The 54,417-nt window shown below is 70.8% G+C and carries 56 protein-coding genes, 1 tRNA gene, 1 pseudogene and 1 riboswitch (1 of these 59 cut by a window edge); of the genes and pseudogenes, 26 read left to right on the top strand and 32 right to left on the bottom strand.

Features of this window, described 5'->3' with window-relative positions; all coding sequences use genetic code 11:
- Positions 1–41: 41 nt before the first annotated feature.
- A complete protein-coding gene (locus ACZ4V1_RS00720; protein WP_468327685.1) occupies positions 42–353 on the bottom strand; it encodes a DUF6412 domain-containing protein in 312 nt (103 codons plus the stop codon).
- A gap of 369 nt (positions 354–722) precedes the next feature.
- Between ACZ4V1_RS00720 and ACZ4V1_RS00715 the strand changes: the two genes are divergently transcribed.
- From ACZ4V1_RS00715 to ACZ4V1_RS00700, 4 genes are all read left to right on the top strand, one after another.
- A complete protein-coding gene (locus ACZ4V1_RS00715; protein WP_468327683.1) occupies positions 723–2,216 on the top strand; it encodes a glycoside hydrolase in 1,494 nt (497 codons plus the stop codon).
- Positions 2,217–2,331: 115 nt separating this feature from the next.
- The gene (locus ACZ4V1_RS00710; protein ID WP_468327681.1) at positions 2,332–3,372 is read left to right on the top strand and encodes an SEC-C domain-containing protein; all 1,041 of its coding nucleotides are present in this window, start codon (positions 2,332–2,334) and stop codon (positions 3,370–3,372) included.
- A 100-nt stretch (positions 3,373–3,472) separates the two neighbouring features.
- Positions 3,473–3,928, top strand: a complete 456-nt coding sequence (locus tag ACZ4V1_RS00705; RefSeq protein ID WP_468327679.1) for an SRPBCC family protein — start codon at positions 3,473–3,475, stop codon at positions 3,926–3,928.
- Between the two features lie 190 nt (positions 3,929–4,118).
- Positions 4,119–7,265 (top strand): DEAD/DEAH box helicase, encoded by a 3,147-nt coding sequence (locus ACZ4V1_RS00700; protein ID WP_468328882.1) that lies wholly within the window; start codon positions 4,119–4,121, stop codon positions 7,263–7,265.
- A gap of 31 nt (positions 7,266–7,296) precedes the next feature.
- On the opposite strand, the gene ACZ4V1_RS00695 is transcribed toward ACZ4V1_RS00700, so the two are convergent.
- A complete protein-coding gene (locus ACZ4V1_RS00695) occupies positions 7,297–7,992 on the bottom strand; it encodes an ATP-binding protein (protein ID WP_468327677.1) in 696 nt (231 codons plus the stop codon).
- A gap of 170 nt (positions 7,993–8,162) precedes the next feature.
- Here ACZ4V1_RS00695 and ACZ4V1_RS00690 point away from each other — a divergent pair, with 170 nt between their 5' ends.
- The 5 genes and pseudogenes from ACZ4V1_RS00690 to ACZ4V1_RS00670 form a co-directional block, all read left to right on the top strand.
- Positions 8,163–9,005, top strand: coding sequence for a helix-turn-helix domain-containing protein (locus ACZ4V1_RS00690; protein ID WP_468327675.1), 843 nt, complete (start codon positions 8,163–8,165; stop codon positions 9,003–9,005).
- A 6-nt stretch (positions 9,006–9,011) separates the two neighbouring features.
- Complete coding sequence (locus ACZ4V1_RS00685; RefSeq protein WP_468327673.1) at positions 9,012–9,194, top strand: DUF397 domain-containing protein; 183 nt, start codon at positions 9,012–9,014, stop codon at positions 9,192–9,194.
- A gap of 74 nt (positions 9,195–9,268) precedes the next feature.
- Positions 9,269–9,439 (top strand): hypothetical protein, encoded by a 171-nt coding sequence (locus tag ACZ4V1_RS00680; protein ID WP_468327671.1) that lies wholly within the window; start codon positions 9,269–9,271, stop codon positions 9,437–9,439.
- 43 nt (positions 9,440–9,482) lie between these two features.
- Positions 9,483–9,926, top strand: a complete 444-nt coding sequence (locus tag ACZ4V1_RS00675; RefSeq protein WP_468328879.1) for a DUF6879 family protein — start codon at positions 9,483–9,485, stop codon at positions 9,924–9,926.
- A gap of 113 nt (positions 9,927–10,039) precedes the next feature.
- A pseudogene (locus ACZ4V1_RS00670) lies at positions 10,040–10,372 on the top strand (Scr1 family TA system antitoxin-like transcriptional regulator); the annotation flags it as partial.
- A 180-nt stretch (positions 10,373–10,552) separates the two neighbouring features.
- Here ACZ4V1_RS00670 and ACZ4V1_RS00665 read toward each other — a convergent pair.
- Positions 10,553–11,041, bottom strand: a complete 489-nt coding sequence (locus ACZ4V1_RS00665; RefSeq protein WP_468327669.1) for a hypothetical protein — start codon at positions 11,039–11,041, stop codon at positions 10,553–10,555.
- Positions 11,042–11,352: 311 nt separating this feature from the next.
- Entirely contained in the window at positions 11,353–12,180 is an 828-nt protein-coding gene (locus ACZ4V1_RS00660; RefSeq protein WP_468327667.1) for an SAM-dependent methyltransferase, read from the bottom strand.
- Between the two features lie 209 nt (positions 12,181–12,389).
- On the opposite strand from ACZ4V1_RS00660, the gene ACZ4V1_RS00655 reads away from it, so the two are divergent.
- The 7 genes from ACZ4V1_RS00655 (at position 12,390) to ACZ4V1_RS00625 (ending at position 19,093) form a co-directional block, all read left to right on the top strand.
- Positions 12,390–13,076, top strand: coding sequence for a pentapeptide repeat-containing protein (locus tag ACZ4V1_RS00655; protein ID WP_468327665.1), 687 nt, complete (start codon positions 12,390–12,392; stop codon positions 13,074–13,076).
- Positions 13,077–13,564: 488 nt separating this feature from the next.
- Positions 13,565–15,238 (top strand): ATP-binding protein, encoded by a 1,674-nt coding sequence (locus ACZ4V1_RS00650; protein WP_468327663.1) that lies wholly within the window; start codon positions 13,565–13,567, stop codon positions 15,236–15,238.
- A gap of 2 nt (positions 15,239–15,240) precedes the next feature.
- Entirely contained in the window at positions 15,241–15,663 is a 423-nt protein-coding gene (locus tag ACZ4V1_RS00645) for a roadblock/LC7 domain-containing protein (protein WP_055417129.1), read from the top strand.
- Positions 15,660–16,013 (top strand): DUF742 domain-containing protein, encoded by a 354-nt coding sequence (locus ACZ4V1_RS00640; protein WP_468327660.1) that lies wholly within the window; start codon positions 15,660–15,662, stop codon positions 16,011–16,013. Before ACZ4V1_RS00645 ends, ACZ4V1_RS00640 begins: the two co-directional genes overlap by 4 nt.
- Positions 15,991–16,620, top strand: coding sequence for a GTP-binding protein (locus tag ACZ4V1_RS00635; protein ID WP_468327658.1), 630 nt, complete (start codon positions 15,991–15,993; stop codon positions 16,618–16,620). The genes ACZ4V1_RS00640 and ACZ4V1_RS00635 overlap by 23 nt, the downstream gene beginning before the upstream one ends.
- Positions 16,617–17,855 carry a cytochrome P450 gene (locus ACZ4V1_RS00630; protein WP_468327656.1) on the top strand — a complete coding sequence of 413 codons (1,239 nt, stop codon included), beginning with the start codon at positions 16,617–16,619 and terminating at the stop codon, positions 17,853–17,855. Before ACZ4V1_RS00635 ends, ACZ4V1_RS00630 begins: the two co-directional genes overlap by 4 nt.
- Before the next feature lie 11 nt (positions 17,856–17,866).
- Positions 17,867–19,093 carry a cytochrome P450 family protein gene (locus tag ACZ4V1_RS00625; protein WP_468327654.1) on the top strand — a complete coding sequence of 409 codons (1,227 nt, stop codon included), beginning with the start codon at positions 17,867–17,869 and terminating at the stop codon, positions 19,091–19,093.
- 58 nt (positions 19,094–19,151) lie between these two features.
- On the opposite strand, the gene ACZ4V1_RS00620 is transcribed toward ACZ4V1_RS00625, so the two are convergent.
- From ACZ4V1_RS00620 to ACZ4V1_RS00600, 5 genes are all read right to left on the bottom strand, one after another.
- Positions 19,152–19,625, bottom strand: a complete 474-nt coding sequence (locus ACZ4V1_RS00620) for a carboxymuconolactone decarboxylase family protein (protein ID WP_468327652.1) — start codon at positions 19,623–19,625, stop codon at positions 19,152–19,154.
- Positions 19,626–19,855: 230 nt separating this feature from the next.
- On the bottom strand, positions 19,856–20,743 hold the full coding sequence (locus tag ACZ4V1_RS00615; RefSeq protein WP_468327650.1) for an alpha/beta fold hydrolase: 888 nt from the start codon (positions 20,741–20,743) through the stop codon (positions 19,856–19,858).
- A 376-nt stretch (positions 20,744–21,119) separates the two neighbouring features.
- Positions 21,120–21,479, bottom strand: coding sequence for a VOC family protein (locus ACZ4V1_RS00610; protein WP_468327648.1), 360 nt, complete (start codon positions 21,477–21,479; stop codon positions 21,120–21,122).
- Positions 21,480–21,638: 159 nt separating this feature from the next.
- Positions 21,639–23,129, bottom strand: a complete 1,491-nt coding sequence (locus ACZ4V1_RS00605) for an MFS transporter (RefSeq protein ID WP_468327646.1) — start codon at positions 23,127–23,129, stop codon at positions 21,639–21,641.
- A 109-nt stretch (positions 23,130–23,238) separates the two neighbouring features.
- A complete protein-coding gene (locus ACZ4V1_RS00600) occupies positions 23,239–24,624 on the bottom strand; it encodes a DUF445 domain-containing protein (RefSeq protein ID WP_468327644.1) in 1,386 nt (461 codons plus the stop codon).
- A 196-nt stretch (positions 24,625–24,820) separates the two neighbouring features.
- On the opposite strand from ACZ4V1_RS00600, the gene ACZ4V1_RS00595 reads away from it, so the two are divergent.
- On the top strand, positions 24,821–26,185 hold the full coding sequence (locus ACZ4V1_RS00595) for an SGNH/GDSL hydrolase family protein (protein ID WP_468327642.1): 1,365 nt from the start codon (positions 24,821–24,823) through the stop codon (positions 26,183–26,185).
- 132 nt (positions 26,186–26,317) lie between these two features.
- Here ACZ4V1_RS00595 and ACZ4V1_RS00590 read toward each other — a convergent pair whose 3' ends face one another.
- From ACZ4V1_RS00590 to ACZ4V1_RS00575, 4 genes are read right to left on the bottom strand one after another with little or no spacing between them, the layout of a single operon-like run.
- Positions 26,318–27,175 (bottom strand): DUF1707 SHOCT-like domain-containing protein, encoded by an 858-nt coding sequence (locus ACZ4V1_RS00590; protein WP_468327640.1) that lies wholly within the window; start codon positions 27,173–27,175, stop codon positions 26,318–26,320.
- Between the two features lie 33 nt (positions 27,176–27,208).
- Complete coding sequence (locus ACZ4V1_RS00585; protein WP_468327638.1) at positions 27,209–28,186, bottom strand: ABC transporter ATP-binding protein; 978 nt, start codon at positions 28,184–28,186, stop codon at positions 27,209–27,211.
- 50 nt (positions 28,187–28,236) lie between these two features.
- Positions 28,237–29,088, bottom strand: a complete 852-nt coding sequence (locus tag ACZ4V1_RS00580) for an ABC transporter permease (protein WP_468327636.1) — start codon at positions 29,086–29,088, stop codon at positions 28,237–28,239.
- On the bottom strand, positions 29,081–29,887 hold the full coding sequence (locus tag ACZ4V1_RS00575) for an ABC transporter permease (protein ID WP_468327634.1): 807 nt from the start codon (positions 29,885–29,887) through the stop codon (positions 29,081–29,083). Before ACZ4V1_RS00575 ends, ACZ4V1_RS00580 begins: the two co-directional genes overlap by 8 nt.
- A gap of 223 nt (positions 29,888–30,110) precedes the next feature.
- Here ACZ4V1_RS00575 and ACZ4V1_RS00570 point away from each other — a divergent pair, with 223 nt between their 5' ends.
- On the top strand, positions 30,111–32,516 hold the full coding sequence (locus tag ACZ4V1_RS00570) for a transglycosylase domain-containing protein (RefSeq protein ID WP_468327632.1): 2,406 nt from the start codon (positions 30,111–30,113) through the stop codon (positions 32,514–32,516).
- A gap of 3 nt (positions 32,517–32,519) precedes the next feature.
- On the opposite strand, the gene ACZ4V1_RS00565 is transcribed toward ACZ4V1_RS00570, so the two are convergent.
- The 3 genes from ACZ4V1_RS00565 to ACZ4V1_RS00555 form a co-directional block, all read right to left on the bottom strand.
- Positions 32,520–32,840 carry a DMT family transporter gene (locus ACZ4V1_RS00565; protein ID WP_055417143.1) on the bottom strand — a complete coding sequence of 107 codons (321 nt, stop codon included), beginning with the start codon at positions 32,838–32,840 and terminating at the stop codon, positions 32,520–32,522.
- Between the two features lie 31 nt (positions 32,841–32,871).
- Positions 32,872–32,938, bottom strand: a riboswitch (guanidine-III (ykkC-III) riboswitch).
- Positions 32,939–33,008: 70 nt separating this feature from the next.
- Positions 33,009–33,365 (bottom strand): GroES family chaperonin, encoded by a 357-nt coding sequence (locus tag ACZ4V1_RS00560; protein ID WP_356196209.1) that lies wholly within the window; start codon positions 33,363–33,365, stop codon positions 33,009–33,011.
- Between the two features lie 23 nt (positions 33,366–33,388).
- Positions 33,389–33,721, bottom strand: a complete 333-nt coding sequence (locus tag ACZ4V1_RS00555; protein WP_468327630.1) for a DUF3618 domain-containing protein — start codon at positions 33,719–33,721, stop codon at positions 33,389–33,391.
- 93 nt (positions 33,722–33,814) lie between these two features.
- On the opposite strand from ACZ4V1_RS00555, the gene bcp reads away from it, so the two are divergent.
- Positions 33,815–34,282, top strand: coding sequence for a thioredoxin-dependent thiol peroxidase (gene bcp / locus ACZ4V1_RS00550; RefSeq protein ID WP_468327628.1), 468 nt, complete (start codon positions 33,815–33,817; stop codon positions 34,280–34,282).
- Positions 34,283–34,323: 41 nt separating this feature from the next.
- Positions 34,324–34,410: transfer RNA gene (locus ACZ4V1_RS00545), tRNA-Leu, on the top strand.
- A gap of 17 nt (positions 34,411–34,427) precedes the next feature.
- Here the strand turns inward: ACZ4V1_RS00545 and rdgB are convergent.
- The 4 genes from rdgB to ACZ4V1_RS00525 form a co-directional block, all read right to left on the bottom strand.
- Entirely contained in the window at positions 34,428–35,030 is a 603-nt protein-coding gene (gene rdgB, locus ACZ4V1_RS00540; protein ID WP_468327626.1) for an RdgB/HAM1 family non-canonical purine NTP pyrophosphatase, read from the bottom strand.
- Between the two features lie 44 nt (positions 35,031–35,074).
- On the bottom strand, positions 35,075–35,485 hold the full coding sequence (locus ACZ4V1_RS00535) for a hypothetical protein (RefSeq protein ID WP_468327624.1): 411 nt from the start codon (positions 35,483–35,485) through the stop codon (positions 35,075–35,077).
- 185 nt (positions 35,486–35,670) lie between these two features.
- On the bottom strand, positions 35,671–36,408 hold the full coding sequence (gene rph / locus ACZ4V1_RS00530; RefSeq protein ID WP_468327622.1) for a ribonuclease PH: 738 nt from the start codon (positions 36,406–36,408) through the stop codon (positions 35,671–35,673).
- A gap of 74 nt (positions 36,409–36,482) precedes the next feature.
- On the bottom strand, positions 36,483–36,716 hold the full coding sequence (locus tag ACZ4V1_RS00525) for a PTS sugar transporter subunit IIB (protein WP_077801219.1): 234 nt from the start codon (positions 36,714–36,716) through the stop codon (positions 36,483–36,485).
- Between the two features lie 203 nt (positions 36,717–36,919).
- Between ACZ4V1_RS00525 and ACZ4V1_RS00520 the strand changes: the two genes are divergently transcribed.
- Together ACZ4V1_RS00520 and ACZ4V1_RS00515 are read left to right on the top strand one after the other, a co-directional pair.
- Positions 36,920–38,215, top strand: a complete 1,296-nt coding sequence (locus tag ACZ4V1_RS00520) for a PTS transporter subunit EIIC (protein WP_468327619.1) — start codon at positions 36,920–36,922, stop codon at positions 38,213–38,215.
- Between the two features lie 224 nt (positions 38,216–38,439).
- Positions 38,440–39,744, top strand: coding sequence for a PTS transporter subunit EIIC (locus ACZ4V1_RS00515; RefSeq protein ID WP_468327617.1), 1,305 nt, complete (start codon positions 38,440–38,442; stop codon positions 39,742–39,744).
- 99 nt (positions 39,745–39,843) lie between these two features.
- Here the strand turns inward: ACZ4V1_RS00515 and ACZ4V1_RS00510 are convergent, their stop codons facing one another.
- Positions 39,844–40,596: an MBL fold metallo-hydrolase gene (locus ACZ4V1_RS00510; protein WP_468327615.1), complete on the bottom strand. Its 753-nt coding sequence runs from the start codon at positions 40,594–40,596 to the stop codon at positions 39,844–39,846.
- A 204-nt stretch (positions 40,597–40,800) separates the two neighbouring features.
- On the opposite strand from ACZ4V1_RS00510, the gene ACZ4V1_RS00505 reads away from it, so the two are divergent.
- A complete protein-coding gene (locus ACZ4V1_RS00505; RefSeq protein ID WP_468327613.1) occupies positions 40,801–41,265 on the top strand; it encodes a type II toxin-antitoxin system PemK/MazF family toxin in 465 nt (154 codons plus the stop codon).
- 19 nt (positions 41,266–41,284) lie between these two features.
- On the opposite strand, the gene ACZ4V1_RS00500 is transcribed toward ACZ4V1_RS00505, so the two are convergent.
- The 7 genes from ACZ4V1_RS00500 to clpS all read right to left on the bottom strand — a co-directional run bounded on the left by ACZ4V1_RS00500 (position 41,285) and on the right by clpS (position 46,174).
- On the bottom strand, positions 41,285–42,235 hold the full coding sequence (locus tag ACZ4V1_RS00500) for a PLP-dependent cysteine synthase family protein (protein ID WP_468327611.1): 951 nt from the start codon (positions 42,233–42,235) through the stop codon (positions 41,285–41,287).
- Between the two features lie 6 nt (positions 42,236–42,241).
- On the bottom strand, positions 42,242–42,529 hold the full coding sequence (locus ACZ4V1_RS00495; protein WP_468327609.1) for a MoaD/ThiS family protein: 288 nt from the start codon (positions 42,527–42,529) through the stop codon (positions 42,242–42,244).
- A gap of 101 nt (positions 42,530–42,630) precedes the next feature.
- Positions 42,631–42,726, bottom strand: a complete 96-nt coding sequence (locus tag ACZ4V1_RS00490) for a putative leader peptide (protein ID WP_310873142.1) — start codon at positions 42,724–42,726, stop codon at positions 42,631–42,633.
- Positions 42,727–42,816: 90 nt separating this feature from the next.
- Positions 42,817–43,239, bottom strand: a complete 423-nt coding sequence (locus tag ACZ4V1_RS00485) for a M67 family metallopeptidase (protein ID WP_468327606.1) — start codon at positions 43,237–43,239, stop codon at positions 42,817–42,819.
- 197 nt (positions 43,240–43,436) lie between these two features.
- Positions 43,437–44,864, bottom strand: a complete 1,428-nt coding sequence (locus tag ACZ4V1_RS00480) for an amino acid permease (RefSeq protein ID WP_468327604.1) — start codon at positions 44,862–44,864, stop codon at positions 43,437–43,439.
- 342 nt (positions 44,865–45,206) lie between these two features.
- The gene (locus ACZ4V1_RS00475) at positions 45,207–45,815 is read right to left on the bottom strand and encodes a DUF2017 domain-containing protein (RefSeq protein WP_468327602.1); all 609 of its coding nucleotides are present in this window, start codon (positions 45,813–45,815) and stop codon (positions 45,207–45,209) included.
- Between the two features lie 41 nt (positions 45,816–45,856).
- On the bottom strand, positions 45,857–46,174 hold the full coding sequence (clpS, locus tag ACZ4V1_RS00470; protein ID WP_073723603.1) for an ATP-dependent Clp protease adapter ClpS: 318 nt from the start codon (positions 46,172–46,174) through the stop codon (positions 45,857–45,859).
- Positions 46,175–46,352: 178 nt separating this feature from the next.
- On the opposite strand from clpS, the gene ACZ4V1_RS00465 reads away from it, so the two are divergent.
- Entirely contained in the window at positions 46,353–47,708 is a 1,356-nt protein-coding gene (locus tag ACZ4V1_RS00465; RefSeq protein WP_468327600.1) for a nicotinate phosphoribosyltransferase, read from the top strand.
- Between the two features lie 114 nt (positions 47,709–47,822).
- Positions 47,823–48,410, top strand: coding sequence for a nicotinamidase (locus tag ACZ4V1_RS00460; RefSeq protein WP_468327598.1), 588 nt, complete (start codon positions 47,823–47,825; stop codon positions 48,408–48,410).
- A gap of 13 nt (positions 48,411–48,423) precedes the next feature.
- Here ACZ4V1_RS00460 and ACZ4V1_RS00455 read toward each other — a convergent pair whose 3' ends face one another.
- Together ACZ4V1_RS00455 and ACZ4V1_RS00450 are read right to left on the bottom strand one after the other, a co-directional pair.
- Positions 48,424–48,783, bottom strand: coding sequence for a hypothetical protein (locus ACZ4V1_RS00455; RefSeq protein ID WP_468327596.1), 360 nt, complete (start codon positions 48,781–48,783; stop codon positions 48,424–48,426).
- Between the two features lie 146 nt (positions 48,784–48,929).
- Complete coding sequence (locus ACZ4V1_RS00450; protein WP_468327594.1) at positions 48,930–51,281, bottom strand: immune inhibitor A domain-containing protein; 2,352 nt, start codon at positions 51,279–51,281, stop codon at positions 48,930–48,932.
- A gap of 438 nt (positions 51,282–51,719) precedes the next feature.
- Here ACZ4V1_RS00450 and ACZ4V1_RS00445 point away from each other — a divergent pair, with 438 nt between their 5' ends.
- Positions 51,720–52,004 carry a hypothetical protein gene (locus ACZ4V1_RS00445; RefSeq protein ID WP_468327592.1) on the top strand — a complete coding sequence of 95 codons (285 nt, stop codon included), beginning with the start codon at positions 51,720–51,722 and terminating at the stop codon, positions 52,002–52,004.
- 18 nt (positions 52,005–52,022) lie between these two features.
- On the opposite strand, the gene ACZ4V1_RS00440 is transcribed toward ACZ4V1_RS00445, so the two are convergent.
- Both ACZ4V1_RS00440 and ACZ4V1_RS00435 read right to left on the bottom strand, forming a co-directional pair.
- A complete protein-coding gene (locus ACZ4V1_RS00440; RefSeq protein WP_468327590.1) occupies positions 52,023–52,793 on the bottom strand; it encodes an RDD family protein in 771 nt (256 codons plus the stop codon).
- 236 nt (positions 52,794–53,029) lie between these two features.
- A protein-coding gene (locus ACZ4V1_RS00435; RefSeq protein ID WP_468327588.1) for an RDD family protein crosses the window boundary here: on the bottom strand, positions 53,030–54,417 show its 3' portion. The gene runs 256 nt beyond the window's last position; only the last 1,388 of its 1,644 coding nucleotides appear in the window; its start codon lies off the right edge, out of view; it ends in the stop codon at positions 53,030–53,032.

The following is a 54,417-nucleotide window of genomic DNA, read 5'->3' as shown; positions in this document are numbered from 1 at the left end:
GACACGACCGGCGCGGGGCCGGGTACGGCGGGAGAACGGCCCTACGCGGTGGTCGCCGGAAGGGCGTACCCGGGCGCTCGGGGCCGGCGGCGTCCGGGGGCGTCGGGATCGCGTTGGGGCAGGAAGGCGGTACGGAGGTCCCGGTCCCTGATGGCCGTACGCACCCGGGTGGGCGGCACGGCGGGCGCGCAGCGCGCGGCGATCACGGCGCAGACGGCCAGCGCGGAGCCGGCCGCGGCGGTCGCGGCGAGCGCGACGGTGACGGAGAGGCTGCCGGCGTCGACGAGCGCGACGGGGATGAGCACGAGCAGCAGGACGAGAAGGGGGCGCAGGACGGCCCGTCCTCGGATCATCGGCCACTCCCCCTCTCGTACTCGTGTTTGCCCCAGTTATACAGGACTTGGCTGCCGGTGGGCCCGGCGCGGGGCTCACACCCGGGCGGGAGAGGCCGCCGACTGCTGTGCGGCCCGTGCCCGGGCGTGCTGCCGCGGGTGGGCACCGTGGCGGCGGTCCCGTTCCGCATGGCGACCCTCCTCCCCCTCCTCCCCCACCCCTTCTGATAACCCGGAGGAAAAGGGCCGGAAAGCGCTGTCACACCTCTCGACAACCTCAGCCGCCACACCCGATGCTGCCTGGAGAACGAGGAGGCACCCATCCCGGGAGGGCGGTCAACTCCCGTATCCCTCCCCCTGGTCACCGCGAGCGGAGAGGCGGAGACAGCCGTGATCCGACGCAGAACCCTGCTGACCGCAGCAGGCGGTACGTTCCTCGGCGGCACCCTGGCCACCGGCACCGCGCACGCGTCCGCGACCAAGGCGGCGGACGCCACGGTCACCGTGAACCCGGCGGCGACGTACGGCACATGGGAGGGCTGGGGGACGTCCCTGGCCTGGTGGGCCAACGTCTTCGGCGACCGCACCGACTTCGCGGACCTCTTCTTCACCACCGGGCAGGTGCCGTACGGCGGCCGCACCCTCCCGGGCCTCGGCCTGAACATCGCCCGCTACAACCTCGGCGCGTGCGGCTGGAACGCCGTGAACGGCGAGCGCATGGTGGAGTCACCGAACATCCCCCGCTTCAAGCAGATCGAGGGCTACTGGCAGGACTGGCGCGACGAGGACCCGTCCTCCCCGGCCTGGAACTGGTCGGCGGACGCGAAGCAGCGCGCCATGCTGCGGATGGCGGTGGCGCGGGGCGCGACCAGCGAGCTGTTCGCCAACTCCCCGATGTGGTGGATGTGCGCCAACCACAACCCGTCCGGCGCGGCCGGCGGCGGCAACAACCTCCAGTCCTGGAACCACCGCCAGCATGCCTCCCACCTGGCCACGGTGGCGGCGTACGCGCGGGCGAACTGGGGCGTGGCCTTCGCGACCGTCGACCCCTTCAACGAACCCAGCTCCAACTGGTGGACGGCGACGGGAAAGCAGGAGGGCTGCCACATCGACGCGGCCACACAGGCGTCGGTACTGGGGCACCTGCGCGCCGAACTGGACAAGCGGGGCCTGGCGGACACCGCGATATCGGCGTCCGACGAGACGAGCTACGACCTGGCCCGTACCACCTGGAACTCCTTCGGGCCGACGACGAAGGCCCTGGTCGACCAGGTCAACGTGCACGGCTACCAGGGCGCCGGAGGCCGCCGCGACCTCCTCTACACGGACGTGGTGACCACGTCCCGCAAGACCCTGTGGAACTCGGAGACCGGCGAGAACGACGCCACCGGCATGAGCATGGCGAGCAACCTGCTCTACGACTTCCGCTGGCTGCACCCCACCGCCTGGTGCTACTGGCAGGTCATGGACCCGTCGCCCGGCTGGGCGACGATCGCGTACGACCCGGACACCCTCCAGCCGGGCGCCGTGCAGACGAAGTACTACGTACTGGCCCAGTTCAGCCGCCACATCCGCCCCGGCATGACGATCCTCGACACCGGCGTGAGCTATGCGGCGGCGGCGCTGGACAGGGCGGCGGGACGCCTGGTCGTCGTGGCGGCGAACACGTCGGAGTCGTCCCAGACCCTGACCTTCGACCTCTCCCGCTTCTCCACCGCGACCGGCCAGCCCGGCGGCCTGGTCCCCCGCTGGAACACGGTGACGACGGGCGCCGGCGACCGGTACGCGGCGCATACGGACACCCGTCTCAGCGGGCGGACGGTGAGCGTGCCGTTCGCGGGACGGTCGGTGCAGACGCTGCAGATCGACGGGGTGACGGCGTAGGGACGAGGGGGCAGCACCCGCGGCGCCCCCGCCGGGCGCCGGTCCTGTGGCCTGCGACGGCCTCTGGCCTGCGGGTACCTCACCTTCGTCCCTTGTCGGCAGTACGGTGTCACCCATGCGCCCCGACACGCCCGCCGAAAACGTCGACCACACCGCCGAAGCGGCACGCCTGGAGCGGACCGCCGGCCTCTACCCCGAGGACGCCGAGGCCCTGCTCCTGCGCGCCGCGGCCCACCTGGAACTGTCCGGCGACCGCCCCGCCGCGACCAAGCTCTACGACCGCCTGCTGTCCTCCGACACCGCCGCCGCTCTGGAGAACCCGTCCCTGGTGCGTGCACTCAAGGCGTCGAACCTCTGGGAGTACGGCCACGAGGCGGAGGCCCGGGCGATCATCGACGGCGTGCGTACGGCGTCACCGCGCGACCCGGCCCCCTGGGTGATCGCCGCCGAGGCCCTGGAGGCCCACGACGAGCTGGAGGCGGCACACGAGACGTTCACGGAGGGCGCCCGCCTGCTCCTGACGGACGTGGCGGAGCCCCCGTACGCGACGCACCCCCTCCTCTACGGCCGCCACCGCGTCCGCAGGATGCTGGGCCTCCCCCACGACGAGTGGGACTCCCTGGCCGACACCCTGCACTCCATGCCGGTCTCCCTCGACGAGCTGCACGATCCCAAGCGCGTCTGGTCCCTGGGCTCGGACAACCCGGCGGACCTGGAGGCGGAGATCTCCCGCCTGCGCGCCGAACTGGGCGCCTACCGCGAGGCCCTGTCCCGTCCCTTCCCGGTGGCCATGCTCCACTGGCCGGCCGACGAGCTGACGGAACTGCTCGAGGCGTACCCGCCCCTCGCCGCCGAGTACCCCTCGTACGAGGAGCACCTGGCGACCATAGAGGCGGCACTGCGCGAGCTGGCGTCGTCCGGCACCCCCAACCTCGGCGTGGTCCGGGGCACGGTCCCGTCCTACGAGGCCTTCGCGGCGTCGGAGGGCTCCTCCCCCGCCGACCCGGCCCTCCTCCCCCAGTACGCGACGACGCTGGCGGCCCGGGGCCGCGCGGTGGGGTGGCCGCCGCAGCGGGGGGCGGCGTGCTGGTGCGGCTCGAACGAGCCGTACGCGCGATGCCACGGCCTCACGGGGCCCGCCGCGGCCAACCGATGAGTTTCCGCGCCGCCGGCCGTCTACAGGTGCATCAACGGCCTTGCGAACCCACCACGAGCGCAAGACGTCGATCCCCGTAGACCGAAGAAGGCAGGACGACATGAGCACCGAGCAGACGACCGCGGCGGCGAACGGCTTCTCCTACACCCTGACCCGCACCCTGGACGCCCCCGCGGCAGGGGTCTGGCAGGCCTGGACCACCCCCGACCAGTACGCCCAGTGGGCCCACGCGGCCCCCGGCTCCGTCGAACTGGACGTCCGCCCCGGCGGCGCCTGGAAGGCCACGATGCAGGCCCCCGACGGCGCCGAGTTCCCCCTGACCGGCACCTACCTGGAGGTGGACCGGCCCAGTCACCTGGTCATCGGCATGGACATCCCCGGCCGCCCCGAACCCGAGACGATGACCATCGAACTCACCGAGCAGGGCCCCCGCAACACCGTGATCACCGTCAGCCAGACCTGCGACACGGCAGAGGCCCGGGACATGGCGGAACAGGGCAGCGGCATGCTGCTGGACGGCCTGGAGGGGTTCCTGGCGGAGGGGGCGAGGGGCTGAGCGGGCGGACGTCGCCTGCGCGGCCCCTCCGCCAGGAGACACACTGCGAAGAGCGAAGAGCGTGGACACTGCCCGGGTGAGTGTTCACGCTCTGCTCATTTGATGGGCGCTCGGCCCCACGGGCGTGGCTCGGTGTCAGTGGCTCCTGTTAGAACTGAGCCACATCGGTGTGCTGATCGAGGGGGTCGTGGTGGGAGAAGCGGGGAGACCGGCGCAGCCGGTCGCGGGGGTCTACGAGCAACTGATCACGGACCGCGTCCACGGCGAGTTGGAACAACTCGAGGCCGCTGGCTGGAAGGCCGTCGACGCGGAGGTCAGCGCGGAGTCCTCACCTCATGTGCTGGCGCGGCATGTCGGTGACATGGTGGCCCGTCGCCTCACTCAGCTCCCGGCCGACCAGCGGGTTCCCTTCGCCAACCGCATCCTGGAGTCCCTCGCCGCCGGGGCCGCCGATCAGGCCGATGGCGAGCCCGTCAGCACCATCGTCGAAGGGCCTCGGCAGTTGTTGGCGCTTGCGGAGCAGGAGGCTCCCGGAGCCTACGCGATCCGCCCGCTCACCCCGCTCTCCGAAACGTCTCTGCTCACCAACTCGCCGGAGGACCTCAGCCTGGGCTCCGAGCTGCGAGCCGAGTTGGCCACCGCGGACCGCATCGACCTGCTCTGCGCGTTCGTGAAGTGGTACGGCATCCGCGTGTTGGAGGACTCCCTGCGTGCCGCCAAGGAGCGCGGGGTACCGATCCGGGTCATCACCACCACCTACATGGGCGCCACGGATCGCCATGCCCTCGACCGGCTCGTACGCGACTTCGGCGCCACCGTGAAGGTCAACTACGAGATCCGCTCGACGCGGCTCCATGCCAAGGCCTGGCTCTTCCGTCGCCGGACGGGCTACGACACGGCATACGTCGGCAGCTCGAACCTGTCCCGTGCGGCCCTGCTCGACGGTCTGGAGTGGAACGTACGTCTGTCCTCAGTGGCCACACCCGCAGTGCTGGACAAGTTCGAGGCGACCTTCGACGCGTACTGGAACGACACGGCCTTTGAGACGTACGACCCCGATCTCCACCGCGTGCGCCTCGACGGAGCTCTGGCCCAGGCGAGTGGGACGACGCCGACCACCGATCTGAGAATCAACCTTTCCGGCCTCGAGGTGCGTCCCTTCCCACACCAGCGGGACATGCTGGAGCGGTTGAGCGTCGAACGCGAGCTCCGCGGACGCCACCGCAACCTACTGGTCGCCGCTACCGGTACCGGCAAGACCGTGATGGCCGCCCTCGACTACCGCCGCCTGTGCAAGGAGTCGGCCGGGGGTAGGCCGCGACTGCTGTTCGTGGCCCATCGCAAGGAGATCCTCAAGCAGTCGCTGCGCACTTACCGAGAGGTGCTGGACGACGCCTCGTACGGTGAACTGCTGTATGGCGGCGCGGACCCACGCGAGTGGAATCACGTCTTCGCCAGCGTCCAGTCGCTCAACGTGCAGCGGCTGGAGCAGTTGTCTCCGGACCACTTCGACGTCATCGTGATCGACGAGTTCCACCACGCCACGGCCTCCACCTACCGGCGGGTGATCGACCACTTCGCGCCCAGGGAACTACTGGGCCTCACCGCCACTCCGGAGCGGATGGACGGGCTCAATGTCCAGGACGAGTTCTTCGAGGGCCGCATCGCCGCCGAGATGAGGCTCTGGGAGGCCCTGGAGAACGACCTGCTGTGCCCCTTCCACTACTTCGGCATCCCGGACGGCACGGACCTGAGGAACCTCAACTGGCAGAAGGGTTCCTACGCCGATCAGGAACTCGGAAATCTCTTCACGGGCCATACCGCGCGGGCCCGCATCATCGTCAAGCAGATCCGGGACAAGGTCTCCGACCCCGCAGCCATGAGGGCGCTCGGCTTCTGCGTCACCAAGGCACACGCTCACTTCATGGCCGAGTACTTCCGCGCGGCCAACCTCCGTGCTGTGGCTCTCGACAGTGACTCGCCTGCCGACGTGCGCGCCCGGGCGCTGTCCGACCTCCGGGACGGCCGAATCCAGGTGATCTTTTCGGTGGACCTGTTCAACGAGGGGCTCGACATCCCGGACGTCGACACGCTCCTCCTGTTGCGCCCCACCAACAGCGCCACCGTCCTCCTCCAGCAGTTGGGGCGTGGACTGCGGCGTACCGAGACCAAGCCGGTGCTCACGGTCCTCGACTTCATCGGACAGCACCGGACTGAATTCCGTTTCGAGGAGCAGTTCCGAGCCCTGACCAACCTGTCGCGAAACCGGCTGGTCGAGCACATCGAGCGTGGCTTCCCCCAACTGCCGTCCGGGTGCCAGATCATTCTGGAGGGCAAGTCGAAGGAGCTCGTCCTCGACAACATCCGGACCCAACTGGGTGCCACAGTGAAGACGCTGGTGAAGGAGGTCAAGGAGTACAGCACTCCACGCCTCGCCGACTATCTCCGGGAAAGCCGCCGTGAGATCAAGGAGCTGTACAAGAGTGCCAACTCCTGGACGGCCGTCCTCCGCCGAGCCGGAATGATGACCGAAGCCGTCCCGCCGGGCGAAGCCGCACTGCTCAAGCGGGTCCACGCCTTCCTGCACGTGGATGACCCTGAGCGCGCGCAGGCCTACCTGCGGCTTCTGGAGGACGACGCTCCGTCGTACGAAGCACTCGGTCCGACCGATCAGGCCTACGCCCGCATGCTGTTCTTCAACCTGTGGGACAACGCGGGCGGGTTCACCAGCTTCGGGGAGGGTCTCGCATCCCTGCACCCGCAGCGAGCACTGCGGGATGAACTCCGGCAAGTGCTGGCGCACGTCATCGAGCAGGCGGACCACTTCCCGATCGCCCTGTCCGGCCCCCTCAGCCAAGTCCCGCTGAAGGTCCACAGCGCGTACAACCGGTCCGAGATACTGGCCGCGCTCGGCGTCGCACGCTTCGGCGGCCAGATGCCGAGATCCTTCGCGCAGGGCGTGCAGTGGGTCGATGAGCTCCAGACGGATGCGCTGCTCATCACGCTCGAAAAGGACGAGAAGGACTTCTCGCCGACCGTCCGCTACAAGGACTACGCGCTGAACCCGACCCTCTTCCACTGGGAGTCTCAGAACTCGACGGCAGCCGACTCGCGCACCGGCCTGCGCTACCAGCAGCATGCGCGTCGCGGCAGTCACGTCCTCCTCTTCATGCGCCGCTACAAGAACACGGACATAGGCAAGCCCCAGCCGTGGATGCTTCTCGGCCCGGCTACCTACGTGCAGCACACCGGTAGCAAGCCGATGGCGATCACTTGGCAGCTCGAGCACCCCCTCCCGGCCGACGTGTGGACCTACTCGGCCATCCAGGCGAGCTGAGTCAGACACGTCGGCCGCGGGGCGCACCGCCTCAGGAGAGCCGAGTTTCACTCTCCGCCTCGAAGCGCGCCTGAGCTTGGTCCAGCATGTCGTCAGGGTCCCGCCCGTGCAGGCGGAACCAGTAGAGGAGATCGGTGATGACGTCGATCGCCGCATCCTCTGCGACCGCGGTGCCCAACCGGCCCTGATCGACCGGCTGCGGCGCCGAGACCGAGCCGCTGTACAGACTCAGCACGTCCACGGCTCGCGCGAGTCGGGGAACCGGCACGTGACGGCCGGCCCCGGCGGCACGCAGCCGGAGCTCGCACCAGGTCACCTTGCGGTCACCGGTCAGCTCGACACCCCAGCGGGCACTGAGGGCTTCGATGAGCACCATCCCCCGCCCCGTCTCGGCGTCGGGGCCCGCGCAGGTGAGAGTCGGCAGCGCGCGGGGGTCGGGGTCGTGAACCTCGATGCGCAGATGGGACCCGTTCAGTGAGGCGACCAGCGTGGACGGCGTCCCGGCTCCGACGTGCTTGATGACATTGGCGATGAGTTCGCCCGTGCAGATCTCCGCTGCGTCTCTCAGTTCGTGCAGCCCCCAGTACTCCAAGTGGATTCGCAGCGCTCGCCGCAAGGACGACACCTGCTCGGCGTCGGCCAGAAACGGCAGTCTCCACGGCCGCGTCGGCATCCATAGAGAGCCATCCATGTCGCACCACTCCCTCGCCAGCGCCTTCGTTGGCACGCTGTGATCTCTCCATGACTCAGAGTTGCATTGAAACTCTCAAAATGGAACTCTCAGCAGGATGCCGCCGGGAGCACGACTCTCCAGCACACGCCCCCGGCGCACACCGCCTTGCCGTCGCCAACGACTGAGCACGACGATCTACTGGATCGACACGGAGGGCCGCACACATGGCAGTTGGACCCACCACCCGCAGGCGCCAACTGGGCGCCGTCCTGCGACGGCTCAGGGAACTGAAAGGGCTGACGCTTGAGGAGGCAGGAGCACGCGTCGGCATCTCGAAGGCGACGCTGAGTCGCTACGAGACGAAGGAGGGAACGGTCAAGTGGCCTGCCGTAGACGCCCTCTGCCGCGAGTACGGCGCGACGGACGAGGAGCGCCTGGCCCTGGTCGAACTGGCGAAGGGCGCGAAGATCCAAGGCTGGTGGCGATCTCTGACCGATCCCATCCCCGAGTCCATGAACCTCATGCTCACCTTGGAGGATGAGGTGGTACGCGAGGACCACTACGCCTGCATGTACGTACCCGGGCTGCTCCAGACGCGTGCCTACGCGGAGGCCGTCCACCGAGCCTCGGAAGTGCAATGCGATGAGCGCGAGGTGCAGCACATGGTCGACATCCGCATGAAGCGGCAGGAGTTGCTGGCACGCGACGAACCGCCGCACATCTGGTGCGTGATCGACGAAGCCGCGATCCGGCGGCGGGTCGGAGGCCGCGAGGTGATGCGGGAGCAACTCGCACACCTGCTTGCCGTCACCGAGCGTCCACATGTCACGGTCCAAGTACTGCCGTTCGCGCGGGGCGCGCATGCGGCTGCCGTGGGCAGCTTTGCCACCCTTCGCGGTCAGACTCCCGACCTGGACGTGGTGTACGTGGACCTCCTCGGGGGTGGGCTGTTCATGGAGAAACCGGAGGAACTGGAGCGCTATAGATTGGCGTTCCAGTACCTCAGCGCCCAGGCACTCGACCTCGAGTCCTCAGCCGAACTCATCGACAGAGTCAGCAAGGAGTGAATCTTGATGGCGGCCACGTCAGCGCATCGCTGGTTCAAGTCCTCGTACAGCGGCGGCAGCGGCACGGAGTGCGTCGAGTGCGCCTACCTCTCGCACCGAACACTGATACGTGACTCAAAGCGCAGAGGCGGGCCCGTCCTTGCCGTGGGGCCCGAGGCCTGGCGTCGCTTCGTCGACGCGATGCGTTGATGCAGCCAAGCGGGCCAGCCACGAGCGTCCCAGGCCCTAAAGTCCGTGCAAGCCCCAACAACGGCTCTTCGACCGTGTACCTCGACGACGAAACCGGGAATTACGTTCTGCAAGGCTGGCGGGTCACAGATGCTGATCGCCTGGCGCAGCTGGACATCCCCGGGCACGAGACAGTGATCGGGTTCCCCAGGCGCATGATGCAGTTCTTCCGGGAGGTGAGCGGCGGTGCCGCAGCCGACATTTGAGGAGCTCTTCCGCTCAGCCCGGTACAGCGCCTATCACCTTGAGATGCGCGATGCCTACGGTCTCGACGAGGACTATCGGGAGTGGTCAGCAGGCCATCAGTTCGACCCGGCGGAGCGCTGGCCCTGGTGGATCGAGCTCGTCTCCTCAGCGGTGGCCCGCGGCGTGGCCGTGCACCGCGCTCGCGTCGTCTCCGAACCTCTGTCCTCCTACGCTCGCTACGAGTACGAGCTGACGGGCGGGCACAACGTCAAGGCCGGCGAAGACGTGCGCTGGCTACCCCGCAGGCAGGCTTCGGGCCTTGCTCTGCCGGGAAACGACTTCTGGCTCTTCGATGGCACGTCCGTCCTGTTCAACCACTTCGCCGGGGACGGGACGATGACCGGTGAGGAACTATTGACCGACCAGACCGTCGTCAGCCTGTGCTCCTCCGCGTTCGCTGCCGTGTGGGAGCGGGCAATCCCCCATGAGGAGTACCGGCCGGCCTGACAGGGATCGCCCGCCGCACTCCATGTCTACGTCATCCAGCGTTCAGGAGGCCCGAGAGGCCCTGGGCAAGCGCAAGTGCAGCCGCATCGAAAACGGCCGTACGCCACCCTCCGATGACGATCTGCACGCGTACACGCTGCACTGCGCTGCGGCCGAGCAGACAGCAGACCTCGTCGGCACAGGTCGCAACATCGACGGCGCCTACGTCGAGTGGCGGCGTATGGAGCGTTCCGGACTGCGCCGTGCCCAGCAATCGGTCATTCCCTTGTGGGAGCGCACCCGGCACTTTCGGGCGTACTCGTCGTGGCTCATACCCGGACCGTTTCAGACACCCGCGTATACCAGGGCCCACACACCGGTTCGCCGTGGTCCTGGAGGAGAGCACGCTCCGGCACATGATCGGTGGGCCCGAAACCATGGCTGGGCAGCTAGGGCACCTGTTGTCGCTGGCGAGGCTCCCCAACGTCAGCTTGGGCGTGATTCCACTGAGCCGGGACCGCACCGCTCTGTGGCCAGCCAGACGTACCCGCCCTTCGACGGCACTGAGCCGGAGCCCGTCCCCGCCTGAGGAACCCGGATACCGGTTACGCCGCCGAACCGCGCCTACACGACGGCGGACGGCGGCTTCACCACGTCACCGTCAGCGAGCCTCCGACCGGCAGCGCGTGCCAGCGGTCCGCGTAGTCGTCGAAGCGGGACACGATCCGGTCGACGACAGGGGGGATCTCCACGGCCGTCACGTACGCCGGCAGCTCGCGCGCGTGCCCCCGCCGTACCTCCCACACGGGTACGGCGATGCCCGCCAGCTCCTCCGACCTGGCCATGTCGGCACTCGCCCCGGGAGACGGCCGGGTTGGCTTCGTCTTGCGGCGCCGGGCGGCCCTGGCACGCTCCGCGGGGTCGGCGGGCCAGAACATGCCGTTGTCGCCGGCGGCCAGCCGTCCGTAGACGCCGAGCTCGATGCCCGCCTCGGCCTCGACGAGGAAGTGCACCAGGTCGTGGGGAAGATAGGGATGGCCGCCGGGGCCGTTGCGCGGGGCGAGCGCGGCACCGGTCTCACGGTGCACCGCGATGTCGTAACTCGTCCCTGGGCCCTTGGTGAACACGACGTGCATGCCTGGCACGGTAAGTCGGCGTGCCAGGCATCCGCATCTTGTTTTCCGGCGCCGTGGCGGGACGGTCGGGGTGCCTCCTGCGATGACGTGTCACCCGGGGGACGGGCGGCGCCCGTCGGTCGGCGGGTGGCTGGGCGCGGCCATGGCGGCTCTGGCGGGGCCGGCCACCGTCCTGCCCGCCCTCCGTCGCCACCGCGTCCCCGCCGGCACCGGCACCGGCCCCGCGCCACTCGCCAAGCTCGCGTCCACGGCAGGTCAGACCGGAAGCCGTCGTACGCCTGGAGCCTGACCGGCCGGATCCGCCCCCCGCCTCACGGCTTGCGCCCCACTCCGCAGTAGGCGTCGACGGGAGCGGCGGCCGAGTCGGCCGGGGCGTCCGGATCCGGGCGCCAGGAGGGCACCCGGGTGATGCCGGGCTCGACCAGGTCGAGTCCTTCGAAGAGGCCGGCGATCTCCTCGACGCTGCGTACGTAGTACGGCGTCGCGCCACTGGCGTTGTACGCGTTCGACGCGGCGATCATGCCCTCGCTCGTGGCCGTGCTGTCGCTGATCACCAGGTAGCTGCCCGACGGGAGGCCTGCCATCAGGCGGCGCACCAGGTCGCGTGCCTGGTCGTAGTCGGCTACGTGGCCGAGGGTGTTGAGGATGATCAGGGCGATCGGGCGGGAGAAGTCGAGGGTCCCGTCGGCGGCCTCCAGGACGGTGTCGGGGGCGTAGAGGTCGGCGTCCAGGTAGGCGGTCCTGCCCTCGGGGGAGCTGGTGAGCAGCGCGTTGGCATGGGTCAGCACGATCGGGTCGTTGTCGACGTACACGATGCGGGCGTCGGGAGCGACGCGCTGGGCCACTTCGTGGGTGTTGTCGGCGGTGGGGAGGCCGGTGCCGATGTCCAGGAACTGCCGGACGCCCTGCTCCCGGATCAGGTGGCGGACGGCGCGGCCCAGGAAGAGCCGGCTGGTGAGTGCCACGTCGACGAGGCCGGGGAAGATCTCCTTGATCTGGTCCCCGATCTCCCGGTCGACCTCGTAGTTGTCCTTGCCGCCGACGAAGTAGTTCCAGAAGCGGGCCGAGTGCGGTGTGGCGGTGTCGATCCGGGCCCGTATCTCCGCGCTGGCCGCGAGCTGGGAGTTGGTGTCCGACACGGCAGAGTCTCCTAGGGGTGGGTTGGCGTGGGCTGATCAGGATCGGGATCAGGACACCAACCTAGTGCGGACGCTGCCTGTGCGGGGTGTGAAAACCTGTCCGGGCGCGGGCAGTTGGCGGACGGGTTGGTGGCTCGCCCCTGCCTGGGGGGCGGCAGCGAGGCCTTCGATGCTGGGGGATTGAGATGTTCGGTCGGCGGATCGGCCCATTGGCCCTGTGGCCGTGGATCAGACCGGGCAAGAAGCTGGTCTCCGCGGACCTGCGTGGAGCCTGGCTGCACGGGGCGCGGTTGCGCGGGGCCAACCTGCGACTGGCCCGCATGCGAAGGGCCCACCTGTCCTGGGCGGACCTGTCGGATGCGAAGTTGGACGGCGCCCACTTGTACGAAGCGAGGCTCCGGCGCGCGAATCTGCGGGGCTCGTTCCTGACCGGCACGTTCCTGCAGGGCGCGGACCTCACGAACGCGCGGTTGGCGGGCGCCGACCTGACGGGGGCCGACCTCTCGCGCGCGAGGCTGGTGGGCGCGGACCTGCGAGGCGCGAACCTCTTGCGGGCGAACCTGTTCCAGGCGGATCTGACCGGAGCCGACCTGTCCGGTGCCAGCCTGCGCGGCGCGACCCTGTTCAGCACGCACATCCAGGTCGCGGACATGAGGGGCGCGGACCTGAGCGGCGCCTCCCTGGACTACCTGGGGTCGCGCATCGTGACCCTCTTCGAGACGCACGCCCGCACGGGCATCCTCATGTCGCTGCGCTGGTCGTCCAGCACACGCTGGCCGGGATCGTGGAGTGCCGAGAGGATTCGCGAGTACTCGGAGGAGACCGCGCCGGGCGACTGGCCCGTGACGCGCGGGGGCGGCGAGCCCGGCCCGCCCGGCTGCCAAGCGAGTGACTGAAGCGTCTGGCCGATGACGGCCGACCCGCTTACCAGCGCGCCACCCGCACGGCCAACGCCCTTTTCAGCCATAGGTGTCCGGCTGCCATCCGGGCATATTTCGCGTCAAACCCCAGATGGTTCCGGCTCGCAGTCACGAGGCTGACACGAGGTGTTAGCACAAACGGTATGGTCCCTTCCCGTACGTCGAACGCCGGTCGTGGATACAGGAGTTCGAGGCGGTGCGGGGTGCGCGGTCCTGTTCCGTTCCGAGTCCGCGTCGTCGTCGGCCCCCTGCTCGTACCGGCCCTCGCGTGTTCCTTGGAGATCCATGTCGTGCGCCCTCGCCGCCGCCGGGCCGTTCCGGCCTGCCGCGGTCCGCACGCGTCGCCGCACATCGCCGCACGCGTCGCCGCACGCATCGCCGCACGCGCCCCCACCGCCTTCCCCGGCCCCTCCGCGCCTCGGCCCACTTCCCCACACCGACGGCTCCCGATCCGTGAGGACCTGATGACTGAACTGATAGTGACCGCCACCGCCGTGCTGGCGGTGGCCGCAGTCGGGGCCGCGTGGTACTTCCGGCGCAAAAGCGTCCAGGCCCGGAGCCGGGCCGAGCTGCTGCGCGAGCACGCCGACCGGCTCACCCTGCAACTCGTCGCGGCCGAGCAGTGCGTGGGGCACCTCGCGGCCACCGTGATTCCGGCGGCGGTGAAGGGCGGGCAGGGCGGACACGGCGGTGAGGGCGCCGAGGGCGGGCTGCACGTACCGGCGCCGCTCGAGGGGACACCGCTCGCCGAGCGGCTGCGTGCCGTGCCCGGCGCGGTGGCCTCGGCGGTGGGGGACGTACTGGCCCAGGAGCGGGCGGCCGCCGACCGGGCCGCGGCCCACGCCACCGACCAGGTGCGGCAGGACACGGAGCGGCGGATCGCCCAGGTGCGGCAGGAGTCCGTCGGCGTGGCCCGGGCCGCCGTGCGCGGCTTCGCCAACAACGTCGTGGCCCGGTCGGCGAGGCTGGGCCGGGCCGTCAGCCAGGGCGTACGGCGGCACATCTCGGACGAGGCGTACGCGACGCTGGTGGAGATCGACCACCTCGCGCAGCAGATGCTGCTCACGGCGTCGGGGTACTCCGTACTCGCCGGGGACAAGCTGTCCCGGCGCTGGCCCGCCACCTCGCTGACCGACATCGTGCGTGCGGCCATGGGCCGGATCGAGGGGTACGAGCGGATCAAGCACCCCGAGATGGGCTCCGTGGTGGTCGAAGGCCGTGCGGTGGAGGCGGTCGTGCACGCGCTCGCCGTACTGCTGGACAACGCGCTGCGTTACTCGCCGCCCGCCGCCAGTGTCCACGTCTCGCTGGAGCAGGGGCACCACGCCTGCTTCCTGATCGTGGACGACGCCGGACTGCGCATGGACGACGAACGGCTGCTGTGGGCCAGCGACGTGATGTCCGGCGAGCAGCGCGACGACATCACCCGCCTGGGCGCCCACCCCCAGACCGGGCTGCGCGTGGCGTCCCTGCTGGCGGAGAACTACGGCTTCCGCGTCGAGCTGACCGCGCCGAACATCTACCAGGGAACCCGGGCCATGGTCGTCCTGCCGAAGAACCTGCTCGTCGACCCGGCGGCGGCCCAGCCGGTGTCCCGGCCGGTGACCACGCCGTCCGTCGCGCCCCTCGCCCCGCCGGTGGCCGCCCCCGGCCCCGCGGTCGGCGCCACCCCCGCGCCGACGGGCTCCGCCGCCGGCCCCGTGTCGCCGGCCCCGTCGGCCGTTCCCGCGACCGCTCCCGCGACCGCTCCCGCGACCGCTCCCGCCGCGGAGCCCCCCGTCCCCGGGGCCGAGCCGGCCGCTCCGCACTCCGGCGCCGTGACCACGGGCGTGTCCGCAGCCGCCGCGGCCACGCCCACGGCCACCACCGCCAGCGGTCTGACCGTCCGCCGACGCTCCACCGCGCCCGCCGCCGCGCGTCGCCCCGCGGCCCCCGACGACACCGGGCCCGGCCGTCCCGCCGTCGCCGCGGCCTGGGCGGCCGGCACCCGCCGCGGCCGGGAGGAGGAGCCCTCACCGGCCTCCACCGACCCCGGCCCAGTCCCCGGTCCCGGTCCCGGTCCCGGACGGACGACCGGGCCCACCGCCGACGCCACCCACGACGCCGCTCACGACGCCGCTCACGACGAAGGAAACTGATCGTGCAAGACACACACACCAACAGCCTGGGCTGGCTGCTCGACCAGGAACTCGGCAGCGTCGAAGGCGTCCGGTACGCCGTACTGATGAGCAGTGACGGGCTGCTGAAGGCCCGCACCGCGACCATCGGCCAGGACGACGGGGAGAAGTTCGCCGCGCTGACGGCGGCACTGCGCGCGGCGGGCAAGGCCTGGGACGAGTTCACCGGCGGTGCGGGAATGCGCCAACTGCTGATCGAGTCGGTCGGCTGCATCGGCCTGACGACCACCGCCGCGAAGAACACCATGCTGTCGGTGTGCACGACCGGGCCGGACGCGGACGTCGGGCTGATCTCCCACCACATGGTGCGGCTCGCCACCCGGGTGGGGCACGAACTGGTCACCGAGGAGCGCGTACCGGTCGCGGAAGGCGGCTCGCCGGCATGACGGGGCCGCGGCGTGACCCCGACATGGTCAGGCCCTACGTCCGCACCGGGGGTCAGGTCAGCGCTCGTGCCGACGTGCGCCTGGAGAGCGTGGTCATCGCCGCGACCGGCCCCACGGACACCCTCCCACCGGACGCCCGCCGGGTGATGCGGCTGTTCGCCGGGGCCCAGGGCGGCCTGGCCGTCGCCGACATCGCCGCCGCGCTGGAGCTGCCGCCCTCCACGGTGCGCATCCTCGTCTCCTCGCTGATGGACTCCGGCCACCTGACCAGCCCGGTCGCCGCCACCGACGACCAGCCCGACTTCGACCTGCTGCAGGAGGTGCTCCGTGGACTTCGCTCCATGGTCTGACCGGTCCGACCCGTCCGTCACCTACGTCCCGGCCACGGTGACGCGGTCGGCCAAGATCGTGGTCGCGGGGGGCTTCGGCGTCGGCAAGACGACACTCATCGGCAGCGTCTCCGAAGTACGGCCGCTGCGGATGGAGGAGCCGATCACGCAGGCCAGCGACGGTGTGGACGACCTGCGCGGAACCCCGCACAAGACGACGACCACCGTGGCGATGGACTTCGGCCGCATCCACATGGCCGGCGGCCGGATCGCGCTGTATCTGTTCGGGCTGCCGGGGCAGTCCCGATTCCAGCCGCTGTGGGAGGACCTGGCCCACGGCGCCCTCGGCTGTCTCGTCCTGGCCGACACCCGCGACCTCGACGCCTCCCACGACGCCCTCGGGCTGCTGGACGGCGCGGGCATTCCGTACGCCGTCGCCATCAACACCTTTCCCGGCGCCCCCGCTTACCCCGAGGCCGAACTGCGCGAGGCGCTGGCCCTCGAACCCGCCACGCCTCTGACGTACTGCGACGCCCGCGACCGCGCGTCCTCCCTGCACGCCCTGATCACGCTCACGGAGTACCTCTCCGAGCACCGCTCAGCCGCCCTCCTGGAGTCCCGCCGATGACGTTGCCTTCCGCCGAGCCCGCACCGGCCGGCCCGCCGGGGCCGGGCCGGGTCGCCCTGTACGCCCCGGAGTTCGCCGCCGACCCGCACGCCGCCTACCGGCGCATGCGGCGCACCCACGGTCCGCTCGTCCCCGTCGATCTGGCACCCGGGGTGCCCGCGACCCTGGTGATCGGCTACTACCAGGCCCGCCGCATCCTCAACGACCCGCTGCGCTTCCCGGCCGATCCGCGCGCGTGGGAGAAGCTGATCCCGGCGACCTGCCCGGTGCGGCCGATGATGGAGTGGCGGCCCAACGCGCTGCGCTCGGGCGGTGCCGAGCACGCCCGCTACCGAGCGGCGAACACCCAGGCCATCGACCGGGTCGACCAGCACGGACTGCGGGCCCTGGTCGAGGAGGTCGCCTCCGGCGCCATCGACGAGTTCCGCGCCGTTGGCTCGGCGGACCTGCTCACCCAGTACTCGTTCCCCATCGCCTTCCGGGTGCTGAGCGCGCTGCTCGGCTGCCCCGACGAGATCGGGCAGCGCATCGCCGACGGCATGGCGAAGATCTTCGACACCACCAACGCCGAGCAGGGCAACCGGATCCTCGCCCAGGCCGTGTCCGACCTCGTGACCCTGCGCCGGCTCCACCCCGGCGACGACATCACGTCCCGGCTGGCCCTCCACCCCGCCGAGCTGAGCGACGAGGAGATGGGCCATCAGCTCGTCACGCTCTACGGCGCCGGGATCGAGCCCCTGACCAACCTGATCAGCAACACGATCCTGAAGATCCTCACCGACGAGGAGTTCTCCGCGGACCTGCACGCCGGCCTGTCCACGGTGCGCGACGCGCTGGACGCCGTCCTCTACACCGACCCGCCGATGGCGAACTACTGCATCTCGTATCCCCCGTACCCCGTCGACGTGGAGGGGGTGCTGCTCCCGGCCGACCAGCCGGTCGTGATCTCGATGGCGGCGGCGAACAACGACCCCGCCCTCAGGGACGGTGTGCCCGAGGGCCACCACACCGGCAACCGCGCCCACCTGGCCTGGAGCATCGGCCCGCACTCCTGCCCCGCCCGCTCGCACGCCTACCTCATCGCCGAGACCGCGGTCACCCATCTCCTGGACGCGCTGCCGGAGACCGACCTCGCCCGTCCCCTCACCGAGCTGACGTGGCGCCCCGGCCCGTTCCACCGCGCCCTGGAATCCCTGCCCGTCACCTTCCCCGCCGCCCACCCAGCCGCACACTAAGGAGCCAGGTCATGGCGACCCAGCAGCCCGCCCTCGTCCTCGACCCCACCGGCGCCGGTCACCACGCCGAGCACCGCGCCCTACGGGAGGGCGGCCCGGCCACACGGGTGGACGTCCTCGGTGTCCAGGCCTGGTCGGTCAGCGACCCCGTCCTCCTCAAACAATTGCTCACCAGCCCCGATGTCTCCAAAGACGCCCGGGCGCACTGGCCCGCCTTCGGCGAGGTGGTCGGCACCTGGCCGCTCGCCCTGTGGGTGGCGGTGGAGAACATGTTCACCGCGTACGGGCCGGGCCACCGCAAGCTGCGCCGGCTGGTGGCGCCCGCCTTCAGCGCCCGTCGCATCGCCGCGATGCGGCCGGCCGTCGAGGAGACGGTGACCCGGCTCGTCGACCGGCTCGCGGGCCTCCCCGCCGGAGAGCCGGTCGATCTGCGGCAGGAGCTGGCCTACCCGCTGCCCATCGCGGTGATCGGTCACCTCATGGGGGTGCCCGAGGACCGGCGGGAGGGCTTCCGGGCCCTCGTGGACGGTGTCTTCGACACCACGCTGAGCCAGGCCGAGGCGCAGACCAACACCGCCCGCCTGTACGAGGTCCTGGACCAGCTCATCGCCACCAAGCGCGCCACCCCGGGCGACGACATGACGTCGCTGCTCATCGCCGCGCGGGACGACGAGGGGGACGGCGACCGCCTCTCCCCGGCGGAACTGCGCGACACCCTGCTGCTGATGATCAGCGCCGGTTACGAGACCACCGTCAACGTCATCGACCAGGCTACGCACACCCTGCTGACCCGTCCCGACCAGCTCGAACTGGTCCGCAAGGGCGCGGTCACCTGGGCGGACGTCGTCGAGGAGACGCTGCGTCACGAACCGGCGGTCAAGCATCTGCCGCTCCGGTTCGCGGTCACGGACATCCCGCTGCCGGACGGGCGGACCATCGCCCGCGGGGAGGCCATCCTCGCCTCGTACGCCGCCGCCAACCGCCACCCGGACTGGCACGAGGACGCCGACACCTTCGACGCGACACGCACGGTCAAGGAGCATCTCGCGTTCGGCCACGGCGTCCACTTCTGCCTGGGCGCGCCGCTGGCCCGCATGGAGGTGACGCTCGCGCTGGAGAGCCTGTTCGGCCGCTTCCCGGACATCCGCCTCGCCGATCCGGCGGAGGAACTGCCGCCCGTGCCCTCGCTGATCAGCAACGGCCACCAGCGGCTCCCGGTCCTGCTGCACGCCGGCTGAACGGGGGGCCGGCTCGCCCGTCGATCGGGCGAGCCGTCCTCCGGGTGGTCGTGGCGCGTCAGCCGAACATGCCCGGCTCGTAGTCGCCCGCCGGGTTCCGGAGGATGACGTTCAGGCGGTTGTACGTGTTGATCATGGCGATCAGGCCGACCAGGGCGGCGAGCTGGTCCTCGTCGTAGTGCTTCGCCGCCTCGGCCCACGCCTCGTCGGTGACGCCCCCGGCGGAGTCGGCGATGCGGGTGCCCTGCTCGGTCAGCTCCAGGGCGGCGCGCTCGGCGTCGGTGAACACCTTGGCCTCCCGCCACGCCGCGATCAGGTTGAGGCGCAGCGCGGTCTCCCCCGCCTTCGCCGCGTCCTTCGTGTGCATGTCGAGGCAGAACCCGCAGCCGTTGATCTGGCTGGCACGGATCTTCACCAACTCCTGGGTCGCGGCCGGCAGCGACGAGTCCGTCACGACCTTGCCCGCCGAGTTGATGTGCCGCACGAGCTTGCCCGCGATCGGGTTGGCGAACATGTTGAGACGAGCTTCCATGGTGGGTTCCTCCGTCGTGGACCGTCATGATCCGTCGTGGACCGTCGTGATCCGTCGTGGACCGTCGTGATCCGGTCTGGACCGTCGTGGTCCATCGTGATCCGTCTTGCTTGGTCGTCGGTCGTCCGCCCTTGGAGCGTCGGTCGTTCGTCCTCGGGCGTACACAGTTACGACGGAGCGCGGAGGTGGGATGTGACAGGCCCCCGGGGCGCACGGATGTGACCTGCGTCTCAGGCGCGGGTGTGCCGGGTGGCTCGGGACAGGAGCCGGCGCAGGGCCGCCGTCACCTCGGCCGGGCGCTCGTCCATCACCCAGTGGCCGGTGCCGTCCAGCATCGTCAGCTCGGCACCGGGCACGGCCTCGGCCAGCTCCGTCGCGATCGTCGGGCGCAGGTACGGGTCCGCGCGGCCCCAGACGACCGCCGTGGGGCAGGCGATCTCGTGAAGGCGGCGGCGCAGTTCCGGGCGGGGCGGGGTGCGGTAGTCGCCGAAGTAGTGGAGCAGCCAGCGGCGGCCCTCCGGCGTGTCCATCCAGTCGACGTAGCCGTTCAGGACGCCGGTGTCGAGGTGTCCTGCGCGGACCAGCGGGGCGAAGGACCGGCGGTGGAGGGCGGCGTAGGGCAGGCGCATGCCCGCCGGTCGGAGCGCGGGGGCCCGGCCGGCGAGGCTGATCAGGCTGAAGACCGCGTACCAGGGGCGGGTGAAGGTGGAGTGGGCGCGGCTGTTGAGGACGGCCAGCCGGCGCACCCGCTCGGGGTGGGTCTCGGCGAAGCCGACGGACAGGAAGCCGCCGTAGTCGTGGCCGACCAGGTTGACCGAGTCCAGCTCGAGTGCGTCCAGCAGCCGGCCGAGCCGGCCGACCTCGGTGTCGTAGTCGAAGGGGAGGTGAAGGGGGCGGTCGGACTCGCCCCAGCCGAGGAGGTCCGGGGCGATGACCCGGTGCCGGTCCGACAGGGGTGGGACCTGATGACGCCAGCAGTGGTGGTTGGCGGGATAGCCGTGCAGGAGGAGGACCGGCTCGGCGTCGGGTGGCCCCGATTCCCAGCAGGCCACCCGGGCGCCGTCTACCATGACCGACCGGGCCCGAGGCCGGTCCGTGCCCGTGCTCCGCGTACTCATCGGCTTCCCGCTTCCTCGTTGCGTCCGCTCTTCGCTTTCCCCTCGCCTAACTCAGCGGGTACCCGGAAGTGTCGCGAGAGCGCCCGTTGTTCGGCCGATGGAGGGGCACGCCGTCCTTCGGCGCGGCGCGGCGCGGAGCGGCGCTCACCCCGGCGCGTGCGCCGTGCACGGCGCGGATTGGCCTCGGCCGCGCAGTCGTCACGGCCGCGCAGTCGTCACGGCTGCGCAGTCGTCACGGCTGCGCAGTCGTCACGGCTGCGCAGTCGTCACGGCTGCGCAGTCGTCGCGGCCACGGGGGTCGGCATGGCCGCGGTGGTCGGCATGGCAGGAAACGGCGGGAGACGGACATGGCGAAGGTTCCCAGCGCCCGCCGGCCCTAGGTCAGGTGGGTGAGTACGTTCACCACCCGCCCGTTCGGGTCCCGTACGAAGAAACGCCGTACGCCCCACTCCTCGTCCCGCGGCTCCCGTACGATCTCCGCGCCCGCCGCGGACAGCCGCGCGTACACCGCGTCGACGTCCTCGACCTCCACGCTCAGGTCGGGGACGAGGGGCGCGGTGCGTTCCTCGGTGAACAGGCTGATCTGGGCGGTGGGGTTGGCCGGGGAGGCAAGGGTCGTCACCCAGCCCATGTCCATGACCTCCTCGAAGCCCAGCAGGCCGTAGAAGTCACGGCTCGTACGCATCCGCTCCTCGTGCGCGACCTGGATGTTGGGGACGATCCGGCGGATGGTCATCGGGCGGCTCCTCGCGGTCGGCCGGTCTGGTGGCAGGGCGGGGCGGGGCGTACGCATCAACGCTACGCGCCCGCCGGGCCGGAGCCCGGCGTTCCCGCCCGGCCCACCGCCCACCCCGGCCCACCGCCCACCCCGGCCCACCGCCCACCCGGCTCGCCCCTAGCCGGCCGAATCCGCCGCCCGCGCCGTCGACAGCGGCTCCGCGATGTCCTCCAGCGAGCGGCGTTCCGCCTTCACCGCCAGGAACGCGGCCACCAGGCCGGCCGCGCACATCAGCCCGGCGCCGATCTGGAAGGCCAGGACCGTGTCGCCGACCACGCCGGACTCGGTGAGGTTGGCGAAGAGCAGCGGTCCGCTGATACCGCCGGCGGCGGTGCCGAGGGCGTAGAAGAAGGCGATGGCCATGGCGCGGGTCTCCATGGGGAAGACCTCGGAGACGGTCAGGTACGCGCTGGAGGCGCCCGCCGACGCGAAGAACAGCACCACGCACCAGCACGCCGTCATCGTCGCGGCCGTGAGCGATCCCCGGTCGAAGAGGTACGCCGTGCCGAAGAGCAGGAGGCCGGAGAGCAGGTACGTGCCCGAGATCATGATGCGGCGGCCGACCGTGTCGAAGAGCGTGCCGAGGAGCAGCGGGCCGCAGAAGTTGCCGGCGGCGATGACGGCGAAGTAGTAGCCGGTGCTGCCGGTCGGCACGTCGAAGAAGGTGATGAGGATGGTGCCGAAGCCGAAGGTGATGGCGTTGTAGAGGAAGGCCTGGCCGATGAAGAGGGAGAGGCCGAGGACCGCGCGGCGCGGGTAGCGGCGGAAGACGGTCTTGGCGATCAGGCCGAAGCCGACGCTCTTGCGCTGGTGGATGGTGATCTCACCGGCCGGCGGCGGCAGCTTCTCGCCCTTCTCCTTCTCGATCTCCCGTTCGACGGACGACACGAGGGTGTCGGCCTTCTCACCGTGGCCGTGGATGAACTGCCAGCGCGGGCTCTCCGGGACGTGCCGTCGTACGAGCAGGATGACCAGGCCGAAGACCACGCCGAGGGCGAAGCTGAGCCGCCAGCCGAGGTCCTTGGGGAAGATGTCGGTGTCCAGCATCACGATGGACAGCAGGGCGCCGCCGATCGCGCCGAGCCAGTAGCTGCCGTTGATGATGAGGTCGACCCGCCCCCGGTACCGGGACGGGATCAGCTCGTCGATCGCGGAGTTGATCGCCGCGTACTCGCCGCCGATGCCGAAGCCGGTGAGGAAGCGGAAGAGGAAGAACCACCAGGACTCGAAGGAGAGCGCGGTCAGCGCGGTCGCCGCCAGATAGACGGCCAGCGTCAGCATGAACAGCTTCTTGCGGCCGTAACGGTCGGTCAGCCAGCCGAAGAACAGGGCCCCGGAGCAGGCGCCCGCCACGTAGAGGGCGGCGGCGAGTCCGGTGATCTGGGCCGAGCTGATGTCGAGGCCGCTGCCTTCCTCGGCGATGCGGCCGGCCACGTTGCCGACGATCGTGACTTCCAGGCCGTCCAGGATCCAGACGGTGCCCAGGCCGATCACGATCATCCAGTGCCATCGTGACCAGGGCAGCCGGTCCAGGCGGGCGGGGACGGCCGTGGTGACGGTGCCGGTGGGGGCAGGTGCCGGGGCTGACGACGACGAGTCTGCTGTCATGGCTCCCTCTCCGTCGGGCGAACGCCTCACGTGTGCCCTGGACCGGAAGGCACACGCCCGGCAACGCCCGCCGTGCCGGGAGGCCGCGGGACCGCCGCCCGTGGCGGCCCTAGGCCCCCAGGACGCGGGAGACCGTGTAGATCAGCAGGCCGGCCAGCGAGCCGACCACCGTGCCGTTGATGCGGATGAACTGCAGGTCGCGGCCGATGTTCGCCTCGATCTTCTTCGTGGTGTGCTCGGCGTCCCAGCTCGCCACCGTGTCGGTGATCAGGGAGGTGATCTCCCGGCGGTAGGTGGTGACCACGTACACCGCGGCGCCCTCGACCCACCCGTCGACCTTGCCCTGCACCTTGGGGTCGGAGGCCATCCGGGCGCCCAGCGACAGCAGCGAGGCCCGTACCCGCAGACGCAGTTCGCTGCGCTCGTCCTCCGCCGCCGAGACGATCATGGACCGTACGGCCGTCCAGGCGGACGCGATCAGGTCCTGGACCTCGCCGCGGCCCAGCACCTCGGTCTTCAGCCGTTCCACGCGCGCGCGGGTGTCCGTGTCGGACTGGAGGTCGGAGGCGAAGTCGGTGAGGAAGCGGTCGAGGGCGCCGCGCGCGGGGTGGGCGGGCATGTCGCGCATCTCGGTGACGAAGCGCAGCAGCTCCTTGTAGACGCGCTCGCCGACCCTCTTGTCCACGAACCGGGGCGTCCATCCGGGCGCCCCGCCCTGTACGGCGTCCATGACGGAGTCGCCGTGCAGGATCAGCCAGTCGTGGGCGCGGGAGACGATCAGGTCCACGGCCCGTTTGTGGCCGCCGTCGGCGACGATCCGGTCCAGCAGCTTGCCGATGCCGGGGGCGATCTCCTGCGCGTCGGCGCGGCGGGTGATCGCCTCCCCCACCACCGCCTGCACGTCGGAGTCGCGCAGCACGGTCAGGGCGCCGCGCAGGGCGGCGGACAGCTCCGCCGTCACCCGGTCGGCGTGTTCGGGCACCGCGAGCCAGGCGCCGAGCCGGCTGCCGATGCCGACGGCGCGCAGCCGCTGCCGTACGACGTCCTCGGAGAGGAAGTTCTCGCCGACGAACTCGCCGAGCGAGACACCCAGCTGGTCCTTCTTCTTGGGGATGATCGCGGTGTGCGGGATGGGGATGCCGAGGGGGTGGCGGAAGAGGGCGGTGACCGCGAACCAGTCGGCGAGCGCGCCGACCATCCCGGCCTCGGCGGCGGCGGCGACGTAGCCCGCCCAGGCGCCCGCGCCCCGGTGGGAGGCCCACTCGGCCAGGACGTAGACGACGGCGACGAACAGCAGCAGGCCGGTGGCGGTGAGCTTCATGCGGCGCACGCCGCGGCGCTTCTCCTCGTCGGCCGGGCTGAAGGAGGTCATCGCACGGTCGCGGAAGGCGCCGGGGGCGGCGCGCCCGGCCTCCACCGACCGCTCCGTGCCCGCCCCGGCACCCTCCCCGGTATCTCCTGAACCGTCAGGAAGTTCCGCTTTCGCGCGTTCCATCCACTCCACCGTTCGCTGTTGCGTCCCGCACACATTGTCCCTTCCTGACCGACTCCTGGAACGGAACACAAGTTCCCGGCGTCTGTCCGGGAGGGGAACGCCCGGGGGTCGTACGGCCTTTCGCCCGCCCATGACGCATCATGGGTTCATCGGACCGGAGCCGCAGGCTCCCCTCGCCCGAGGAGAACAGCACAGCATGACCCGGCTTCGTGACGGGGGTGCGGGGGCTCCCCGCACCAGGCACCGTGCCCTGCTCGCAGCGATCGTCACCCTGATAGTGGCGATTTCCGCGGCCATATACGCCGGAGTGTCCGCCGACGACGGCACAAAGGACCGCACACCGCTCGCCGGCGGCCGATTCCCCGGCGGTGAAGCCGCTCCCGCCTCGACCGGAACCTGGGTCGGCGCCTGGTCCGCCTCGCCGGCCGCGGCCGAACCGGGCACCGAGACGACCGGCATGGCGGGCCGTTCGGTGCGCAACGTCGTGCACACGAGCATCGGCGGCACGAGCGCGCGGATCACCCTGTCCAACCTCTACGGGCAGTCACCGCTGACCATCACGCACGCCTCCATCGCCCTGGCCGCCGGCCCCGACACGGCCGCCGCGCTCGCCGACACGATGCGCCGGCTCACCTTCGGGGGCAGCCCCCGGGTCGTCATCCCGGCGGGCGGGCAGGTGATGAGCGACGTCGCGCGGCTGGCCGTCCCGTACGGCGCGGACGTCCTGGTCACCACGTACTCCCCGGTGCCGTCGGGCCCGGTCACCTACCACCCGCGCGCGCAGCAGATCAGTTACCTCGCCGACGGCGACCGCACCGCGGACGTCACCGCCGTCGCGTACACCACCGAGACGCGGTACTGGCGCTACCTGGCCGCGCTGGACGTGCTGAGCCACGAGGCCGACGGCACCGTGGTGGCCATCGGCGACTCGATCACCGACGGCTACGGCTCCGAGACGGGCGCCAACAACCGCTGGACCGACGTCCTCGCCCAGCGGCTGCACGAGGCGGCCGAGGCGGGGCGGGACACGCCCCGCTACAGCGTCGTCAACCAGGGCATCAGCGGCAACCGGATCCTGACCGGCAGGGCGGGCCGGCCCGCGGACAACCCCAGCGCGCTGAGCCGGTTCGAGCGGGACGTACTGGGCCGCACCAACGTCAAGGTCGTCGTCATCGTCCTCGGCGTCAACGACATCCTGCACAGCCCGGAACTCGCCGACCGGGACGCCGTCCTCGACGGCCTGCGCACCCTGACCGACCAGGCGCACGCCCGGGGGCTGAAGGTCGTCGGCGCGACGATCACACCGTTCGGCGGCTACGGCGGTTACACGCAGGCCCGCGAGAGGATGCGGCAGCAGATCAACGAGGAGATCCGCTCGGGCCGTGTGTTCGACGAGGTCGTCGACTTCGACAAGGCACTGCGGGACCCCTACGACCCGCGCCGGATGCGCTCCGACTACGACAGCGGAGACCACCTGCACCCCGGCGACAAGGGGTACGCGCGCATGGGCCGCCTCCTCGACCTGGACGCCCTGCAAGGCGCGGCGCCGATCCAGCTCTGAGCGCCGGCTCCGACCGGGGCGGGCCCGGGGAGCCCGGTGTGCCGGCACCCCCTCGCGGGCCGCCCGCGGCCGGGCCGCCGTCCGTCCGGAGCCCGCCCGCGCCGTCTCACTCCGCCCGGCCCGGCGATCCGCTCAGCCCTCGCCCCGCCCGCGACGGTCCCGCTCCTCGCGGCGCGACTCCCGGTCCTCGCGGCGAAGCTCGCGCTGCTCACGGCGCTCGTCGCGGTGCTCGCGCAGCATGTCCCGGTGCCCCTCCAGCATCCTGTCGTGGGCCCCCTCCACGTCCTCCCGCGCGGAGGAGTGCAGTTCCCTCCTCGCGGCCTTGCGCTCCAGCTTCTCCTGCCGGCGCTCCTCCCTGACCCGCAGCTTCTCCGCCCGCGTCAGCTTGCGCACGACGCCGACGCCGCCCCAGAAGGCGAAGCCGGTCACGATCACGCGCGGGGCACCCGGGTCGCCCAGGACGCCGGACTCCCGATGGTCGAAGTCGCCCATGACGCCGACGCCGCGGACCACCACCTCGACCCCCGGCGGCACGATCACGTCGATCCCGCCCATGATGGCCACGCAGTTGATCACGACCTCGCCGTGCGCGAAGTCCGCCTCGCGCAGGTCGATGTCCCCGCCGCCCCAGAACGCGAAGGAGTTGAACCGCCTCGGCACCGTCCAGTGCCCCTTGCGCTGGAACCCCGACATCACGGCGACCGCCCACGTCGACGAGCCCTCGCCCCCGGTGATCCGCCCCGCCCAGTCCCCGGCGGCCGCCGGTTCCTTGGTCATCGACACCCTGGGCACCGCGCCCTGCGCGCCGGCCGGCAGGTCCCGGGTGATCGGCGTCAGGTCCCCGTACGTCCGCGCGCTGTAGGTGGCGTCCAGCCGCTCCTCGAACTCGGTCATGTCCAGCCGCCCCTCCGCGAGGGCGTCCCGCAGGACCTCGGCGACTCGTTCACGGTCGGCGTCGGATGCGCGGAGTTCCGGGGCGTCGTCGGTCATGTACAGCAGCCTACGAGGTCACCGCGCCGGGCACTACGCGCCCGCGCGTTCCGCGTACATCCTGGCGATCACCGACTCGATGTCCGGCTCCCGCACCGACAGGTCCACCAGCGGATACTCCGCCGCGATCCGCGCCACCAGCTCCGCCGCCGACGCGGACGCCGGGAACGCCAGCCACTGCCGCGGGCCCTCCACCCGCACCACCCGCGCGGGCGCCGGCGCCTCGATCGGCGGCGACTCCCGCTCCAGGTCCACCACCAGGGTCCGTTCGCTCTCCCCCGCCTCGTGCAGCCCGTCCAGCGGACCGTCGTACATCAGCCGCCCGTGGTCGATGACCATCACGCGCGAGCAGAGCTGCTCGATGTCCTGGAGGTCGTGCGTGGTCAGCAGCACCGTGGTGCCCCGCTCCGCGTTCAAGTCCCGCAGGAATTCCCGCACCTTGGCCTTCGACACCACGTCCAGGCCGATCGTCGGCTCGTCCAGGTACAGCACCTCCGGGTCGTGGAGCAGCGCCGCCGCGATGTCGCCGCGCATCCGCTGGCCCAGCGACAGCTGCCGCACCGGCACGTCCAGCAGCTCCTGAAGCCGGAGGAGTTCCACGCAGCGGTCCAGGTTCTCCCGGTAACGGGCGTCCGGGATGCGGTACATGCGGTGCATCAGCCGGTAGGAGTCGATCAGCGGCAGATCCCACCACAGCGTCGTCCGCTGCCCGAAGACGACCCCGATGCGGTGCGCCAGCCGCGTCCGCTCCCGGGACGGGTCGATGCCGGCCACCCGCAGCCGGCCGCCGCTCGGCGTCAGAATGCCGGTGAGCATCTTGATCGTCGTCGACTTCCCCGCACCGTTCGGGCCGATGTAGCCGACCATCTCGCCGCGCGCCACGGTGAACGACAGCCCGTCCACGGCCCGCGCCTGCCGCCGCTCGCGTTTGAGGAAACCGGTCTTCCGGCGCACGTCGAAGACCTTCTCGACGCCGTCGAGCTCGATGAAGGCCGCACCACCAGGCCCCACGGGATCCACCTCGGCCAACGCTCCCAACTCCCTCAGCTCCCTCAGCTCCCTCAGCTCCCGGTACTGCGGTACGAACGAAGCCCCGCGCGCCAGGCCAGCCCCGCCAGCGCACAGCAGGCCACGGCCACGAGCGGTGGCGCGAACGCGACCCACCGGGGCAGGTCCAGCGGGTACGGCCGGTCCAGCAGGTAGCAGGCCGGCAGCCAGTTGACGAAGGCCAGCGGCACCACGAACGTCACCCCCCGCACCAGGTCCAGCGCGAACACCGTCGGCGGGTACTGCAACATCGTCGTACCGCCGTAGGTGAAGGCGTTCGACACCTCCGAGGCGTCCTGCGCCACGAACTGGAACGCCGCCGCCGCCACGAACACCGCGCAGAAGATCCCCGCCCCGCTGAGCAGCATCACCGGCATCAGCAGCAGCTTCGCCGCCGTCCAGTCGACGTCCACGACCGTCAGGGCGTACCCCAGTACCAGCACTCCCTGTGTCACCCGGCCCAGCCTGCGCAGCGCGAACCGGTCCGCGGCCACCTGCGCCAGCACCGGCGACGGACGCACCAGCAGCGTGTCCAGCGTGCCGTCGCGCACCCGCCGGCCCAGCCGCTCCATCGAGCCGACCGCCAGGTCGGCGAGCCCGAAGCAGACCCCGGACACCCCGTACAGGAACGCCACCTCGGCCAGCGACCAGCCGCCCAGCGCGTCGACGCGGGAGAACATCAGCAGGATCGCCACGAAGTCCAGCGCGGTCGCCGCGAAGTTCCCGAACGTCGTCAGCGCGAAGGACGTCCGGTACGCCATCGTCGACCGGATCCACATCGCGGCGATCAGCCGGTAGGTGCGCAGCCCTTCGGCGGCCCGGCCGGGCGGCCCGGTCCTCCCGGCAGCGTGCACCGTCTCAGCCACCCTGGACCACCACCCGTCGCGTCGCCGCCGACTGCACCAGCCTGCCCACCGCCAGCAGCGCCACCGCCCACCCGGCCTGGAAGACGAACGTGCCCAGCGGATCGGCCTCCCCCAGCAGCACGTCCGCCGGCGCCTGGAGCAGCGACGACCACGGCAGCATCCGTACGAATTCGCCGAGCGCCCCGGGGAACACGTTCAGCGGCAGCAGCATCCCCGAGCAGAAGAACCCCGCGAGCCACGCCATCTGCGTCACCCCCGTACCGTCCATCAGCCAGAACGCCGAGAGGGCCACCAGGTACCGCAGTGCGAAACTCACCGTCGCCGCCAGCACCACCGCCACCAGGAACGCCGCCCACGTGGACGCCTCCCGCGGCAGCGCCACCGGGAAGAACAGCGAGCCGAACAGGAAGGGCACCGCACCGCGCCCCAGCAACTGGAACGCCGCCCGCCCCAGGTCGGCCGCCAGCCACCACAGCTGGAGATCCGCCGGCCGGTACAGGTCGACGGCGATGTCACCCGTACGGATGCGCTCCATCAGCTCGTCCTCGAACCCGCCGCCCCCGATCGCCAGCGCCGCCAGCAACGCCTGCCCCAGCCACACGAAAGTGACGGCCTGGGCCTGGTCGTAGCCTCCGAGCTGCGGTTTCTCGTCCCACAGGGCCAGATAGGTGTAAACCAGGATCAACCCGAAGACCGTATTGGTGAACACCCCGGCGGCGGTGGCCGCCCGATACGTCGCGTAACGTCGGAATCCCCCCGCCGCGACGGCCACGTACAACCGCCCCGAGCCCACGACCACGCCTTCACCCCCCGACCGGCACCGAAGCGCAGGAGCCTAGTGCGACGGTGACCGCCCGTGCCACGGAATTTCACGGGTGTGCCTCCGAGTGGGAACGGAACGCCCGGTGCGAGAGTCTTCTTCAGAGGGCGTCAAAGGCGTGAGAACGCGTCAGAGGACGCAGAGGCGTACAAGGCCGTACGAGACCAGACCGTACGACGCGAAACAGGAGTCCGTGCACGAGATGAGCGACGAGCCGCAGCCGCAGGAGCCGAACCAGGGCTGGGCGCCGAGAGAGCCCCTGGCGGCCGGCGAGGGCAAGGCCGGGAAGCCGAAGCGGCCGGGGCGCACCGGATGGCGCCGGCTGATCCCGACCTGGCGCATCGTGCTGAGCACCTTCGTCGTCGGCCTCCTGCTGGTGGTTGGCGGCTTCTTCCTCGGCTACCACCTGGTACAGATCCCGGCCGCCAACGCACTCGCCACCAAGCAGTCCAACGTCTACCTGTACGCCGACGGCAGCGTCCTCGCCCGCGACGGCGAGGTCAACCGGGAGAGCGTCGGCCTCGCCCGCATCTCCAAGGACGCCCAGCACGCCGTCCTGGCCGCCGAGGACCGCGACTTCTACACCGAGTCCGCCGTCGACCCCGGGGCGATGGTCCGCGCCGGCTGGAACACCGCCACCGGCAAGGGCAAGCAGTCGGGCTCCACGATCACCCAGCAGTACGTCAAGAACTACTACCTGGCCCAGGAACAGACCATCACCCGCAAGGTGAAGGAGTTCTTCATCTCGATCAAGCTCGACCGCGAGAAGAGCAAGAACGAGATCCTCGAGGGCTACCTCAACACCAGCTTCTTCGGCCGCGGCGCCTACGGCATCCAGGCCGCCGCCCAGGCCTACTACGGCGTCGACGCCAAGGACCTCACCGCGGCCCAGGGCGCCTACCTCGCCTCGCTGCTCAACGCGCCCAGCCAGTACGACGTGGTCGCCCACCCCGAGAACAAGCCCGCCGCCGAGGCCCGTTGGAACTACGTCCTGGACGGCATGGTCGAGAAGGGCTGGCTCAGCCGGTCCGACCGCGCGAGCCAGAAGTTCCCCGCGCCCAAGGAGAGCACCATCTCCACCAACATGTCCGGACAGCGCGGCTACGTCGTCAACATCGTCAGGGACTACCTGATCCAGCACGAGATCGTCGCCGAGGAGGAGCTCGACCGGGGCGGCTACCGCATCACGACCACCCTGCAGAAGGACAAGCAGGACGCCTTCGTCAAGGCCGTCGACGACAAGCTCATGTCCAGACTGGACAAGAAGGAACGCAAGGTCGACACCTACGTCCGCGCGGGCGGCGCCTCCGTCGACCCCAGGACCGGCAAGGTCGTCGCGATGTACAACGGCATCGACTACGTCAAGCAGTACACACCCAACGCCACCCGCCGCGACTTCCAGGTCGGCTCCACCTTCAAGCCCTTCGTGTTCACGTCCGCCGTCGAGAACCACTCCGAGACGCAGGACGGCCGCACGATCAACCCGAACACGGTCTACGACGGCACCAGCGAACGCCCCGTCGAGGGCTGGAGCGGCGGGCGCTACGCCCCGGAGAACGAGGACCACCGCGACTACGGCGACGTCACCGTCCGCGAGGCCACCGACAAGTCCATCAACGCCGTGTACGCCCAGATGGCCGTGGACGTCGGCTCCGACAAGGTCCAGCAGACCGCGATCGACCTCGGCCTCTCCAAGAACACCCCCGAGCTGACCCCCTCCCCCTCCATCGCCCTCGGCGTGGCCACCGCCAGCCCGCTGGACATGGCGGAGGCGTACGCCACCCTCGCCAACCACGGCAGGCACGGCACGTACACGCTGGTCGAGAAGGTCATGAAGGACGGCAAGCACGAGGTCGAGCTGCCCGAGCGGCGCGAACACCAGGCCGTCAGCCGCCAGGCCGCCGACACCACGACCTCCGTCCTGCGCAGCGTCGTGCAGAACGGCACCGCCACCGCCGCCCAGGCCGCCGGCCGTCCCGCCGCCGGCAAGACCGGCACCGCCGAGGAGGACACCGCCGCCTGGTTCGCCGGCTACACCCCCGAGCTCGCCACCGTCATCGCGGTGATGGGCCAGGACCCGGAGACCGCCGCCCACAAGCCGCTCTACGGCGCGATGGGCCTGCCCCGCGTCAACGGCGGCGGAGCGCCCGCCGAGATCTGGGGCCAGTACACCCGCAACGCCCTCGAGGGCGAACCGGTCACCGGCTTCGACCTCCGGCTCCAGGCCGGCGCCGACGTCACCGCCTCCCCGTCCGACCGCTCCTCCGACGAGCCGGGGACGGGCGACGAGAGCGGCGGCGGCGACCCCGACGGCGAGTCGGCCGGCGACGCGGACACCGGCACCGAGGCCCCGGGCCGGACCGGCGGCCAGAGCACCCCGCCGGGCGCCACCGGCGGCGAAGCCACCGGCGATCCGGGGACCGGCGGCCCCACCACGGGCGGCGCCACCACCGAGCCGGGCCCCACGGGCGGCGGCGACGGAGGCGGTGACGACTCGTCCAACGGCGGCGGCACCACCGAGGGCGGCGACACCAGCGGCGCGGGCGGCGGCGACTCGGACACCGGAGAGACGGTCGCCGGCATCCCGATCACACCCAGGCGTCAGTGAGCGTCAGTGCCCGGAGGTCGCCTTCAGCCCGACCACGGCGACCAGCAGCAGACAGATGAAGAAGATCCGGGCGGCGGTCACCGGCTCCCCCAGCACCACCATGCCGAGCACCGCCGCCCCGGCCGCGCCGATCCCCACCCACACGCCGTAGGCGGTACCGATGGGCAGCGTCCGGGCCGCGTACGACAGCAGCACCATGCTGGCGACGATCCCGGCACCGGTGAACAGACTGGGGACGAGACGGGTGAAACCGTCCGTGTACTTCATCCCGATCGACCAGCCGACCTCGAGCAGACCGGCGACGAGCAACAGAACCCAGGCCATGACAGGCACCTCCGTGAACGAACTGAACGGTGGTGCGTCGTCTTTTCCTTGGCCCGGTACGGCGCGTCTCGTCGGGGTGCTTCCCAAAGTAGCAAAGACGGCACGAAGGGGCCGGTGACACCGGTCACCAGCCCCTCGCGCGCTCTTCTACAGATACAGCCCGGTCTTCTACAGATACAGCCCGGTCGAATCCTCCGACCCCTCGAACCGGTCCGCGGCCACGGCGTGCAGGTCCCGCTCGCGCATGAGCACGTACGCCGTGCCCCGCACCTCGACCTCGGCGCGGTCCTCCGGGTCGTACAGGACCCGGTCGCCCGGCTCCACCGTCCGCACGTTCTGGCCCACCGCGACGACCTCGGCCCAGGCCAGCCGCCGGCCGACCGCCGCCGTGGCGGGGATCAGGATCCCGCCCCCGGAACGCCGCTCGCCCTCGCTGGTGTCCTGCCGCACGAGTACCCGGTCGTGCAGCATCCGGATGGGCAGCTTGTCGTCCGGGGAGCTGTGCTCGTTTCTCTTGGCGCTCACGCCCTGAACCTACCTGCCCCGGCTCAGCGCCTGCGCCGCCGGGTGCCGCCCAGGGCGAGCAGCCCCACCACGCCGACCACGACGAGCGCGACGGGCACGACCCGCTCCATCCGGGGCGCGCCCTCCTCGTCCACGAACTGCGTCTTCACATCGCTGACCACACGATTGACCCCGACGTACGCACGCCCGAGAGTGTGATCGACGCTGGAAGCGACCTTGGCCTTCGCATCGCCCACGATCGTCTTCGGGTGCACCCGCATCCCGATCTCGTCGAGCGTCTCGGCCAGCACCTCGCGGCGGCGCTTGATGTCCGCCTCGATCTGCGCCGGGGTTCTGATGTCCGACGTGTCCGCCACCGTACGGCCTCCGAAGTCTGCTGACGCTGTTCCGGACAGTCTGTCAGCTACTCGCCCCGCTGCGCTGTCAGGACCCCCGGTTACGCTGGATCGATGAGCGAGCGACTCCAGCCCGGGGACCCGGCCCCCGCCTTCACCCTCCCGGACGCCGACGGCAACGAGGTGTCCCTGTCCGACCACAAGGGCCGCAAGGTCATCGTCTACTTCTACCCTGCTGCCCTTACCCCCGGCTGCACCAAGCAGGCGTGCGACTTCACGGACAACCTGGAGCTGCTGGCCGGCGCCGGGTACGACGTGATCGGCATCTCGCCCGACAAGCCGGAGAAACTGGCCAGGTTCCGCGACACCGAGTCCCTGAAGGTCACCCTCCTCGCCGACCCGGACAAGAAGGTCCTCGACGCGTACGGCGCCTTCGGCGAGAAGAAGAACTACGGCAGGACCTACCTGGGCGTCATCCGCTCCACGATCGTGGTGGACGAGGAGGGCAAGGTCGAACGCGCCCTCTACAACGTCCGCGCGACGGGCCACGTGGCCAAGATCATCAAGGACTTGGGGATCTGAGGGCGCTGCCCGGCCAGTAGCATGGCCGGGCAGCATCGCGGGCGGCCGTGGTGGAATTGGCAGTCACGCTGGGTTTAGGTCCCAGTGGGGTAACTCCCGTGAGGGTTCGAGTCCCTCCGGCCGCACCAGTAGGTTTTCCGGCTTTTCAGCCGAGCAGCTCCCGCACCACCGGAACGAGCGCCCGGAAGGCCTTGCCCCGGTGGCTGATCGCGTTCTTCTCCTCCGCCGTCAGTTCCGCGCACGTCCGCGTCTCCCCCTCCGGCTGGAGGATCGGGTCGTAGCCGAAGCCGCCCGTGCCGGCCGGGGTGTGGCGCAGGGTGCCTCGCAAGCGGCCCTCGACGACCCGCTCCGTCCCGTCCGGCAACGCCAGGGCCGCCGCGCAGGTGAAGTGCGCGCCCCGGTGTTCGTCGGCGATGTCGCCGATCTGGGCGAGGAGGAGGTCCAGGTTGGCCTTGTCGTCGCCGTGGCGGCCCGCCCAGCGGGCGGAGAAGATGCCGGGGGCGCCGTTCAGGACGTCGACGCAGAGGCCGGAGTCGTCGGCGACGGCGGGGAGGCCGGTGGCCCGGGCGAGGGCGTGGGCCTTGAGGAGGGCGTTCTCGGCGAAGGTGACGCCGGTTTCCTTGACGTCGGGGATCTCCGGGTGGGCGTCCGCGCCGACGAGGTCGTGCGGCAGGCCCGCGTCGGCGAGGATGGCCCTCAGTTCGGTGATCTTTCCGGCGTTGCGAGTGGCGAGGATCAGGCGGGTCATGGGGTTCAGTATCCCGGACGCCCGCCCCCCCTCCGCCCCCCTGTTTACGGCGTGCAGACCTTCGTCAGCTCGCCCGCCGCGTCGGTGACGGGGCTGAGGTCGGGGGTGCTGTCGCCGTTCTCGACCGAGGTGCGGACGTTGTCGACGGCCTTGCCGAGGTCGTCGACCGCCTTGTTGACGTCCGTGTTGTCGGTCGTGTCGCCGATCTTGTCGAGGTTCTTGTCTATGGAGTCGAGGGACTCCTCGAGTTGCGTCGGGTCGTTGGACGCGTTCTCCACGGCCTGCTGGAGTGCGGTGACGCTGTCGGCGATGGCGTCGGCGGTCTGGACGCAGTCGAGGGCCTTGTCGACGGCGTCGCATCCGGTGGTGAGTCCGGCCGTCAGGGCGACGGCCGCCACGGTGGCGGCGGCGGTGACGGTGGTGCGTCGAAGGCGGCGGTGGCGGCTCGCGGCCATGGGTCTCGGTCCTCCCGTTGGGACAGGGCCGGGCGGCCCGTGTGCGGTCGGTGCGACGTACGGGCGTACGACTGATGAGCCGTACGCCCGTAGAACTGCTGTGCTGTTGTACTGCTAGGGACGCGGTGACGGGCGGCGGAGTTGCGCGTTCCCGTCGCCTTTGTCGAGCGCCCTTGGGTCTCCCTTTACTTTTCGAGGACCGACTCGAGCGCCTTGCGCTGGAGTTCGGCGAGCTCCGTGCAGCCGGCGGCGGCGAGGTCGAGGAGGGCGTTCAGTTCGCCGCGGTCGAAGGGTTCGGCCTCGGCGGTGCCCTGGACCTCGACGAAGCGCCCGTCGCCGGTGCAGACGACGTTCATGTCGGTGTCGGCGCGTACGTCTTCCTCGTAGCGGAGGTCGAGCAGCGGGGTGCCGTCGACGATGCCGACGGAGACGGCGGAGACGGTGCCCGTGAGGGGCTTGCGGCTGGGGCGGATCAGCTTGTTGGCCTGGCCCCACGTGATGGCGTCGGCCAGTGCGACGTAGGCGCCGGTGATCGCTGCCGTGCGGGTGCCGCCGTCGGCCTGGAGGACGTCGCAGTCCAGGACGATGGTGGTCTCGCCGAGCGCCTTGTAGTCGATGACGGCGCGCAGGGAGCGGCCGATGAGGCGGCTGATCTCGTGGGTGCGGCCGCCGATGCGGCCCTTGACGGACTCGCGGTCGCCGCGGGTGTTGGTGGCGCGGGGGAGCATGGCGTATTCGGCGGTGACCCAGCCTTCGCCGCTGCCCTTGCGCCAGCGGGGGACGCCTTCGGTGACGGAGGCGTTGCAGAGGACTTTGGTGTCGCCGAAGGAGACGAGGACGGAGCCTTCGGCGTGCTTGCTCCAGCCGCGTTCGATGGTGACGGGGCGGAGCTGCTGGGGGGTGCGGCCGTCGATGCGTGACATGCGGGTGAGCCTAGCGGGCGCACGGGAAGGGGCCCTTCCGCGGTGGGAGGGGCCCCTCGGTGCGCTCGGCGTCTTTACATCATGTCTTCGATCTCGGCGGCGATCGGGTCCGCGTCGGTGCCGATGACGACCTGGATGGCGGTGCCCATCTTGACGACGCCGTGGGCGCCGGCGGCCTTGAGGGCGGCTTCGTCGACCAGCGCGGGGTCGTTGACCTCGGTGCGGAGGCGGGTGATGCAGCCTTCGATCTCGTCGATGTTGTCGATGCCGCCGAGGCCGGCGACGATCTTCTCAGCCTTGCTGGCCATGTTCTTTCTCCCTGATCCGAGCCGCTTTGTCGCAGTAACCCACAGTTGGCCCATCTTCGCGAGCGGTCATGCGGTGTGTACCGAATGATGGCGTCACGACAGCGGAACCGTCGTCAACTGGTCTACACCACCCGACTGACGGCCGCCAAACCGCCTCCCGCGGGGACTCCGAGGCGGCCGGACGGAGACCGGATGGAGACCGGATGAGTGCCGACAGTGGGGTCAGCCCCGCTCGCGCCCGCTGGAACAAGGCGTTCCAGGGGTTGCAGAAGATGGGCCGCAGTCTTCAGTTGCCCATCGCGGTCCTGCCCGCCGCGGGCATCCTCAACCGGCTGGGGCAGCCGGACGTGTTCGGGGACGACGGTCTCGGCTGGTCGAACGTCTCGAGGGTGATGACCGGCGCGGGCGGTGCGCTGCTCGACGGTTCGCTGGGACTGCCGCTGCTGTTCTGTGTGGGCGTGGCCATCGGGATGGCGAAGAAGGCCGACGGTTCGACGGCGCTGGCCGCGGTGGCGGGGTTCCTCGTCTACTTCAACGTGCTGCGCCAGTTTCCGGAGGACTGTCCGGAGGGTTCGGAGGCGGTGCCGCAGATCGGGTGCCGGTTGACCGACGGGTCGGGGACGGTGACCGCGTTCACGTTCCAGAATCCGGGGGTCTTCGGCGGCATCGTGATGGGACTGCTGACGGCGTACCTCTGGCAGCGGTTCCACCGGACGAAGCTGGTGGACTGGCTCGGGTTCTTCAACGGGCGCCGGCTGGTGCCGATCATCATGGCGTTCGTCGCGATCCTCTTCGCGGCGCTGTGCCTGTGGGTGTGGCCGCCGATCGGTGACGCGCTGGAGAGCTTCAGCGACTGGCTGACGGGACTGGGCGCCTGGGGTGCGGGTGTGTTCGGGCTGGCGAACCGGGCCCTGCTGGTGATCGGCCTGCATCAGTTCCTGAACGTGCCGATGTGGTTCCAGTTCGGTTCGTACACGAAGCCGGACGGCACGGTGGTGCACGGCGACATCAACATGTTCCTGGCGGGCGATCCGAACGCGGGCCAGTTCACCTCCGGCTTCTTCCCGATCATGATGTTCGCGCTGCCCGCGGCGGCGCTGGCCATCACGCACTGCGCGAAGCCGCACCGGCGCAAGGAGGTCGGCGGCCTGATGCTGTCGGTGGCGCTGACGTCGTTCGTGACGGGGATCACGGAGCCGCTGGAGTACTCGTTCCTGTTCATCGCGCCGGTGCTGTACGCGGTGCACGCGGTGCTGACGGGCGTGTCGATGGCGGTGACGTGGGCGCTGGGTGTGAAGGACGGCTTCAGTTTCTCGGCGGGGCTGATCGACTACGTCATCAACTGGAATCTGGCGACCAGGCCGTGGCTGATCATTCCGATCGGCCTGTGTTTCGCGGTGGTGTATTACGTGGTCTTCCGGTTCGCGATCACGAAGTTCGATCTGAAGACGCCTGGGCGCGAGCCGGAGGAAGAGGTGGAGGACGTCACGAAGGTGTAGACCTCACGGACTCTCACGTACCCTTTGACCGTGGTCTCGCGAAGGCCCCCGGACCCTCCGTCCGGGGGCCTTCGGTGCGCCCTGCGGGGCAATGACCTGGGGCCTGTTCGGGCACTGCGCGTAGCGCCGCCGTTGCGGAATCGTGGGTTCCTTACGCCGCCTTCATCGTGCTAAAACAGGTCTACACCACTGAGTGGTGTAGACCACCACCCGATGGAGGAAGTATGAGCACCGCCACCGACAAGGCGGCCCCCGCAAAGAAGCGGGGATCTGGTCTTTTCCAGGGTTTGCAGAAGGTCGGCCGCAGCCTGCAGCTCCCGATCGCCGTGCTGCCGGCGGCGGGCATCCTGCTCCGTCTGGGCCAGCCGGACGTCTTCGGGGCCGACGGCCTGGGCTGGGACCAGGTGGCCAAGGTGTTCGCGGGCGCCGGTGGCGCGCTGCTGGACGCCTCCCTGGGACTGCCGCTGCTGTTCTGCATAGGCGTCGCCATCGGCTTCGCCAAGAAGGCCGACGGCTCCACCGCGCTGGCCGCCGTCGTCGGGTTCCTCACCTACTACTCGGTGATCCACCAGTTCCCCATCGAGGACGGCGTTCCCGAGGGGGCGACGTTCGTCGGGTCCGGACTCGGCGGTGTGTGGCAGAACGGCGCCGAGGTCACCGCGGCGTCGTACCAGAACCCGGGTGTGCTCGGCGGCATCGTCCTGGGCCTGCTCTCGGCAGTGATCTGGCAGCGGTTCCACCGCACCAGGCTCGTCGACTGGCTGGGCTTCTTCAACGGCCGTCGGCTGGTCCCGATCATCATGGCGTTCGTGGGCACCGCCCTCGGCGTGCTGGTCGTGGTGGGCTGGCAGCCCATCGGCGACCTCATCACCGACCTGGGTGAGTGGATCACCGGTCTCGGGGCCCTCGGTGCCGGTCTGTTCGGTCTGATCAACCGCGCGCTGATCCCGATCGGCATGCACCAGTTCGTGAACACCGTCTCGTGGTTCCAGATCGGTGACTTCACGAATGCCGCGGGCGAGGTCGTGCACGGTGACCTGAACCGGTTCTTCGCCGGTGACCCGGACGCGGGCCAGTTCATGTCCGGCTTCTTCCCGATCATGATGTTCGGTCTTCCGGCCGCCGCCATCGCCATCGCGCACGCCGCCCGTCCCGAGCGGCGCAAGGCCGTGACGGGCATGATGGTCTCGCTGGCCCTGACCTCGTTCGTCACCGGTGTGACCGAGCCCATCGAGTTCGCGTTCATGTTCATCGCTCCGGTGCTGTACGTGATCCACGCGGTCCTGACGGCCCTGTCCATGGCGATCACCTGGGCGCTCGGCGTGCACGCGGGCTTCACCTTCTCCGCGGGCTTCATCGACTACGCCCTGAACTGGAACCTGGCCACCAAGCCATGGCTGATCATCCCGATCGGCCTGGTGTTCTCGGTGATCTACTACGTGCTCTTCCGGTTCGCGATCACGAAGTTCAACCTCGCCACCCCGGGCCGCGAGCCCGAGGAGGAGGTCGAGGACCTCACGAAGGCGTGAGTCCCCGCCGAACGGCATGACGAGGGCCCCGGAACCGGGAAGGTTCCGGGGCCCTCGTCATGCGTGCCCGGTACGGCCGTACGCGGGCCCGCGTACGGCCTAGACCTCGTACACCGCGCCCGGTGCGGCGATCTCCACCGTGCCGTCGAAGACCTCGCGGGCGTCGGCCAGGTTGACCCGGGGGTCGGTCCACGGGGGGATGTGGGTGAGGACCAGGCGCCGGGCGCCGGCGCGGGCGGCGGTCTCACCCGCCTCGCGGCCGTTGAGATGCAGGTCGGGAATGTCCTCCTTGCCGTGCGTGAAGGCGGCCTCGCACAGGAACAGGTCGGCTTCGCGGGCGAGTTCGTCCAGCGTGGCGGTGACGCCCGTGTCGCCGGAGTAGGTCAGCGACCGGCCGCCGTGCTCGACCCGGATGGCGTAGGCCTCCACGGGGTGGGCGACCCGTTCGGTGTGCACGGTGAAGGGTCCGACCTCGAAGGTGGACGGCTTGACCGTGTGGAAGTCGAAGACCTCGCTCATGGAGGAGGCGGAGGGGGTGTCGGCGTAGGCGGTGGTGAGCCGGTGCTCGGTGCCCTCGGGTCCGTAGACCGGGAGCGGGTCGCAGCGGCCGCCGTCGTGCCGGTAGTAGCGCGCCACGAAGTAGGCGCACATGTCGATGCAGTGGTCGGCGTGCAGGTGGCTGAGGAAGATCGCGTCGAGGTCGTAGAGACCGCAGTGGCGCTGCAGCTCGCCGAGGGCTCCATTGCCCATGTCGAGGAGCAGCCGGAAGCCGTCGGCCTCGACGAGGTAGCTCGAGCAGGCCGATTCCGCGGACGGGAACGACCCCGAGCAGCCGACGACGGTGAGCTTCATGAAGCAGAAACCTCCGCTGGCGCGTGTGGAGAGACGGGGGTCGTGCGGTCCGTCGAGCGTAAGGCGCGAAACCTGCGGTCGCTCCTCCACCAGGGGCCGTTGTGGGCGAACTCACCTGCGGTGTCACCGGTTCGGCTGGCAGTGGGGCGTGCGGGGCCATCGAGGGGGCGCACGGGGGCAGTGCGCGCCGGTACGGTCGTCGGTATGGACACGTCCTGGTGGCTCGCCCTCGCGGCGGTGGTACTGCTCGCGCTCGTCGCCGCGGTCGTCGACGGCTGGGGCCGGGGGCGCCGGCCTCCGCGGCCGGGCGGCAGCCGGCGTCCGCCGGGCCGGCCCACCGGGCCGAGGAGGCGGGCGGACCGGCCGCGGCCCGCGGAGATCTGGTGGGCGAACGTGCCGTACGAGGACTCCGACGGCGCGAAGGACCGGCCGTGTCTGGTGATCTCGGTGCGCGGGCGGCGGGTGCTGGTGGCGAAGATCACCAGCCGGTACCGGGAGGAGCGGGCCGGGGTGATCGCGTTGCCGCCGGGATCGGTCGGGGACGCGCGGGGCCGGACGAGTTTCCTGGAGACCGGCGAACTGCGGGAGGTGCCCGTGGGTGACTTCCGGCGGCGGGTGGGTGTGGTGGACCCGGCCCTGTGGGACCAGGTCCGTCACCTCGCGAAGTAGCGGACCGCGGAGAACCCCGTCAGGCCCAGAGCTGGCCCTGGAGGGTGTCGATGGCCTCTTCTGTGGTGGCCGCCGTGTAGACGCCGGTGGAGAGGTACTTCCAGCCGCCGTCGGCGACGACGAACACGATGTCCGCGCTCTCGCCGGCCTTCACCGCCTTCCTCCCGACGCCGATCGCCGCGTGCAGGGCGGCGCCGGTGGACACGCCCGCGAAGATGCCCTCCTGCTGGAGGAGCTCACGGGTGCGGGTGACCGCGTCGGCGGAGCCCACCGAGAAGCGGGTGGTGAGCACGGAGGCGTCGTACAGCTCGGGTACGAAGCCCTCGTCGAGGTTGCGCAGGCCGTACACGAGGTCGTCGTAGCGCGGTTCGGCGGCGACGATCTTCACGTCCGGCTTGTTCTCGCGCAGGAAGCGGCCCACGCCCATCAGGGTGCCGGTGGTGCCGAGGCCGGCCACGAAGTGGGTGATGGAGGGCAGGTCGGCGAGGATCTCGGGGCCGGTGCCGGCGTAGTGGGCGCCGGCGTTGTCCGGGTTGCCGTACTGGTAGAGCATCACCCAGTCCGGGTGCTCGGCGGAGAGTTCCTTGGCGACCCGTACGGCGGTGTTGGAGCCGCCCGCGGCCGGGGAGGAGATGATCTCCGCGCCCCACATGGCGAGCAGGTCCCGGCGCTCCCGGGAGGTGTTCTCGGGCATCACGCAGACGATGCGGTAGCCCTTGAGCCTGGCGGCCATGGCGAGGGAGATGCCGGTGTTGCCGCTGGTCGGCTCGAGGATCGTGCAGCCCGGGGTGAGGCGGCCGTCCTTCTCGGCCTGCTCGATCATGTGGAGCGCGGGGCGGTCCTTGATCGAGCCGGTCGGGTTGCGGTCCTCCAGCTTGGCCCAGACGCGGACGTCGTCGGACGGCGAGAGCCGCGGCAGGCGCACCAGGGGGGTGTTGCCCACCGCGGCCAGCGGGGAGTCGTAGCGCATCGCCGATCAGGCCATACCGCCGGCGACGGCCGGCAGGATCGTGATGCTGTCGCCGTCGGACAGCTTGGTGTCGATGCCGTCGAGGAAGCGGACGTCCTCGTCGTTCAGGTAGACGTTGACGAAGCGGCGCAGCTGGTCCCCGTTCGTCTGGTCGACGATGCGGGCCTGGATGCCCGTGTGCCGGGTCTCGAGGTCGGCGAAGAGCTTGGCGAGGGTGTCCCCGGTGCCCTCCACCGCCTTCTGGCCGTCGGTGTACTGGCGGAGGATGGTCGGGATGCGGACCTCGATGGCCATGGCTGAGGGCTCCTGTCGGAAGGTGTCGTGGGTTCGGTGAGGCGCGCGGCGGCACGCGGCAGCCCGCCGCGGCCTCACGGCCGTACGGCGGCGGCGGAAGATCAACAGATGGCGCTGTTCAGCCTGCACAGGTCGACGTGCAGCCGCGCCACGAGCAGCGTGCCCGGCGCCTTTTCGCTCACGTCGAGAAGAACCATGGGCTCATCGTATCGATTCCCGGTCCGGCATCTGGAGTGTGATCTCACCTGATGGACGCTTCACGTCCGCGATGCGGTATCGGGGGGCTCTCAGTACGCCTCCACGACCTTGACCTCCTCCTCGGTCACCTCGCCCTCCAGGATCCGGAACGACCGGAACTGGAAGTCACCGGCGTCGTCGGTGTCCGCCGTGGAGACCAGGACGTAGTGGGCGCCGGGCTCGTTGGCGTAGGTGATGTCGGTGCGGGAGGGGTAGGCCTCGGTGGCCGTGTGGGAGTGGTAGATGACCACCGGCTCCTCGTCCCGGTCGTCCATCTCCCGGTAGAGCTTGAGCAGGTCCTGGGAGTCGAACTCGTAGAAGGTCGGCGAGCGGGCGGCGTTCAGCATCGGGATGAACCGCTCGGGGCGGCCCTCGCCCACGGGGCCGGCCACCACGCCGCACGCCTCGTCGGGGTGGTCCTCGCGCGCGTGGGCGACGATCTGGTCGTACAGGGCCTGTGTGATGGTCAGCATGCGGCCCAGCATAAGCAGAGCGGCCGGCCCGTACCGGTGGGTGGTACGGACCGGCCCATATGCCGGACATCCTGAGCGGTGGACGCGCCGGGTGCCACGAGCACCCGGTGCGGCCGGACGTCCGCGATGCGCGTGAACGCGCAGGTCAGCGCAGATCAGCGCCGGTCGGCCCGGGCGGCCGGATGGCGTGGCGGCAGTCAGCCGATCTTCTCCATCTCCGGCTCTCCGCGGCGCTCGGTGATCTCCGGGTTGCGGGCCCTGAGCACGGCCCAGCCGATGCCGAGGGCGGCGGCCCAGCCGGCCATCACGTACAGACAGACGCGGGCGTCGGCGTCGTAGGCGATCAGGCAGGTGACGAAGAGCAGGAAGGCGATGGCGACGTAGGAGCACACGGAGCCGCCCGGCGCCGGGAAGGAGGAGGCGGGCAGGCGGCCCGCGACGACCTCGCGGCGGTAGCGGACGTGGCTGATCAGGATCATCAGCCAGGTCCAGATGCCGGCGGCGGTGGCGATGGAGGTGACGTAGCCGAAGGCCTTCTCCGGGACGACGTAGTTCAGGACCACGCCGATCCCCATGAAGACCACCGAGATGCCGATGCCGATGGCCGGGGTCTTGGTCGACGAGAGCCGGCTGAAGACCCCGGGGGCCTCGCCGTTGTCCGCGAGGGTGCGCAGCATGCGGCCCGTGGAGTACATGCCGGAGTTGCAGGACGACAGGGCGGCGGTGAGCACGACGAAGTTGACGATGCCGGCGCCGGCCGGGATACCGATGACGGTGAAGGCCTCCACGAAGGGGCTGACGCCCTCGGCGAACTCGGTCCACTTCACCACGGCCAGGATGACGGTGAGGGCGCCGACGTAGAAGAGGGCGATGCGCCAGGGCAGGGTGTTGATCGCCTTGGGCAGGGTCTTCTCCGGGTTCTCCGACTCACCGGCGGTGACGCCGACCAGCTCGACGGCGAGGTAGGCGAACATGACGCCCTGGAGGGTCATCAGGGACGAGCCGATGCCCTTGGGGAAGAAGCCGTCGAAGGCCCACAGGTTGGAGACGGCGGCGGTGTCGCCGGCCTGGCTGAAGCCGAGGGTGAGCACGCCGACGCCGATCACGATCATGCCGATGATGGCGGTGACCTTGACCATCGAGAACCAGAACTCGATCTCGCCGAACAGCTTCACCGAGATCAGGTTGGCGACGAAGAGCAGGACCAGGAAGACCAGGGCCGACACCCACTGCGGGATGTCCGGGAACCAGTAGTGGATGTAGATGGCGGCGGCGGTGAGCTCCGCCATGCCGGTGACCACCCACATCAGCCAGTACGTCCAGCCGGTGAAGTAGCCGAAGAAGGGGCCGAGGAACTCGCGCGAGTACTCGGCGAAGGAGCCGGAGACCGGTCGGTAGAGCAGGAGTTCGCCGAGCGCCCGCATGATGAAGAAGATGATCACGCCCGCGAGGGCGTACATGAGGATGATGCTGGGGCCGGCCTTGGCGATGTTGGCCCCGGCGCCCAGGAAGAGACCGACGCCGATCGCGCCGCCGATCGCGATCATCTGTACCTGGCGGCTGCCCAGCCCGCGCTCGTAACCCTCTTCGGGGGCCTTCTCCGTGTCGACCTGCACAGAGGTCATGTGTGGTGCGCCTTTCTCCATGCCGACCCGGGCCTTTCGGTCGGCCTCGGATCGGGTCTCGATCCCCCCGGATGATGGAGTTGAGCGGGCCTCACGTCCCGCTCGGTGCCTGGCCGGCGGTCCGCCGGCTCGGTGGCGCACCCGGCCGAACATTCGGGTGGTGTTCGCCGGGCGGTCGTGAAGATTTACCACGACAGCGAGGACGATCACAGGCGGGTTGTGTGACCCACGACACGGACATAGCCGGTCAAAGAAAGGCCGAAATGGGCGAAGAGGGGCAACTCCTTGACGGGATCATTACCCGGATTTGAGGGTCCGCTGAGCGGACACCCGGTCCGGCGATCAGGGCATAAGGGTCGCGACGAGCGACTCCTGGAGCCCGCCGAGCCACAGGTACGCCATCACCATCGGCTTGCGCGGGTCCTCGTCCGGGAGCCGGTAGAGCAGATCGGTGTCGTCCTCGTCGGCGATCTCCAGCCGGGAGCCGATCGCGAGGCGCAGGTCGTTGAGGGCGCGCAGCCAGTGCCGGGACTCCTGGGGCGACAGTTTCAGCACCGCCCCCTTTTCACCGGCCGACGCCGAGGAGAGGGTGTCCAGAGAGCGGATCACCGCCAGCGCGTCGTCGCGCTTGCCGGCGCGCAGGTCGTTCTCGGTGTAGCGGCGGAACTCGGCGGAGTGCGCCCGCTGTTCATCGGCCTCCCTGGCCTGCGGAGCACCCTCGGGGTCGCCGTAGGCGTCCGGGAAAAGGCGCCGCAGCACCGGATCGGAGGGCGGTTCGCTCGGGCCGTCGGCGAAGAGCTCGGCGAGCGGGTCGTCGGAGGCGTCCTCGGCGGGGCCGGGGCCGATCAACTCCAGGAGCTGCACGGCCAGGGACCGGATGATGGAGATCTCGACGTCGTCGAGGGCGACGGCCGCGCCGCCGCCGGGGAGAGGTTCGAACTGTCCTGGCATGGAGGCGATTCAGCTACTTCCGTCCTGCGGGCGGGCGTGGGTCATTTCCGGTCCTGCTGGAGAGTGGCCCACAGACCGTAGCCGTGCATGGCCTGGACGTCCCTTTCCATCTCCTCGCGCGAGCCGCTGGACACGACCGCCCGGCCCTTGTGATGGACGTCCATCATGAGCTTGGTGGCCTTGTCCTTGGAGTAGCCGAAGTACGACTGGAAGACGTACGTCACGTAGCTCATGAGGTTGACGGGATCGTTGTGCACGATCGTCACCCAGGGCACGTCGGGCTCGGGTACGGCGAAGACCTCCTCCGCCGACTCGGTCTTCTCGATCTCCATGGGTGCGGCTGCCGTCACATGGCCCATGCTGCCACCACAGGGGGGCACTCGCACAAACGGGCCTGTGGCCGGCGCCACGCCAGGGTAAATCGTCAGACTGACGAAATGGGGGTAGCATCCCTGTCGTGCCGCACACACCGGGGGCCGACCCCGGACCCCCGGCCCTGCCCGGGGGCGCCCGGCGAGTCGTAGCTAGGAGAGTTCGGTGGACGTAACGGACCTTGGACTTCCGGTGGACGTTCCCTCGACGGCGCTCTTCACGGACCAGTACGAGCTGACCATGCTCCGAGCCGCCCTGAAGGCGGGCACGGCCGGGCGGCGGAGCGTGTTCGAGGTCTTCACGCGCCGGCTGCCCGACGGGCGCCGCTACGGCGTCGTGGCGGGCACCGGACGGGTGCTGGACGCGGTGGAGAACTTCCGCTTCGACGCCGGTGTCCTGCGCTTCCTGCGCGAGAAGGGCATCGTCGACGAGGAGACCCTGGAGTGGCTCGCGGAGTACCGCTTCAGCGGGGACATCTGGGGCTATCCCGAGGGCGAGGTGTACTTCCCCGGCTCGCCGATCATGCGGGTCGAGGGCACCTTCGGCGAGTGCGTGCTGCTGGAGACGGTGATCCTCTCCATCCTCAACCACGACTCGGCGATCGCGGCCGCCGCCTCCCGGATGGCCTCCGCCGCCGGGGGCCGTCCGCTGATCGAGATGGGTGCCCGCCGCACCCACGAGCTGGCCGCCGTCGCCGCCGCCCGCTCCGCCTACGTCGGCGGCTTCACGACCACCTCCGACCTGGCCGCCGGCTTCCGCTACAACATCCCCACCGTCGGCACCTCCGCCCACGCCTTCACGCTGCTGCACGACAACGAGCGCGACGCCTTCCGCGCCCAGGTGGACGCCCTGGGCCGGGACACCACCCTCCTCGTGGACACCTACGACGTCGCCGAGGCCGTCCGTACGGCCGTGGAGGTCGCGGGGCCCGAGCTGGGCGCCGTGCGCATCGACTCCGGGGACCTGCTGCTGGTCGCCCACCGGGTGCGCCAGCAGCTCGACGAGCTGGGCGCCACGGAGACGAAGATCGTCGTGACCTCGGACCTGGACGAGTACGCCATCGCCTCGCTGGCGGCGGCGCCCGTGGACGCGTACGGCGTCGGCACCCAGCTGGTGACCGGGTCCGGGCACCCGACGGCCTCGATGGTCTACAAGCTGGTCGCCCGCGCCGAGTGCGCCGACTCCGGCGACGAAGGGGCGCCGCTGGTGCCGGTGGCGAAGAAGTCCACCGGCGGCAAGACCTCCATCGGCGGCCGCAAGTGGGCCGCCCGGCGGCTGGACGGCCACGGCTACGCCGAGGCCGAGGTGGTCGGCACCGGACCGGTCCCCGCCGGCCTCGCCGGCCGGCAGCTCCTGGTCGAGCTGGTCAAGGGGGGCGAGGTGGTCGCCCGCGAGCCGCTGGACGCCGCCCGGGACCGGCACGCGGCCGCCCGCGCCAACCTCCCGCTGTCCGCCACGCAGCTCTCCCGGGGGGAACCCGTCATTCCGACGGAGTACGTGCACGGGGGCTCGGGTAGCTAAAGCTGGTGCGGTCCGACAGGTCCCGCACCGGCCGTCCACCCCGCCCAGCGGGCCCGCCCCCGTCCACCCGTCCACTCCCGACCCCACAGCCGACCCAGTCGAAGGACACCGACCATGCGCCGCGCCTTGATCGTCGTAGACGTGCAGAACGATTTCTGCGAGGGGGGCAGCCTCGCGGTGTCCGGCGGTGCCGACGTGGCCGCCGCCATCACCGAGCTGATCGGGCAGGCGCCCGCCGGCTACCGCCACGTCGTGGCCACCCGCGACCACCATGTCGCGCCGGGCGGCCACTTCGCCGACAACCCCGACTACGTCCACTCCTGGCCCGCGCACTGCGTGGCCGGCACCGAGGGCGTCGGCTTCCACCCGAACTTCGCCCCCGCCGTCGCCTCCGGCGCGATAGACGCCGTCTTCGACAAGGGGGCCTACTCGGCTGCCTACAGCGGCTTCGAGGGCACCGACGAGAACGGCACGTCCCTCGCCGACTGGCTGCGGGCCCGGGAGATCGACGAGGTCGACGTCGTGGGCATCGCCACCGACCACTGCGTACGGGCCACCGCCCTGGACGCGGCGCGCGAGGGCTTCCGTACCCAGGTGCTGCTCGACCTGACCGCCGGGGTGGCCGCGGAGACCACCGAGCGGACACTGGAGGAGCTGCGGGAGGCGGGCGTGGAACTGTCCGGGAAGCCGGTCGTCCAGTAGCCCCGCGGGCCCGCTACGTCTGCGCCGTCGGACGTCTGAGCAGCGCCCGGATGGGATGCCACAGCTCCTGGACGAGGTCCGGGCCGCCCACGGCGCCGGCCACCGGTGCCGTACGCCATATGAGGCCGTCCGGGTGGTGCAGGACCGCGGTGATTTCGTCCGGGGTCGGCGGGGCGGCGTTGCCCCGCAGGTAGACCGCGCGCAGCCCCAGGTTGCGCAGCCTGGTCAGGGCGCGCGCCCGGTTCTGGGCGTGGACGAGGAAGCGCACTCCCCCGGAGGGGGTGCCCCCGCCGTCGACGGCGACGGGGCTGGGCAGGTTCAGTGCCACCACCACCGTGCCGTTCGGCAGCTTGCAGAAGCCTCCTGCGGCCATGCGGTCATACCCCCGTGTCAGCCGGTGTCGGTCCGGGTGCGGAGCCCGGCGTCAATAAGAGAACCACAGGACGCACCTAAACACGGATCGGCGGCGACCCGCCAGGGGGTCACCGCCGATCACGCTCTGACCTGGGCAGATGCTAATTACCTGCCTGCGGGGCCGACCTCGAGCTCGATCGTCGAGCCGTTCTTGGCCTCCTTGAGGATCTTGATCTTCGTGTTGGTGTCAGTGATCTTGACGCCGCCGGTCGGGTTCGACTCGTCGTAGTAGTCGCTCTTGCGGTCGTTGAAGACCGAGACGCCCTTCGAGCCCGGGATGTACTTCGCGACGTCCGCCTTGTGCAGCGTCATGCCGTCCGTGCGGTAGCGGCTGAACGGCGAGTCGTAGGACTGGACGCGGTTGCGCATCAGGGTGCCGTCGGCCCACTTCAGCGCGGTCGGGTGGGCGTCGACCGGCAGGACCAGGCCGGTGCCCGGGTGCTGGCTGGTGTTGTTGTCCGCCTGGGAGGTGTCCCACTTCCAGATCAACAGGCCGTTCTGGTACGCGTAGTGCTCCACCCAGTTCGGGCGCTCCGTGAAGCCGAAGTTGTACGGGCCGGTCTTCAGCGTCTTGTCGTACGACACGTACTGCCGGTTCTCGGCGATGTAGTACTGCGCGTAGTCCTTGGTGAAGCCGGCGCCGACGCGGGTGAAGCCGTGGGCCGTCCAGGCGGCGTCCGCGCTCTCGGCGTTGTCGGAGAAGAGCGTCTCGCCGTCGGCCGTGACGGTGATCGCGTCGGCCGCGAAGCCCTTCTGGGCCACGCCGCCGTCGGTCTGGTAGCGGAAGCGCAGGTCGATCTTCTGGCCGGCGTAGGCGTCCAGCGGGTAGGCGAGCTTGCCGTAGGCCTCGACCGTGCCGTGCAGGGCGGGCTTGTCGGCGGCGTCGCGCGGGATCGGCTGACCGTCGAACGTGCCGTCGACGGCGGTCCAGTTGGCGCCGCCGTCGGTGGACACCTCGGCGTAGAGGTAGTCGTAGTTGGCCTCGATGTCGTACCAGCCGTCGAGGGTGAGGGCGGCCGACTTCTTGCCGGTCAGGTCGACACCGCGGGCCAGGGTGTTCTTGAGGTTGTCACCGCTGCCGCTCCACCACTGGGTCTGCCCCTCGGCGGGAGCGACGATCTCGGTGGTGACCGCCTTCTCGGGCAGCTCGACGACCAGCGCCTGCTTGTGCTTGGTGTTGTACTCGGCCACGCCCAGCTTGTGCCAGGAGTTCACGCCCGCCTTGGCGGTGTCGTAGTTGAGCCAGCCGAGCTGGAGCTTGTCCCAGGCGGTCATGTCGCCGGGCAGGTCGCCGATCTCGTTGCGGCCGGAGCCGAGCCAGGAACCGGACGACATCAGCGTCCAGAAGCCGGTGGAGTTCTCGCCGCCGGCGGTGTCGTAGTGGTCCGGCAGACCGAGGTCGTGACCGTACTCGTGGGCGTAGACGCCGAGTCCGCCGTTCTCCGGCTGGACGGTGTAGTCGCCGACCCAGACACCGGTGGAGCCGATCTGCGCGCCGCCGAGCTTGTTGTCGCCGGGGCCGGTGGCGCCGGCGTCGGTGCCGAAGGCGTACCAGCGGTGGGCCCAGATGGCGTCGGTGCCCTGGGCGCCGCCGCCCGCGGACTCGTCCTCGCCGGCGTGCACGATCTGGAAGTGGTCGATGTAGCCGTCGGGCTCGTTGAAGTCGCCGTCGCCGTCGAAGTCGTAGCGGTCCCACTCGTCGAACCGGGCGACGTCCGCCTTGATCTGGGCGTCGGTGCGGCCGGCCGCCTTCTGCTGGTCGACCCACGCGGTCAGGCCGTCGCTGACGACGTTCCACACGCTGGGGCAGTTGGTGTCGCCGCAGGCGTTGTTGCCGTAGCGGGCCTCGTTGTAGGGGACCTTGACCCAGTCGGAGACCTCGCCCTCGACCGAGTAGCGGCCGGAGGACTGCTTCTCGTAGTACGTCTTGACCGAGTTGACGCCCTTGCCGGAACCGAAGTACAGGTCCTGGAAGTGCTGCTGGTCGTAGTCGGCCTTCCAGGCCGTGGAGTTGTCCGTCTTGCGGTTCGGCTTGGCTATCTGGTTGTGCAGCGGGCCCGGGTCGCCGCCGTAGCGGCTGTCGACCTCGTCCCCGAACTCGACCAGGATGGTGAAGATCTTGTCGGTCTTCTCCCGGCCCAGCTCGACGTACTTGGCGTCGCCCTTCTTGCTCTTGAGCTGGACGACGTTGGAGCCGTCCTTCTTCTTCACCGAGGCCTTGCCGGATATGACCTGCTTCAGGGCCTCCTCGCGCTGGGCCTCCTGAGTGTCGCTCATGGGGCCCTTGAGGTCATGGGAGTCCATGCCCTTCGCGGGGTGCGGGTCGTGGCGGTCCACGGCTTCCGGCCGGGCCGGCGCGTCCGCCTGCGCCACGCCGGCCGCGGAGAGCGTGGCGGTGGCGGCGGCGAGTGCGACGGCGGTCGCCGCCGTTCTGAACTTCCAGGATCTACTGGTCACTTGAGTTCCTCCCCCGCGTGCACGCGCGCGGATTGGGGGGACAAGGACAGAGCAAAGTCCGCGCACACGTGATCAACGCGTGTAGTCAAGTGACGACATTGGACTAGAGGTTCACCGGAAAAGACAGACCTTGACTTGAGCAGAACAAGTGCACTATGCGGAGCGGCGGTTCGCTTTACGGACACCGAATCGTGACCGTCGGGGCTGCCGGGGCCGCCGGGACGGCCCCGGCAGGCGCGCGGGACCGTCCACTCCCCGGACGCCATGAATCCGTGCGCCCCCCGTGCATCGGTCCTGTCGGTTAGGTCATGCTTACCGCTGGTTCCACTCGGGCACACAGCGGGTTAGAGTCGCTTGGCGGAACGCCCTGAAGCCGGCGGAATGCCAGGCCGACAGCACGTCTCACCCCCAGATTGTCTTCACGAGGACACGATGGCCATGCCCCGTCCGACTGCCGCACAGTTCGCCTACGGTTCGTGCACCGTGATCTTCTCGACACTCGCCATGCTGCTGCTGTCCCAGACGAGTTCGGGCCCTGGAATCGCTGTCATCGTCGTCGCGGCACTGGCCCTCGGGCTGCTGGTCGCCATGACGGTCCCGCTGCCGAGGACGCGCCCGGTGACCGCCGTGCCGGCCCGCGGGCCCGCCGCGGACCGGGAACCGGTGCCGGCGGCCCGGGTCTCCGCGGGGGCGGGCGAACCGGCCCGCGGCCGCGCCGCCTGACGCCGTTCGCCCGGATACTCAACGGGCGCTGACCACTACCGTCTTGGCCGCCTTGTCGTGCAGGCCCTGCTTGTAGGGCCGGTCGAAGAAACTCCAGCCGCCCGCGATGATCGTCCAGACGCAGGCGCAGCAGAAGGCGAACGGGATCCACAGCACCAGGGCGCGGATCAGCGACGTCTGTACCGAGGGTGTGGCGCCGTTGTCCAGGTTGGCCACGCGCAGGCCGAGCCACTTCTTGCCGAGGGTCTGGCCCGTCTTGCTGGTCAGGTAGGTGTCGTAGGCGATGTAGAGCACGGCGGCGATCAGTGACTGCCCGAAGGACTTGCCGACCGAGACGTCGTCGCCGTCCACCTGGTACTCCTGGACGTCGAAGGCCCAGCTGAGCAGCCAGACCACGATGCCCACGAGGATCATGTCGATGATCCGCGCGAGCGTGCGCCGTCCGCTGTCGGCGAGCGGAGGCATGCCCGCGAGCGGATCGGTGGGGTGGGAGCCACCGCCGTACGGATCACCACCGTAGGGGCCTCCGCCGCCGGGAGGCGGGGCGCCGTAGGGTCCACCGCCACCACCGGGGGGCGGGGCGCCGTAGGGTCCACCGCCACCACCGGGAGGCGGGGCGCCGTGGGACCAGCCGCCGCCGTGGGGCGGGGGCGGGTTGTCGTACGGCGAGCCCGTGCCGCCCCCGTCGGGGCCGGGTTCCGGGCCCGGCCCGGGGGACGAGGGGCGCTTCCTGAACGGGTCGTCTTCCGGCGGCTGCCCGCCGGAGCCGGGGGGCGGTTCACTGCTCATGGCCCGAGTCGACCGCGAACCCCCGGGCCGCGCATCCGGCGAGCCGCCGTCCGGAGTACGGGAGGGGGAGCCTGCGGCGTCCGGGCCGAGGGGAGGGTCGCCCGACCGGCACCCCCGGGCCCGGACAGCGCGGCCCCGTTGTGGCCCATGGCCGCCGGCCGGCCGACTTCCACGGGCGACGCCAGGCCCGCGGCCGGAGACGCCGCCCGGGTGCCGGGGCGCAGGGTGCGGGCCGGTCAGCCGGCTACGAAGGTGCGGGCTGCCTTGTCGTGCCAGCACTGGTGCCACGGACGGTCGAACAGGCACCACACGACGCCGACGACGCCGACGGCCAGGAGGCCCGGCACGCTGTAGACCAGCCAGCGGCGCAGGGCCGCGCCGAAGGACGGGGGCTCGTGGGCCTCGATGTCCCGTACCTCCAGGCCCAGCAGCTTCTTGCCCAGGGTGCGGCCCCACTTGGCGGTGGGCAGCGCCTCGTAGACGACGCCGAAGAGCAGCAGGACGGCGAGCACGATGCCCAGGTACATGGAGGTGGTGCCGTCGAGCAGCCACACCGTGACCGTCTCGCCGGAGAGCCTGGCCTCGTCGATCTTGCCGTTGACGTGGTCGATCGCCTTGCTGCCGAGGGGCACGGCGGCAACGCCCGTGACGCCCGCGAGGACGACGGTGTCGATCAGGCGGGCGGCCAGCCGCTTGCCGAGCCCGGCGGGGCGGGCCGACGCCTGGCGCCGGGCGGCTGCCTGGAAGACGTCCTCGACCGGCGGCTTCCAGGGCGCGACGGGCTGCTCGTCACCACCGGCGCCGGCCAGCCGGTGCACCTGCTGCGCCCAGGAGGACTGACCGCCGCCGGGTCCGGGTGCGAGCGGTGCGGAGGCGCCGGGCTGCTGGGGCGAGGCGGCCGGCTGGGGAGCGGCAGCCGGCTGGGGGGCGGCAGCCGGCTGGGGAGCGGCGGCCTGGTGAGGGACAGAGGGACCGGCGGGGGCGGCCGGGCCGGTGGGGAGGCCCGGCTGCTGTGGGCCGGAGGAGGCTGCGGGGGCGGGGGGCTGCGCGGCCGCGGCCCGGGCGGCCGCGGCCTTCCCGGCGCCGAAGCCGGGGCCACCGGCCGTGGCGGCGCGCGGGGGGACCGCGCGGAAGGTCATGGTGCCCTCGTCGGCGGAGGCACCGCCGTCCCGGGCCTGGGAGCCCTGGGAACCGGCCGTCGGGCGCCGGAAGACGAAGGTGTTGCCCGACCCGCCCGCCGCCTCGCCGGACGCCGTCCCCGCCGAGGCGTCCGGCCGCCCGGAGCGGGCCTCGTCGCCCTGCGCGGCCCCGGCGTCAGAGGCTCGGCCACCGTCCGCGGGCCCCGCCGGCCCGGCGCCGCCACCGGCCGTCCCGGACCGGGTGCCACTCGGTGCCGCCGCACCGGCACCGGCCTGCCCGTCCCGGACACCGCCGCCGGCTTCCGGACCGCCGCCCGCGTCGGCGGGACCGGACTCGGCCGCCGCTCCCCGGGCCGGCCCCCGGGCGTGCGGGACCCGCGGGTCGGCGCCCTGGGCGGTGCCCGGCCAGGCGACGCGGTGGTTCGGGTCGTCGGCGAAGCCGGACTGGTGGGAGCGGTCGGCGCCCCAGGCCGTCGCGGGTTCCG

Source organism: Streptomyces sp. NPDC028991 (assembly GCF_055564775.1).
Note: the sequence above shows the minus strand (reverse complement) of the source record. Positions and strands in the feature narration are given on the sequence as shown.

What these genes read in the sequence shown, in the direction of transcription:
- ACZ4V1_RS00720 (WP_468327685.1), bottom strand. Translation starts at nt 353, where the DNA reads ATGATCCGAGGACGGGCCGTCCTGCGCCCCCTTCTCGTCCTGCTGCTC.
- ACZ4V1_RS00710 (WP_468327681.1), top strand. Translation starts at nt 2,332, where the DNA reads ATGCGCCCCGACACGCCCGCCGAAAACGTCGACCACACCGCCGAAGCG.
- ACZ4V1_RS00705 (WP_468327679.1), top strand. Translation starts at nt 3,473, where the DNA reads ATGAGCACCGAGCAGACGACCGCGGCGGCGAACGGCTTCTCCTACACC.
- ACZ4V1_RS00690 (WP_468327675.1), top strand. Translation starts at nt 8,163, where the DNA reads ATGGCAGTTGGACCCACCACCCGCAGGCGCCAACTGGGCGCCGTCCTG.
- ACZ4V1_RS00685 (WP_468327673.1), top strand. Translation starts at nt 9,012, where the DNA reads ATGGCGGCCACGTCAGCGCATCGCTGGTTCAAGTCCTCGTACAGCGGC.
- ACZ4V1_RS00675 (WP_468328879.1), top strand. Translation starts at nt 9,483, where the DNA reads ATGCGCGATGCCTACGGTCTCGACGAGGACTATCGGGAGTGGTCAGCA.
- ACZ4V1_RS00665 (WP_468327669.1), bottom strand. Translation starts at nt 11,041, where the DNA reads ATGCACGTCGTGTTCACCAAGGGCCCAGGGACGAGTTACGACATCGCG.
- ACZ4V1_RS00650 (WP_468327663.1), top strand. Translation starts at nt 13,565, where the DNA reads ATGACTGAACTGATAGTGACCGCCACCGCCGTGCTGGCGGTGGCCGCA.
- ACZ4V1_RS00640 (WP_468327660.1), top strand. Translation starts at nt 15,660, where the DNA reads ATGACGGGGCCGCGGCGTGACCCCGACATGGTCAGGCCCTACGTCCGC.
- ACZ4V1_RS00630 (WP_468327656.1), top strand. Translation starts at nt 16,617, where the DNA reads ATGACGTTGCCTTCCGCCGAGCCCGCACCGGCCGGCCCGCCGGGGCCG.
- ACZ4V1_RS00625 (WP_468327654.1), top strand. Translation starts at nt 17,867, where the DNA reads ATGGCGACCCAGCAGCCCGCCCTCGTCCTCGACCCCACCGGCGCCGGT.
- ACZ4V1_RS00620 (WP_468327652.1), bottom strand. Translation starts at nt 19,625, where the DNA reads ATGGAAGCTCGTCTCAACATGTTCGCCAACCCGATCGCGGGCAAGCTC.
- ACZ4V1_RS00615 (WP_468327650.1), bottom strand. Translation starts at nt 20,743, where the DNA reads ATGAGTACGCGGAGCACGGGCACGGACCGGCCTCGGGCCCGGTCGGTC.
- ACZ4V1_RS00610 (WP_468327648.1), bottom strand. Translation starts at nt 21,479, where the DNA reads ATGACCATCCGCCGGATCGTCCCCAACATCCAGGTCGCGCACGAGGAG.
- ACZ4V1_RS00605 (WP_468327646.1), bottom strand. Translation starts at nt 23,129, where the DNA reads ATGACAGCAGACTCGTCGTCGTCAGCCCCGGCACCTGCCCCCACCGGC.
- ACZ4V1_RS00600 (WP_468327644.1), bottom strand. Translation starts at nt 24,624, where the DNA reads ATGGAACGCGCGAAAGCGGAACTTCCTGACGGTTCAGGAGATACCGGG.
- ACZ4V1_RS00595 (WP_468327642.1), top strand. Translation starts at nt 24,821, where the DNA reads ATGACCCGGCTTCGTGACGGGGGTGCGGGGGCTCCCCGCACCAGGCAC.
- ACZ4V1_RS00590 (WP_468327640.1), bottom strand. Translation starts at nt 27,175, where the DNA reads ATGACCGACGACGCCCCGGAACTCCGCGCATCCGACGCCGACCGTGAA.
- ACZ4V1_RS00570 (WP_468327632.1), top strand. Translation starts at nt 30,111, where the DNA reads ATGAGCGACGAGCCGCAGCCGCAGGAGCCGAACCAGGGCTGGGCGCCG.
- ACZ4V1_RS00565 (WP_055417143.1), bottom strand. Translation starts at nt 32,840, where the DNA reads ATGGCCTGGGTTCTGTTGCTCGTCGCCGGTCTGCTCGAGGTCGGCTGG.
- bcp (WP_468327628.1), top strand. Translation starts at nt 33,815, where the DNA reads ATGAGCGAGCGACTCCAGCCCGGGGACCCGGCCCCCGCCTTCACCCTC.
- rdgB (WP_468327626.1), bottom strand. Translation starts at nt 35,030, where the DNA reads ATGACCCGCCTGATCCTCGCCACTCGCAACGCCGGAAAGATCACCGAA.
- ACZ4V1_RS00535 (WP_468327624.1), bottom strand. Translation starts at nt 35,485, where the DNA reads ATGGCCGCGAGCCGCCACCGCCGCCTTCGACGCACCACCGTCACCGCC.
- rph (WP_468327622.1), bottom strand. Translation starts at nt 36,408, where the DNA reads ATGTCACGCATCGACGGCCGCACCCCCCAGCAGCTCCGCCCCGTCACC.
- ACZ4V1_RS00525 (WP_077801219.1), bottom strand. Translation starts at nt 36,716, where the DNA reads ATGGCCAGCAAGGCTGAGAAGATCGTCGCCGGCCTCGGCGGCATCGAC.
- ACZ4V1_RS00520 (WP_468327619.1), top strand. Translation starts at nt 36,920, where the DNA reads ATGAGTGCCGACAGTGGGGTCAGCCCCGCTCGCGCCCGCTGGAACAAG.
- ACZ4V1_RS00515 (WP_468327617.1), top strand. Translation starts at nt 38,440, where the DNA reads ATGAGCACCGCCACCGACAAGGCGGCCCCCGCAAAGAAGCGGGGATCT.
- ACZ4V1_RS00510 (WP_468327615.1), bottom strand. Translation starts at nt 40,596, where the DNA reads ATGAAGCTCACCGTCGTCGGCTGCTCGGGGTCGTTCCCGTCCGCGGAA.
- ACZ4V1_RS00505 (WP_468327613.1), top strand. Translation starts at nt 40,801, where the DNA reads ATGGACACGTCCTGGTGGCTCGCCCTCGCGGCGGTGGTACTGCTCGCG.
- ACZ4V1_RS00500 (WP_468327611.1), bottom strand. Translation starts at nt 42,235, where the DNA reads ATGCGCTACGACTCCCCGCTGGCCGCGGTGGGCAACACCCCCCTGGTG.
- ACZ4V1_RS00495 (WP_468327609.1), bottom strand. Translation starts at nt 42,529, where the DNA reads ATGGCCATCGAGGTCCGCATCCCGACCATCCTCCGCCAGTACACCGAC.
- ACZ4V1_RS00490 (WP_310873142.1), bottom strand. Translation starts at nt 42,726, where the DNA reads ATGGTTCTTCTCGACGTGAGCGAAAAGGCGCCGGGCACGCTGCTCGTG.
- ACZ4V1_RS00485 (WP_468327606.1), bottom strand. Translation starts at nt 43,239, where the DNA reads ATGCTGACCATCACACAGGCCCTGTACGACCAGATCGTCGCCCACGCG.
- ACZ4V1_RS00480 (WP_468327604.1), bottom strand. Translation starts at nt 44,864, where the DNA reads ATGACCTCTGTGCAGGTCGACACGGAGAAGGCCCCCGAAGAGGGTTAC.
- ACZ4V1_RS00475 (WP_468327602.1), bottom strand. Translation starts at nt 45,815, where the DNA reads ATGCCAGGACAGTTCGAACCTCTCCCCGGCGGCGGCGCGGCCGTCGCC.
- clpS (WP_073723603.1), bottom strand. Translation starts at nt 46,174, where the DNA reads ATGGGCCATGTGACGGCAGCCGCACCCATGGAGATCGAGAAGACCGAG.
- ACZ4V1_RS00460 (WP_468327598.1), top strand. Translation starts at nt 47,823, where the DNA reads ATGCGCCGCGCCTTGATCGTCGTAGACGTGCAGAACGATTTCTGCGAG.
- ACZ4V1_RS00455 (WP_468327596.1), bottom strand. Translation starts at nt 48,783, where the DNA reads ATGGCCGCAGGAGGCTTCTGCAAGCTGCCGAACGGCACGGTGGTGGTG.
- ACZ4V1_RS00445 (WP_468327592.1), top strand. Translation starts at nt 51,720, where the DNA reads ATGCCCCGTCCGACTGCCGCACAGTTCGCCTACGGTTCGTGCACCGTG.
- ACZ4V1_RS00440 (WP_468327590.1), bottom strand. Translation starts at nt 52,793, where the DNA reads ATGAGCAGTGAACCGCCCCCCGGCTCCGGCGGGCAGCCGCCGGAAGAC.